Annotated in this window: 43 protein-coding genes (1 of these 43 running past the window's edge); 19 read left to right on the top strand and 24 right to left on the bottom strand. The window is 68.5% G+C overall.

The features are described from left to right. From BM172_RS17155 to BM172_RS17145, 3 genes are all read left to right on the top strand, one after another. Positions 1–565, top strand: partial view of a hypothetical protein gene (locus tag BM172_RS17155; protein WP_051548774.1) — the 3' portion only. Its footprint begins 179 nt before the window's first position; 565 of the gene's 744 nt are visible here — the last part of the coding sequence; its start codon lies off the left edge, out of view; it ends in the stop codon at positions 563–565. 69 nt (positions 566–634) lie between these two features. Beyond that, positions 635–1,531 (top strand): glycosyltransferase family 2 protein, encoded by an 897-nt coding sequence (locus tag BM172_RS17150; protein ID WP_026635645.1) that lies wholly within the window; start codon positions 635–637, stop codon positions 1,529–1,531. Continuing rightward, positions 1,528–2,430, top strand: coding sequence for a DMT family transporter (locus BM172_RS17145; RefSeq protein WP_026635646.1), 903 nt, complete (start codon positions 1,528–1,530; stop codon positions 2,428–2,430). The genes BM172_RS17150 and BM172_RS17145 overlap by 4 nt, the downstream gene beginning before the upstream one ends. 83 nt (positions 2,431–2,513) lie before the next feature. Here BM172_RS17145 and BM172_RS17140 read toward each other — a convergent pair whose 3' ends face one another. Further along, the gene (locus BM172_RS17140; RefSeq protein WP_026635647.1) at positions 2,514–3,023 is read right to left on the bottom strand and encodes a DUF2127 domain-containing protein; all 510 of its coding nucleotides are present in this window, start codon (positions 3,021–3,023) and stop codon (positions 2,514–2,516) included. A 473-nt stretch (positions 3,024–3,496) separates the two neighbouring features. Between BM172_RS17140 and BM172_RS17135 the strand changes: the two genes are divergently transcribed. After that, a complete protein-coding gene (locus BM172_RS17135; protein WP_177218833.1) occupies positions 3,497–5,698 on the top strand; it encodes a filamentous hemagglutinin N-terminal domain-containing protein in 2,202 nt (733 codons plus the stop codon). A gap of 133 nt (positions 5,699–5,831) precedes the next feature. Here BM172_RS17135 and BM172_RS17130 read toward each other — a convergent pair whose 3' ends face one another. From BM172_RS17130 to BM172_RS17120, 3 genes are all read right to left on the bottom strand, one after another. Further along, a complete protein-coding gene (locus BM172_RS17130; protein WP_026635649.1) occupies positions 5,832–6,026 on the bottom strand; it encodes a YbdD/YjiX family protein in 195 nt (64 codons plus the stop codon). A 10-nt stretch (positions 6,027–6,036) separates the two neighbouring features. Next, positions 6,037–8,112, bottom strand: coding sequence for a carbon starvation CstA family protein (locus BM172_RS17125; protein ID WP_026635650.1), 2,076 nt, complete (start codon positions 8,110–8,112; stop codon positions 6,037–6,039). A gap of 134 nt (positions 8,113–8,246) precedes the next feature. Next, a complete protein-coding gene (locus BM172_RS17120; RefSeq protein ID WP_035323479.1) occupies positions 8,247–11,759 on the bottom strand; it encodes a hybrid sensor histidine kinase/response regulator in 3,513 nt (1,170 codons plus the stop codon). 260 nt (positions 11,760–12,019) lie between these two features. Between BM172_RS17120 and def the strand changes: the two genes are divergently transcribed. Further along, positions 12,020–12,559, top strand: coding sequence for a peptide deformylase (def, locus tag BM172_RS17115; protein ID WP_026635651.1), 540 nt, complete (start codon positions 12,020–12,022; stop codon positions 12,557–12,559). Positions 12,560–12,568: 9 nt separating this feature from the next. Here the strand turns inward: def and BM172_RS17110 are convergent, their stop codons facing one another. Then, positions 12,569–13,966: a sensor histidine kinase gene (locus tag BM172_RS17110; protein WP_026635652.1), complete on the bottom strand. Its 1,398-nt coding sequence runs from the start codon at positions 13,964–13,966 to the stop codon at positions 12,569–12,571. A gap of 320 nt (positions 13,967–14,286) precedes the next feature. On the opposite strand from BM172_RS17110, the gene BM172_RS17105 reads away from it, so the two are divergent. Then, positions 14,287–14,811 carry a DUF3617 domain-containing protein gene (locus tag BM172_RS17105; RefSeq protein WP_051548775.1) on the top strand — a complete coding sequence of 175 codons (525 nt, stop codon included), beginning with the start codon at positions 14,287–14,289 and terminating at the stop codon, positions 14,809–14,811. A 108-nt stretch (positions 14,812–14,919) separates the two neighbouring features. On the opposite strand, the gene phnD is transcribed toward BM172_RS17105, so the two are convergent. From phnD to BM172_RS17070, 7 genes are all read right to left on the bottom strand, one after another. Then, the gene (gene phnD / locus BM172_RS17100) at positions 14,920–15,906 is read right to left on the bottom strand and encodes a phosphate/phosphite/phosphonate ABC transporter substrate-binding protein (protein WP_231504210.1); all 987 of its coding nucleotides are present in this window, start codon (positions 15,904–15,906) and stop codon (positions 14,920–14,922) included. 194 nt (positions 15,907–16,100) lie between these two features. Further along, positions 16,101–16,763: a LuxR C-terminal-related transcriptional regulator gene (locus tag BM172_RS17095; protein WP_026635655.1), complete on the bottom strand. Its 663-nt coding sequence runs from the start codon at positions 16,761–16,763 to the stop codon at positions 16,101–16,103. A gap of 101 nt (positions 16,764–16,864) precedes the next feature. Further along, positions 16,865–18,805: an ATP-binding response regulator gene (locus BM172_RS17090; protein ID WP_051548778.1), complete on the bottom strand. Its 1,941-nt coding sequence runs from the start codon at positions 18,803–18,805 to the stop codon at positions 16,865–16,867. Between the two features lie 67 nt (positions 18,806–18,872). Then, positions 18,873–19,625 (bottom strand): TVP38/TMEM64 family protein, encoded by a 753-nt coding sequence (locus tag BM172_RS17085; protein WP_051548780.1) that lies wholly within the window; start codon positions 19,623–19,625, stop codon positions 18,873–18,875. A gap of 6 nt (positions 19,626–19,631) precedes the next feature. Beyond that, positions 19,632–20,189 carry a nucleoside deaminase gene (locus BM172_RS17080; protein ID WP_026635656.1) on the bottom strand — a complete coding sequence of 186 codons (558 nt, stop codon included), beginning with the start codon at positions 20,187–20,189 and terminating at the stop codon, positions 19,632–19,634. Positions 20,190–20,191: 2 nt separating this feature from the next. Continuing rightward, positions 20,192–21,955 carry a glutamine--tRNA ligase/YqeY domain fusion protein gene (locus BM172_RS17075; protein ID WP_026635657.1) on the bottom strand — a complete coding sequence of 588 codons (1,764 nt, stop codon included), beginning with the start codon at positions 21,953–21,955 and terminating at the stop codon, positions 20,192–20,194. Positions 21,956–22,149: 194 nt separating this feature from the next. Next, positions 22,150–23,196, bottom strand: a complete 1,047-nt coding sequence (locus tag BM172_RS17070; protein WP_051548783.1) for a sensor domain-containing diguanylate cyclase — start codon at positions 23,194–23,196, stop codon at positions 22,150–22,152. A 167-nt stretch (positions 23,197–23,363) separates the two neighbouring features. On the opposite strand from BM172_RS17070, the gene BM172_RS17065 reads away from it, so the two are divergent. From BM172_RS17065 to msrA, 3 genes are all read left to right on the top strand, one after another. Beyond that, positions 23,364–23,639 carry a putative signal transducing protein gene (locus BM172_RS17065; protein ID WP_026635658.1) on the top strand — a complete coding sequence of 92 codons (276 nt, stop codon included), beginning with the start codon at positions 23,364–23,366 and terminating at the stop codon, positions 23,637–23,639. Between the two features lie 52 nt (positions 23,640–23,691). Next, positions 23,692–24,222, top strand: a complete 531-nt coding sequence (locus BM172_RS17060; protein ID WP_026635659.1) for an adenine phosphoribosyltransferase — start codon at positions 23,692–23,694, stop codon at positions 24,220–24,222. 74 nt (positions 24,223–24,296) lie between these two features. Continuing rightward, complete coding sequence (gene msrA / locus BM172_RS17055) at positions 24,297–24,950, top strand: peptide-methionine (S)-S-oxide reductase MsrA (RefSeq protein WP_026635660.1); 654 nt, start codon at positions 24,297–24,299, stop codon at positions 24,948–24,950. Positions 24,951–25,124: 174 nt separating this feature from the next. Here msrA and BM172_RS17050 read toward each other — a convergent pair whose 3' ends face one another. The 3 genes from BM172_RS17050 to oxyR form a co-directional block, all read right to left on the bottom strand. Further along, entirely contained in the window at positions 25,125–25,895 is a 771-nt protein-coding gene (locus tag BM172_RS17050) for a formyl transferase (RefSeq protein WP_026635661.1), read from the bottom strand. Continuing rightward, on the bottom strand, positions 25,879–26,868 hold the full coding sequence (locus BM172_RS17045; protein ID WP_026635662.1) for a polysaccharide deacetylase family protein: 990 nt from the start codon (positions 26,866–26,868) through the stop codon (positions 25,879–25,881). Before BM172_RS17045 ends, BM172_RS17050 begins: the two co-directional genes overlap by 17 nt. A gap of 256 nt (positions 26,869–27,124) precedes the next feature. Then, entirely contained in the window at positions 27,125–28,075 is a 951-nt protein-coding gene (oxyR, locus tag BM172_RS17040) for a DNA-binding transcriptional regulator OxyR (protein ID WP_026635663.1), read from the bottom strand. 316 nt (positions 28,076–28,391) lie between these two features. Between oxyR and BM172_RS17035 the strand changes: the two genes are divergently transcribed. The 4 genes from BM172_RS17035 (at position 28,392) to BM172_RS17020 (ending at position 38,641) form a co-directional block, all read left to right on the top strand. Then, positions 28,392–31,079, top strand: a complete 2,688-nt coding sequence (locus BM172_RS17035) for a M1 family metallopeptidase (RefSeq protein ID WP_026635664.1) — start codon at positions 28,392–28,394, stop codon at positions 31,077–31,079. Positions 31,080–31,261: 182 nt separating this feature from the next. Then, positions 31,262–35,440 (top strand): hypothetical protein, encoded by a 4,179-nt coding sequence (locus BM172_RS17030; protein ID WP_035323481.1) that lies wholly within the window; start codon positions 31,262–31,264, stop codon positions 35,438–35,440. Next, entirely contained in the window at positions 35,433–36,254 is an 822-nt protein-coding gene (gene prmC, locus BM172_RS17025; RefSeq protein ID WP_026635666.1) for a peptide chain release factor N(5)-glutamine methyltransferase, read from the top strand. Before BM172_RS17030 ends, prmC begins: the two co-directional genes overlap by 8 nt. A gap of 329 nt (positions 36,255–36,583) precedes the next feature. After that, the gene (locus BM172_RS17020; RefSeq protein ID WP_035323483.1) at positions 36,584–38,641 is read left to right on the top strand and encodes a glycosyl hydrolase family 18 protein; all 2,058 of its coding nucleotides are present in this window, start codon (positions 36,584–36,586) and stop codon (positions 38,639–38,641) included. Between the two features lie 229 nt (positions 38,642–38,870). Here the strand turns inward: BM172_RS17020 and dxs are convergent, their stop codons facing one another. Beyond that, positions 38,871–40,754: a 1-deoxy-D-xylulose-5-phosphate synthase gene (gene dxs / locus BM172_RS17015; RefSeq protein WP_026635668.1), complete on the bottom strand. Its 1,884-nt coding sequence runs from the start codon at positions 40,752–40,754 to the stop codon at positions 38,871–38,873. A 148-nt stretch (positions 40,755–40,902) separates the two neighbouring features. Here dxs and BM172_RS17010 point away from each other — a divergent pair, with 148 nt between their 5' ends. Continuing rightward, positions 40,903–41,322 carry a low affinity iron permease family protein gene (locus BM172_RS17010; protein WP_026635669.1) on the top strand — a complete coding sequence of 140 codons (420 nt, stop codon included), beginning with the start codon at positions 40,903–40,905 and terminating at the stop codon, positions 41,320–41,322. Positions 41,323–41,363: 41 nt separating this feature from the next. Here BM172_RS17010 and BM172_RS17005 read toward each other — a convergent pair whose 3' ends face one another. Next, the gene (locus BM172_RS17005; protein WP_026635670.1) at positions 41,364–41,987 is read right to left on the bottom strand and encodes an HNH endonuclease; all 624 of its coding nucleotides are present in this window, start codon (positions 41,985–41,987) and stop codon (positions 41,364–41,366) included. 254 nt (positions 41,988–42,241) lie between these two features. Between BM172_RS17005 and BM172_RS17000 the strand changes: the two genes are divergently transcribed. Further along, entirely contained in the window at positions 42,242–43,000 is a 759-nt protein-coding gene (locus BM172_RS17000; protein WP_026635671.1) for a SapC family protein, read from the top strand. A gap of 75 nt (positions 43,001–43,075) precedes the next feature. Here BM172_RS17000 and BM172_RS16995 read toward each other — a convergent pair whose 3' ends face one another. The 4 genes from BM172_RS16995 to BM172_RS16980 all read right to left on the bottom strand — a co-directional run bounded on the left by BM172_RS16995 (position 43,076) and on the right by BM172_RS16980 (position 48,112). After that, positions 43,076–43,570, bottom strand: a complete 495-nt coding sequence (locus BM172_RS16995; RefSeq protein WP_035323484.1) for a RidA family protein — start codon at positions 43,568–43,570, stop codon at positions 43,076–43,078. A gap of 23 nt (positions 43,571–43,593) precedes the next feature. Beyond that, positions 43,594–44,031, bottom strand: a complete 438-nt coding sequence (locus BM172_RS16990) for a c-type cytochrome (RefSeq protein ID WP_026635673.1) — start codon at positions 44,029–44,031, stop codon at positions 43,594–43,596. Continuing rightward, positions 44,031–45,605 carry a flavin monoamine oxidase family protein gene (locus BM172_RS16985; RefSeq protein ID WP_026635674.1) on the bottom strand — a complete coding sequence of 525 codons (1,575 nt, stop codon included), beginning with the start codon at positions 45,603–45,605 and terminating at the stop codon, positions 44,031–44,033. The genes BM172_RS16990 and BM172_RS16985 overlap by 1 nt, the downstream gene beginning before the upstream one ends. A gap of 131 nt (positions 45,606–45,736) precedes the next feature. Then, the gene (locus BM172_RS16980) at positions 45,737–48,112 is read right to left on the bottom strand and encodes a TonB-dependent receptor plug domain-containing protein (protein WP_051548784.1); all 2,376 of its coding nucleotides are present in this window, start codon (positions 48,110–48,112) and stop codon (positions 45,737–45,739) included. Positions 48,113–48,413: 301 nt separating this feature from the next. Here BM172_RS16980 and BM172_RS16975 point away from each other — a divergent pair, with 301 nt between their 5' ends. Genes BM172_RS16975 through BM172_RS16965 form a run of 3 tightly spaced genes read left to right on the top strand, consistent with a single transcriptional unit; the run spans position 48,414 to position 53,896 of the window. Continuing rightward, complete coding sequence (locus BM172_RS16975; protein ID WP_177218832.1) at positions 48,414–49,853, top strand: TolC family protein; 1,440 nt, start codon at positions 48,414–48,416, stop codon at positions 49,851–49,853. Then, complete coding sequence (locus BM172_RS16970; RefSeq protein ID WP_026635677.1) at positions 49,850–50,773, top strand: efflux RND transporter periplasmic adaptor subunit; 924 nt, start codon at positions 49,850–49,852, stop codon at positions 50,771–50,773. Before BM172_RS16975 ends, BM172_RS16970 begins: the two co-directional genes overlap by 4 nt. Positions 50,774–50,776: 3 nt before the next feature. Beyond that, on the top strand, positions 50,777–53,896 hold the full coding sequence (locus tag BM172_RS16965; RefSeq protein ID WP_051548786.1) for an efflux RND transporter permease subunit: 3,120 nt from the start codon (positions 50,777–50,779) through the stop codon (positions 53,894–53,896). Here the strand turns inward: BM172_RS16965 and BM172_RS16960 are convergent. The 3 genes from BM172_RS16960 to BM172_RS16950 all read right to left on the bottom strand — a co-directional run bounded on the left by BM172_RS16960 (position 53,854) and on the right by BM172_RS16950 (position 56,850). After that, positions 53,854–54,327, bottom strand: a complete 474-nt coding sequence (locus BM172_RS16960; protein WP_026635678.1) for a GNAT family N-acetyltransferase — start codon at positions 54,325–54,327, stop codon at positions 53,854–53,856. The genes BM172_RS16965 and BM172_RS16960 overlap by 43 nt on opposite strands. A gap of 191 nt (positions 54,328–54,518) precedes the next feature. Beyond that, positions 54,519–56,294, bottom strand: a complete 1,776-nt coding sequence (locus BM172_RS16955; RefSeq protein WP_026635679.1) for an acyl-CoA dehydrogenase C-terminal domain-containing protein — start codon at positions 56,292–56,294, stop codon at positions 54,519–54,521. A 58-nt stretch (positions 56,295–56,352) separates the two neighbouring features. Next, complete coding sequence (locus BM172_RS16950; protein WP_035323536.1) at positions 56,353–56,850, bottom strand: hypothetical protein; 498 nt, start codon at positions 56,848–56,850, stop codon at positions 56,353–56,355. A 187-nt stretch (positions 56,851–57,037) separates the two neighbouring features. On the opposite strand from BM172_RS16950, the gene BM172_RS16945 reads away from it, so the two are divergent. Continuing rightward, the gene (locus BM172_RS16945) at positions 57,038–57,511 is read left to right on the top strand and encodes an SET domain-containing protein (RefSeq protein WP_026635681.1); all 474 of its coding nucleotides are present in this window, start codon (positions 57,038–57,040) and stop codon (positions 57,509–57,511) included. The last annotated feature ends 160 nt before the right edge of the window (positions 57,512–57,671 follow it).

Genomic DNA, 57,671 nt, shown 5'->3' with positions numbered 1-57,671 from the left:
GTGGGGCCTGCCCGGCATGCTGTTCGCGCTGCAGCGCGCGCTCGGCGGCGACCTGGTCGCCTGGGGCGCGGCCTTGCTGGGTGCGCTGGTCGGCTATTCGCTGGTGGCCCTGCTCGAATCGCTGCTGCTGCATCGCGTGCGGCACAGCGCGGCGCCTTCGCCGGAGTGGAGCGACATGGCGATGGCGCCGATCGGGCCGCCCGCGCGCATCATCGAGCTGGTGCCGGTGGCGTGGCGCGATGCCGTTGCGGACATGTCCCGCGAGAGCCTGCGCTACGAACTTACGGCCGCAGACGAAGGCAACTATCGCTTCGCCGACGGGCACACACTGCAGCGCCTCGGTCCGCGCCATGCCTTCAGTCCGCAGGGACGATGGTTTGCGGCGAACCAGCCTGCGGGCCGGGGCGACCTCCTGTTCGATCGCGCGCGCGGCAGGCAACATCGCCTGCGCGGCTGGGAGCTGTGCGGCTGGGACGGCGACGACAGTCCGTGGCTGGCACGCCATGCCGACGGCGTGCCGGTGCCTCTGCACCAGGCGCTGGGTCAGGATGCGCCGCGCGATTGATGGTTCTTCCACCGGGATTTCGCGCAGCGGCTATTCCGTTCGCCGGCGGCTCCCCCATACTTGGCCGCTATGAATTCAGCCTTCCAAACCACTCCCCTGGTCAGCGTGATCGTGGTCGCCGCCGACAGCGGCCCGACGCTGCGCGAATGTGTACGTCGCGTGATGGAGTGCGAAGTGCCGCTGGAGCTGATCCTGGTGGACAACGGTTCCTCCGACGGCATCCCGCAGGCGATCGAGCGCGCGATGCAGCAGGAGTGGCGGCTGCGGCCGGTCTACAACCACGCCAACCTCGGCTTCGGTCCGGCGGTGAACCGCGGCGCCGCGCAGGCGCGCGGCGAGGTGCTGCTGATCCTCAACCCGGATTGCATGCTCGACGATGCGAGCCTGCGGCGCCTGCTGGAGCTGCTGAAGGCGCATCCGAAGGCAGGCGTGGTCGGCGCCGTGGTGTGCGACGAGCAGGGCGCGCCCGATCGCGCCTCGTACCGGCGCGATCCTTACCTGGGCCGCGCGCTGCGCAGCCTGATGGGGCAGGGCGAGGGCGTGAACATCGGCGGCGAGATGCCGGCCGGGCCGGTGCGCGCCGAGGCAGTATCCGGTGCGCTGATGGCGATGCCGCGGGTGGTGTTCGAGAACCTGCGCGGCTTCGACGAGGATTACTTCCTGCATTGCGAAGACCTGGACCTGTGCCGCCGCGCGCGCGACGCCGGCTACGAGGTATGGCTCGCTGGCGATGTGCACGTGCTGCACGGCAAGGGCGGTTCCAGCCGGCATCGCCCGGTATTCGTCAGCTGGCACAAGCATCGCGGCATGTGGCGCTGGTTCCGCAAGTTCGATCCGGCCGCGCGCAATCCGGCTTTGTCCGCCGTGGTGTGGCTAGGCGTTTGGGTGCATTTCCTGCTGAAGATTCCGGGCCAGTGGCTGCGCCTGCTCCGGCGCAAGGCGGCACCTGTGGCAGGCAGCGCATGAGCGCTGCGCAGGCGCGCGTCGCCACGCTGGCGACGCTGGGGCTGGTCGCGGTCACCACCATCTGGGGTTCCACCTTTTTCCTGATCAAGGATCTGGTCGGGCGCATGGCGCCGGCGGATTTCCTGGCGGTGCGCTTCCTGATCGCGGCGGCGTCGATGCTGCTGCTGTTTCATCGGCCTTTGCTGCGGCTGACGCGGCGGGAATGGCTGCAGGGTGTTGCGCTCGGTGTGGTGTATGGGATCGCCCAGCTGCTGCAGACGAGCGGCCTTGAACATACCTCGGCCAGCATCAGCGGCTTCGCCACCGGCATGTATGTGGTGTTCACGCCCCTGCTCGGCACGGTGCTGCTGCGGCAGCGCCTGCCGTCGATCACCTGGATCGCCGTGCTGCTGGCGGTGGGCGGCCTGGCGCTGCTGGCGCTGCGCGGTTTCAGTCTTGGCTACGGCGTGTGGATCACGCTTGCGTCGGCCTTGCTCTATGGCCTGCATATCGTCGGGCTGGGCGCGTGGTCGCGGCCGGGGCAGGCGTTCGCGCTGTCGACGCTGCAGATGCTGGTGATCGCCGCGGTGTGCGTGCTGGCGACCTTGCCGCATGGACCGGCCGTGCCGCCGGATCCGCAGGCATGGGCAGCGGTGGTGTACATGGCGCTGGCCGCCGGCGCGGGCGCGATGCTGGTGCAGACCTGGGCGCAGGCGCATATCAGCGCGACGCGCGCGGCGATCGTGATGACCACCGAGCCGGTGTTTGCCGCCGGGTTTGCGGTGGCCTTCGGCGGCGAGGGGCTGACGTGGCGGATGCTGGGCGGCGGGGCGCTGGTGCTGGCGGCGATGTATCTGGTGGAGCTGGCGCCGCGGCGTTCGAATGCATTGCCCGCCGAGGCTGCGCACCACGAAGTGTAGGTTGGGGTGAGCCACAGGCGAACCCCAACGGACGTTTCCACGCGCGACGCACTTGTTGGGGTTCGCCTGCGGCTCACCCCAACCTACGCCGGTTTCTTCGGCCTCGGCTGCATCGCGATCCGCACCAGGTACACCACGATCGCGATATTCCCCAGCAACACCACCAGCTTCAGCCAGCTGAAGTGCGCGATCGTCTCGTAGAACTCCACCGGCACCAGCGAGCCGGTGGCGATCACCGTGAACCACTCGGCCCAATGCTTGCGCAGCCATAGCCCGGTGCCCTCGGTGGCGAAGATCGCCGCATAGGCGAGCGCGACGATGCCGACCGCCACGAACTTGCTCGGCCCCTGTTCCATCAGCAGATGCACCAGCTGCCAGCGCAGATGGTTGCTGTCGGTCAGCGACAGATGCTCCAGCCAGCGCACCAGGTGATCGAAGCTTTCCTGCCGGTTGAGCCGGAACGCGGCGATCGCGACCAGGATCAGGCCCACGGTCTTGATCGCCTTGTAGATGGCGATCACGCGCAGGCCGAGGCTGTGCTGCGCCTCGACCGCGGAACTGGGGCCGGTAAGGTGGTGGTCTTTGAGGGACATGGCTGCGGGGATATGGGGACGCCTGGGGTATCCCGAAAGGGGGCGCCCGGGACGGGCTCATCGGAGGACGACGAAAGATAGCCGGTGCCGCCCGCCGGGGCGAGTGCGCCTGGCTTTCCGGACTCCCTGCCGCCGGCGCCGCCGCCTATTGGAAAAATCCTGGCGTTCGATCACCGATGCTCTTGAGATATTCAACGCTTCTTCAAAAGCGCATCAAGGGCTGCAACATGTGGCTTTGCCCGGCGGACATTGCAGTCCCTTCCGGCTCCATCCGGCACCACTCAAGCGCATTTGCGCCAGCCCGCGCCCGACCACGCTGGTAACGGCGCCGCCCCCGCAGTATCGCCCACAAGTCCTTCATTCCCACCGGCCCGAGAGGCCGGTGCTGCATTGCGGTGGGCCAAGGATGGTCCACGGCCAAAAAAGGGGTATCCAAAGTGAGGCAATTCCGTATGTCGAAGTCGAATAACAACATGCCGCGCCGCCGCGAGCTGTATGCCGCGCTGGCGCTGTTCCTGCCGGTCACTGCGTTCGCGGCCATCACGCCCGCGGCAGGCGGGCCCGGCGTGGTGTCCGGTACTACGCCGGTGGTCAATATCGTCGCGCCCAACGGGGCCGGTGTATCCCACAACCGTTTCGAAGCCTTCGGCGTCGATGCCTCGGGTGTGGTGCTCAACAATAGTGTCAACGCTGTGCAGTCGCAGCTGGCCGGCCAGATCAACGGCAATGCGAACCTCACCGGTGGCGCGGCCAAGGTGATCATCACCGAAGTCACCGGCCAAACCGCGTCGGCATTGAATGGCGCCATGGAAATTGCCGGCCAGAAAGCTGCGCTGGTGCTGGCCAATCCGAATGGCATCAGCGCCGACGGTGCAAGCTTCATCAATGCCTCGCGCGTGACCCTCGCCACCGGCACTCCGCAGCTGGACAAAGCGGGCCGGTTGAATGCCATCACGGTCGGCCAGGGCGCCATCAGCGTGACCGGCAAGGGACTGGACGCCACCGGCGTCGATCGCGCCGACCTGTATGCCCGCAGTGTGGAACTCAACGCCAAGCTCCAGGCCAAGGAGCTGAACGTAGTGACCGGCGCAAACAAGATCGGCTACAGGAGCGATGCGGTGACGGAGCTCAAGAAGGGCACCGGCACGGCGCCGACCGTGGCGCTGGACGTGAGCGCACTGGGCAGCATGTATGCCGATTCCATCATGATGCTCGGTACCGAGAAGGGTGTGGGCGTGAACGTGGCCGGCACGCTGCAATCGCTCGAGGGCGAACTTTCGATGGACGCTCAGGGCGCCGTGAAGATCGCCGAATCCGCCGTCGTAAAGGCGCAGACCGATCTGGGGATTCACTCCGGTTATCACGAGGAAACGGCCAAGGTCACTGGTTTGACGATCGCCGGCAGGGCGGAGGCCGTGACGGGATCCGCGGATGTGTCGACCGCTGGCGCGCTGAACATCGCCGAGTCCGGCGTGCTGAAAGCACAGAACAACGTGGACATGCACGCCGGCTACGACAACTACACCATCGAAGACACGGGTATGACGATTGCCGGCCAGGTGGAGGCGGTGAAGGGTTCAATGAATGTGACGTCCACGAGCGTGGTGGACATCGCCAAGACGGGCGCGCTGAAAGCGCAGAACAACCTGAACCTGTACTCCGGCTATGACAATTACACCGTTGAAAACTCGGGGGTGACGATCGCCGGTAAGGCGGAGGCCACGAAGGGTTCATTGAATGTGGCCACCGCCGGCGCAGTGGACATCGCCGAATCCGGAACGCTCAAAGCCGGGCGGAATCTTGGCTTGAGCGCGGGCTACGGCCGCTGGGATTACCTCGTGACCGATGACCGTGGCGTTAGCGTGGCCGGTAAGGTCGATGCGAACGCTTTGACGGTGCGCAGCGCCGGTATGCTGGATATCGCCAAGACCGGCGTGCTGACGGCGAAGGGCGACCTGTCCCTGCGTGCCGGCAGCGGCGCTGGCAGTTCCGGCTATGGCTACAGCTATGGCTACGCTTCGAGCTACGGTTACAGCTACGGTTACAGCTATGGCTACGGCTATGGCCGTTATGGTCGTCCGTCCAGCAGCGGCATCAACGTGGCCGGCAAGGTCGAGTCGACGAACGGCTCGCTGTACGCCAATGCCTCCGGCGCGATGAATATCGCCCAGACCGGCAGCCTGAAGGCGCAGAAGAACCTGAGCATCAGCACCGGCCGCAATACCGACGCCGTGCTGACCGACCTCGATGAGAACGTGGGCCTGAACGTGGCCGGTGCCGTGGAGTCGCTCACCGGTTCGGTGGACGTGAGCTCCTCTGGCGCCGTGCAGCTTGCCGATACCGGCTCGCTGAAGGCGCAGAAGAACCTGAGCATCGCCGCCTCCGACGTGGACAACGCGGGTACGCTCACCGCGACCAAGGGCAACATCGTCATTCGCGGCCGCGGCATCTGGGCACCGCAGAGCAGGTTCAGCACCACCGGTACGATCTCGGCGGGTGGCAAGGCCTCCGTCTCCGGCTTCGACGACAAGGAAGTGAAGGGGACCATCAAGGCCGGCACCACCGATTTCCTGCTGGATGAGTATGGTCACAAGCTGAAGTCGGGCAGCGAGGACCATACGGGCTCGCAAGCCCGCGCCTACTGGCCGAGGTGGATGCATTGGGCGATGTGGTAAGACGGCACCGACATGGAGTGAACAGGCAATAGCCGTCAGGCGGCCGGGGCGAAAACCCCGGCCGTTTTTTTCATGGGTCGAAAAACAAAGGCCGCGCATCGCTGCGCGGCCTTCGAAGAGCGACACGAGCGGCTCAGCAACAGCGCCCGCCCGTCCCCTTGTATCTCGCCACCTGCCGCTCGCGAAAGAACTCCGCATAAGTGGGCACCTTGCGCTCCGGATGATGCTCGCGCAGGTGCCTCACATAGACGTCGTAGTCCGGTACGCCGCAGCAGAGGCGGGCGGTCTGCACCGCCCATTTCCGGAATGCCTGGAAGCTGGCTGTCATGGTCGGGCCCTCAGCGGGTGGGTGCGCCTTCCAGCGCCACGTAGGGTTCTTCATGGGCGGTGGGATGGTTCACGCGCCAGGCTTTCAGGATCGCGTTGATGGCGAAGCCGGCCATGGTCACCACCAGCAGCATGAAGATGCCGGTGAGCGCGGCGTCCACGTAGTTGTTGGTGACGATGCGCTGCATCTCCGCGACGCTCTTGGCCGGTGCGAGCAGCTTGCCTTCGGCGGCGGCGGCCGCGTACTTCTGCGCCGCGGCGGTGAAGCTGATCGAGCCGACCAGCTTGTAATAGCCCGCGGTGAGCGTGCACACCACCAGCCAGATCGCCGGGATGCCCGGCACCCACACGTAGCGCTCGCGCTTGAGCTTCACCGTCACCACCGTGGCCAGCATCAGCGCCACCGCGGCGAGCATCTGGTTGGCGATGCCGAACAGCGGCCACAGCGTATTGATGCCGCCCAGCGGATCGACCGCGCCCTGGTACAGGAAATAACCCCACAGGCCCACGCAGATCGCGGTGGCGATCAGGTTGCCCGTCCAGGATTCGGTGTGCTTCAGCGGCTCGTGGATCAGGCCGGCGATCTCCTGGATCATGAAGCGGCCCACGCGTGTGCCGGCGTCCACCGTGGTCAGGATGAACAGCGCTTCGAACAGGATCGCGTAGTGGTACCAGAACGCCATCATGCCTTCGCCCGGGATGATTCCATGCAGCAGCTGGGCCATGCCCACCGCCAGGGTCGGCGCGCCGCCGGCGCGGCTGAGGATGCTGCTCTCGCCGATGTTCCTGGCCGTGTTCAACAGTTCGTCGGGCGACACCACGAAGCCCCACTGGCTGATGGCGGTGGCCGCGCTCTGCGCGGTGGTGCCGATCAGCGCGGCGGGCGAGTTCATCGCGAAGTACACGCCCGGATGCATCGAGGCGGCGGCAATCAGCGCCATGATGGCGACGAAGGCCTCCATCAGCATGCCGCCGTAGCCGACCATGCGCGCCTCGCCCTCATTGCTGAGCAGCTTGGGCGTGGTGCCGGAGGAAATGATGGAGTGCCAGCCGGATACCGCGCCGCAGGCGATGGTGATGAACAGGAACGGGAACAGGTTGCCCTGGAACACCGGGCCGGTGCCGTCCACGAACTTGGTCAGCGCGGGCATCTGCAGCGTCGGCGCGGCCAGGAAGATGGCCAGCGCCAGCAGCGCGATGGTGCCGATCTTGAGGAAGGTGCTGAGGTAATCGCGCGGCGCCAGCAGCAGCCACACCGGCAGCACCGAGGCGCAGAAGCCGTAGGCGATCAGCAGCCAGGCCAGCGCCTTGGCGTCGAAGTCGAACGCGGCGGCCCAGGCCGGCGAGGCGGCGACGTAAGCGCCGGACCAGATCGCCAGCAACAGCAGGATCAGGCCGACGATCGACACTTCGAGGATCTTGCCCGGCCGGATATAGCGCAGATAGATGCCCATCAGCAGCGCGATCGGAATGGTGCAGGCCACCGTATAGGTGCCCCAGGGGCTGTGCGTCAGCGCCTTGACCACCACCAGCGCCAGCACCGCCAGCACGATCATCATCAGCACCAGCACGCCGAACATCGCCACGATGCCGGCCACCGGGCCGAGCTCGTCGCGCAGCATGTTGCCGAGCGAGCGGCCATCGCGGCGCACCGACAGGCCCAGGATCATGAAGTCTTGCACCGCGCCGGCGAACACCACGCCGAACAGGATCCACAGCGTGCCCGGCAGATAACCCATCTGCGCGGCGAGCACGGGGCCGACCAGCGGGCCGGCGCCGGCGATCGCGGCGAAGTGGTGGCCGAACACCACCCATTTGTCGGTGGGCACGTAGTCCAGGCCGTCGTTGCGCAGCACGGCAGGCGTGGCGCGGGAGGGGTCCATGCGCAGTACGTACGTGTCGATGAACCTGCTGTAGAAGCGATAGCCGATCACGAACACGGCGATCGCCGCGGCGACCAGCCAGATCGCATTGATCGGCTCGCCCCGGCGCAGGGCCACGACGCCGAGGCACCATGCGCCGACGATGGCGATGGCGGCCCACAGGATCTTGCCTGCGGGACTGGGTTTGGTAACGGCGGTATGCATGAAGGGACTCCCTCGGACGTTCTTTCGCAAGAGTCCGCCCCGCGCTGGCGGGGGTCAATGCCCTGGGCGCGCGCGAGCATTAGCCATTGGTCGAATGCTGCAGCGGCGCCACGGCATGCGGCGGCGCCGCAAATTCAGCCGGCGGTCTCCGCCGGTGCATCCACCAGCACCGCCGCCAGCGCCTGCGCCAGCTGTTCGCCGTGCAGCGGCTTGCGCAGGAAGCCGTCCATGCCGGCGGCACGGGCGCGGCTTTCCTCGTCGCCGCCGGAGCGCGCGGTGATGGCGATCATCGGCAGGCGGTCCTCGTGTTCGCGCGAGCGCACCAGCCCCGCCCACTGGAGGCCGTCGAGGCCGGGCAGGTCCAGGTCGACCAGCGCGGCATCGAAGCGCTGGCGTTCCAGCGCTTCCATCGCACGCAGCGCGTTCGGCACGTGCTCCACCGTGTGCCCCTGCGCTTCCAGCAGGCCGGCGATCACCGCCGCCACGGTCGGCTCGTCCTCCAGCAACAGCAGCCGCCAGCGCGGTCCGCTGTCGCCGCGCGCCACGCGCTCGGCCGGCGAGGCCGTGGCGGGCAGCGGCAGGTGCACGCGGAAGCTGCTGCCCTTGCCGGGCGCGGATTCCAGCGCGATGCGGCCGCCCATCAAGGTGGCCAGCTCGCGGCAGATGGCCAGGCCCAGGCCGCTGCCGGAGCCGCGCTGCGGGCCGTCCAGCTGCTGGTAGTGCCGGAACAGCTTGGCCTGGTCGGACGGCGCGATGCCGGGACCGGTGTCGCTGACCACGAACACCAGGCCGTCGCCGTCGGTGTCCAGGGTCAGGCGCACTTCGCCGCGCTCGGTGAACTTCAGCGCATTGCCGCTGAGGTTGAGCAGGATCTGGCGCACGCGCACGGCGTCGCCGTGGACATGCGCCGGCACGCCTTCGCGCACGTGCACCTGCAGCGACAAGCCCTTGCTCACCGCCTTGCCGCGCTGCAGGTCGGCCACGTCGAGCAGCAGCGCATGGGGATCGAACGGCGCGGGATTGAGCTGCAGCCGCCCCGCCTCGATGCGCGCCAGGTCCAGCGCATCGTTGACCAGGGTCAGCAGCACCTCGCCGGAGTTGCGGATGGTCTGCGCGTAATGCCGCTCGGTCGTGCCGAGCGGACGGCTGAGCAGCAGTTCGGCCATGCCCAGCACGCCGGTCATCGGGGTGCGGATCTCGTGCCCCAGCTCGGCCAGGAACTGCGTCTTCGCGCGGCTGGCCGCCTGCGCCAGCTGATGTTCCTGGGTGATCAGGGCCAGCCGGTGGCGCTGTGCCTGGCGCCGGCGCATGGCTGCCAGCAGCGCGGCGAACAGCAGTGCCAGCAGCAGCGCATAGGCCAGCCAGGCCCACCAGCGCAGCCAGGGCGGACTGTCCGCATGGATGCGCAGTGCGGGCAGCTCGCCCCAGGCGCCATCGGGACCGGCCGCCTGCACGTGCAGCACGTAGTCGCCGCCGGGCAGCTGGGTGAAGCTGCGGTCGCCGCGCGCGCCGGTGTCGACCCAGTCGCTGTCCAGCCCGTCCAGGCGGAAGCGATAGCGCGTGCGCTCCGGCGCCAGGTAGGTCAGGGCGCGCGCGCTGACGGTGAGATCGCGGTCGCTCCATTGCAGCCGCCACGGCTGCGCGTCCGCGGCCAGGCGCAGCGTCTGGTTGCCGCGGCGCACGCTGCCGTCTTCCAGGCGCATGCGCGGCTCGCGCGAATATTCGCCGAGCGCGTTCGGCGCGAAGATCGCGATGCCTTCGTTGGTCGCCGCCGCCACGCGCCCGTCCCACAAGCTGGCGTGGCTGACGTTGGTGAACTGGCTTTCCGGCAGGCCCTGTTCCAGGCCCGGTTCGCGCACCTTGCCGCTGACCGGGTCGAAGCGCCACAGGCCGCTGCGCGAGAAGAACCACACGCGGCCCGGCCCGTCGACATGCATGCCCAGCACATCGCTGAGCGGGTGCTGGCGATACAGCGGATAGCTTCCGGCCGGCACGGCGCGCTGGCCATCCAGCTTGAACACGCTGAGGTTCTCGTCGTCGAGCAGCCACAAGCGACCATCGCCGAGACCCAGGAAGTGGAAAGCCGTCGCCGGCACGCCTTCGATGAAGCTGGCCTGCGCATCGCCAGGCGTCCAGCGCATCACGCCCGCGCTGGTGGCGAACCACAGCGCGCCGTCGTACAGGTGCATATCGGCGAACGTGAGGTTTCTGGCGCGCGGGCCGAAGTCGAGCGGATGCCCCTTGAGCGTGTCCGGATCGCAGGCGTACACGCCGTCGTCGTTCTGCAGATAGGCCGTGCCGTCGGGGCCGAACAGGATGCGTTCGGCCATCGGCGCTTCCAGCTCGATGGCCTTGTCGCCGTCGAGCACGAAGCTGCCGCTGGCCGAGGCGATCCACAGGCGGCCGCGCGCATCCTCGCGGATGGCATTGGCACTGCGCCCCTGCGGCAGGTGGAACGCGAGATGGCGCACCTTGCCGGTGGCGAGGTCCAGGCGATCGATCGCACCGTTGCTGCCGGCGATCCACAGATGATCGCCGCGGTTGCCGGCGACGGCGTGGTACGCGCCGGGCACGATGCTGTCCGGGTTCTCCGGAACATGCGTGACGTACTGGAAGTCGTTCCAGCGCGGCGACAGATAGGCCAGGCCGTTGTAGGTGCCGATCCACATGCCGCCTTCGTGGTCGCGCAGCAGCTGGGCGATGAAGCCGTTCGGCAGGCCGTGGCGCAGCAGCGGGCGCGGCTCGAGGCGGCGGTAAGTGCCGTCGGCGTCGCGCAGGTAGACGCCTTCGTTGGTGCCGATCCACAGGCGGTGCTGCGCGTCGGCGGCAAGCGAATAGATCAGCTTCTGCGGCAGCACCTCCGGCGCCACCGGCACGGCGCCGGTCGCATCCGCCGCCAGCGCGTACAGGCCGCGGTTGCTGCCGATGTACAGCGTGCCGCCGAGGCGGGCGAGCTGGTAGATCTTCAGCGGCTTGTCGCGGAAGGCGTCGTCGGGGCGCGCGAATGCCACGTGGCTGATGCGTCCGTCGGGCGCGCGATGGTCCAGTCCCCGGCCGGTGCCGATCCACAGGGTGCCGTCCGGATCCGCCAGCAGCGAATACACCGTGTCGGACGACAGCGTGCCGGGGTCGGCCGGATCGTGGCGCAGGTGATCGAAGCCGCGTCCGTCCGCGCGCATGCGGTCCAGGCCCACGTCGAAATGGCCGACCCACAGCGGGCCCTGGCCCGCGCGCGCCAGCGCGGTGACGTCGTCGCTGCCGGCGGAGGCCGGATCGGCCGGGTCGCGGCGCCAGTGGTCGAAGTTGCCCTGCGCGGGGTCGTAGCGCACCAGGCCGTCGCGGCTGCCGCCCCACAGGCGTCCGTCCGGGTCCACCATCAGGGTGGCCAGCGGCATCGCCGGCAGCGAACGCGGATCGCGCGGATCGTGCCGCCATACGCGGAAGCGCTCGCCGTCGTAGCGCGCCAGCCCGGATTCGGTGGCGACCCACACATAGCCCTGGCCGTCCTGTGCCAGTGCATCGATATTGCTGCTCGGCAGGCCTTCGGCCATGCCGTAGTTGCGGAAACTCGGCACGGTCCAGGCCGGTGGCGGCGCGCCGGCACCGGCGGCGGCCAGCAGCGTTTGCAGCATCAGGGCGGAAAACAACAGTCGATCTCCTCGCCGGCCGGGCGGCGCCTTGCCAAAACAGGTGGTATGGGTGGATGCGGTGCCCCCGGCGCAGCCGGCCCATCCTTCGCCGGCGTAGCGGGTCGATGATGCCGCATCGGCCATGCGCCTGCTGTTTCCGGGTTCACGGTGCCTGCACGGCGCACCCCGCCGGGATTAAGCTGGCGCCCCCCGCCGCGCCTTGCAAAGGCGCCGCGCGGCCCTCAGTCAGAACGCAACGCCAACGCATCGAGGCCAGCATGATCCGCGAGATTCTCAAGATGGGCGACCCGCGCCTGCTGCGCGTGGCGCCACCGGTGCCCGACGCGATGATCGGCTGCGCCGAGCTGGACACGCTGATCCAGGACATGTTCGACACCATGCACCATGCCGGCGGCGTCGGCCTGGCCGCGCCGCAGATCGGCATCGACCTGCAGTTGGTGATCTTCGGCTTCGACAGTTCCGAGCGCTATCCGGACGCGCCAGCAGTGCCGCGCACCATCCTGCTCAATCCGGTGATCATGCCGCTGTCGCAGGACATGGAAGAAGGCTGGGAAGGCTGTCTCTCGGTGCCCGGCCTGCGTGGCGCGGTGAACCGCTACACCATGATCCGCTACCAGGGCATCGATCCGAAGGGCGAGCACATCGACCGCAATGCGCAGGGTTTCCACGCGCGCGTGGTGCAGCATGAATGCGATCACCTGATCGGCCGGCTGTATCCGTCGCGCATCACCGATTTCGGCAAGTTCGGCTTCACCGAAGTGCTGTTCCCCGGCATGGATCCCGGCGCGGACGAATAAGCCGGCGCCTCAGCCCGCGCGCCGCCACGCGCTCCACGGCCCGTGGCGCCCGCGCGGCGCGCGCCGTTCCGCCAGCGGTGCTTCCGGCAGGTCGAACCAGAACGTGCTGCCCTGGCCCGGCGCCGAACGCAGGCCGATATGCGTGCCGAGCAGGCGCGCCAGCCGGTCGCCGATGGTCAGGCCCAGGCCGTAGCCGTCGCGGCGCGGATTCTCCGCGTCGGGCAGCTGCACGAATTCCTCGAAGATCTGCTGCTGGTGGTCCTGTGCGATGCCCGGGCCGTTGTCGCGCACCTCGATGCGCACGGCATGGTCGTGCCGGCGCGCGGCGATCAGCACGCGGCCCATCGGCGCATTGGCGATCGCGTTGCTGGCCAGCTGCAGCAGCAGGCCGGCGGCCAGTTCCGCGTCGCCGTGCAGGCGGTGGTGGCTGCCGCGCCAGATCAGGGTGACGCCGCGCCGCGCGGCTTCCTCGGCCAGCCAGGTGCGGTCGTGCAGGAACAGTTCCGCGGCGCTGAATTCCGCCGGCCGCACCACCACCACGCCGGCGTCCAGGCGCGAGATCTCCAGCAGGCCTTCGAGCAGGCGCGTCATCGAGCTCACGCTGGCACGCATATGCGCGAGCAGGGCCTGCTGGTCCTGGTCGGGGCCGGGATCGAAGTTCGCCGCGAACAGCTGCAGCGCCTGCAGCGGCTGGCGCAGATGATGGTTGACCAGGGCGATGAAGCGCGACTTGCCGCGGGCCGCGGCATGGCGCTGGCGCATGACGTCCTGGCGCGCCGAATGCCAGGCGCGCGGCCAGCCATCGGCGAGGCAGTGTTCCAGCGCGCGCTCCAGCTCGGCGAACTCGCGGGTGGAGGCGGTCACCGCCAGCGGCGGCAGGCGGTCTTCCTCGAGCGCCCGGCGCAGCTCGGCCAGCGGCCGCAGCACGTGGCGGCGCAACGACCAGCGCGCCAGCCAGCCCAGCAGCAGGATGCCGCAGGCGCACAGCGCGCCGAGCAGCCAAGTCACCGCCTGCGCGCGGCGCAGCGGGCCCAGGTCGGCCTGCGCGGTCAGCCAGGGCCGGTTGCCGGCGGTGCCGGCCAGCTCGCGGCGGTAGTTGCCGGCGTCCTGGTCGGGCAGGGCGCTGCCGCTGTTCCATGCCGGGCCGTCGGGGTAGCTCAGCCCCGCCTGGCGCAGCAGGCCGTCGCGGCGGGCCTCGTCCAGGAAGCCTTGCGGGGCGGCCAGCGCCTGGTCCGCGGCCAGCGCGCCGGCCAGCTGTTCCACCCGCAGGGCGGCCCGCGCGTCCGCGCGCTCGCCCTGCATGCCGGCGACCTGCACGGTCAGTACGGTGACCAGCACCAGTGCCGCGAGCGTCGCGGGCAGTACGGCGTCCAGGAGCAGCCGGCGGAGGAGGGACTCGCTGGCCATGCGCTCAGCCTTCGCCGCGCCGGCTGCGGCCGGGCAGTTCCCATGGCCGGGCTGAAACAGGGCACTGCGGCAGGGGCACGGCGGTAGTCGTGGACATGAATGGTCGCGGCAGCGGTTGTAGGCGAGGCGCGATGGGCGCCTTGGAGCCCATCCATGGCATGCGACCACTCTAGGCGAGGCGCCAGGGCCATTCGATACGCTGTTCGACCTAGCTTCTCGGCGTATGGCGCCGCGCCCGTGCATGACGCCGCCATCATTTGCCGTTACCTTGCGCGGCCAGGGGCCCGCCGGGCCACCACCGAGGCTCTGGAGAAAAGCCCATGTCCATCCGTTTCCGTCCGTTGTTCGCGCTGTCCCTGCTGTGCCTGGCCGCCTCCGCGGCCGCCGTGGAGCTTCCCGCCAACCTGCCCAAGCGCAAGGCCGGCCTGTGGGAGATGCAGATGGGCATGGCCGGCGGCCAGTCGCAGACCATGAAGGTGTGCCTGGACGAGGCGACCGACAAGGCGATGTACCAGATGGGCGCGCAGATGAGCGGCTCGATGTGCAGCAAGTTCTCGCTCGCCGTGAAGGACGGCGCGGTGGTCGCCGACGGCGTATGCAACCTGCCCGGCCCGCAGGGCAACATCACCATGACCAGCCACAGCGAGACGCGCTTCCAGGGCGACAGCGCCTACCGCACCACCGGTCACGTCAAGTACGACCCCGCGGTGATGGGCCATAGCGAAGCCGACGTCGACAGCAGCGGCAAGTGGGTCGGCGCCTGCGCCGCCGGGCAGAAGCCGGGCGACATGATCCTGCCGAACGGGCAGAAGGTGAATCTCAACGATATGGCGAAGGCCAAGTAGGTTGGGGTGAGCCGCAGGCGAACCCCAACGAACGTTCGAGATTTCGATGAATGATTGGCGAGGCGAGCCCCATGCTCCTGTTGGGGTTCGCCTGCGACTCACCCCAACCTACGGCGACGAGGCGTTCAGCCGCTTCACCAGCGCCTCGTGGTCGGTATCGAGTTTCTTCAGCCGCGCATCCAGCGCCGCGCTGTTCACCCATTGCGCGCCCAGCGCGCGCCGCCGTTCCAGCGTCCAGGCGATGTCCGCGAACGGCAGCAGGGTGTCGTTGCCGGCGGGGGCGAAGCCGCTGATGTCGTGGATCAGCTTGAGCTTGGCCAGTTCCGCCGCGCCGTTCTTGCCCTTGGCGTAGCCGGTGAAGAACGCCGCGATGCGCTGGCGCAGCTCTGGCGGCAGGTCGGTGCGCACGATCACCACCGCGTGCGGGATCAGGTTGGACTTCCACAGCACGCGCAGCCGCGCGTACTGCTCGGGAAAGCGCTGGGCAAAGCGTTCCAGGTCGGCGGTGTTGTTGGTGGCGACATCGGCTTCGCGGTTGGCCACCGCCAGCGCGTTGTTCTGGTGGTTGTCCACCGCGACGCTGGCGAAGAAGGTGTCCGAATCCAGGCCGCGGCCGGCGAACAGCTGCGTCTCCGGCACCACATAGCCGGACACCGACAGCGCCTCGCCGCGCGCGTAACGCCAATGCCCCGGCTGGCGGAAGATGTCGTCCACGCTGCGGATCGGCGAGTTCTTCTCCACCAGCAGCACCGAGTAATAGCCGCGCGAGCCGTCGCCGCGGGTGAGCTGGGCGAGCACGCGCATGCGGTCGCGCGCCACCGCGTCCAGGGCCAGCTTGCCGGAGACGAAGGCCAGGTCGATGCGATCCTCGGCCAAGGCTTGCGCCAGGCCTTCGTAGGTGCTCACCGACAGCGGCCGCACGCTGCGATGCAGGCTGCGCTCCATGTCGTCCAGCATCGGCCGCCAGGCTTCCAGCGACTCGGAGGGGCCGCCGATCGGCAGGATGCCGAAAGTGAGCGGGCGTTCGCCCGGCGCGGGAGCGGCCGTGGCGGCGCCGGCCAGCACCGCCATCAGCAGCGCCATGGCGCGCAGCACGAAAAAAATCGCCTTGGCCAGTCGCGACCGGCCATGCCGTAAGCCTGCGGTCCGTCCCTTGCGCAACGCCTCTCTCCCCCGGCGGACGGCGAACGGGTCGCCGTGTCGGGGCGGTTCCTCCACCCCGGATGGGGCCGAAGCATACGCCATGGGCGCGCCGCCGGAAGCGGGCGCGCCGCACGTCATGAGGTTTCCTACAGGCCGCTGATGCGCCGCGAAGCCACCACCGCCTCGACCCGGTTGCGCACGTTGAGCGCGCGGAAGATCGCCGCCAGGTGGATCTTCACCGTGCCCTCGCTGATGCCCAGGTCGCGCGCGATCAGCTTGTTCGGCTTGCCCTGCGACAGCAGGCGCAGCACGTCGATCTGGCGCTCGGTGAGCAGCTTGCGCAGCCGCTCTTCCAGCGTATCGATGCCGTTGGATGCGCCGGGCGGCGGCGGCACGGCGACGTGCCGCTCGTCCAGCATCATCGGCGGGACATAGGTGCCGCCGGACAGCACCAGCCGCACGGCCGAGAGCATCACCTCGGGCGAATAGGCCTTCGGGATGAAGCCGCGGGCGCCGGCGGACAGCAGTTCCTTCATCAGCGCCGGATCTTCCGAGCCGGACAGCACGATCACCGGCAGCCCCGGCAGCGCGCGGATGGTTTCGAGCAGATGCGAGGTGCCGTGCGCGCCCGGCATGGCCAGGTCGATCATGGCCAGCTTGAGCTGGCGCGCGTCCTCGCTGCGGATCAGGTCGCGCAGTTCGTCCACGTCCTGCGCCACCGCGAAATCAGTCTCCGGCCCGAGCTCGGCGAGCTTGAGCTTGACTCCTTCGACGATCAGCCGATGGTCGTCCGCGATCAGTATCCGCATGTCGCTCCCCAGGCGCCCAGCTCCCCGTCCCTCATGGCGCGCGGATGAAACATAGTGCCAGCGCTTGGCCGGAGCAACCGCGCTCTGCTTCGCCATATGGCCTAGACGCTAGGTGATAGGGGCGTGAACCCGGCCGTGGAGATCGGCACGCCCCGTCCGGTCACGCGCAGGGTGACCATCGCTTCGCGCAGCTGCTCGGGCGAGACCGGCTTGTACAGCACCGGAATCCGCGCGGCCATGATGGCGCGCAGGCGGTCGCTGCGCGTCTCGCCGGTGATCAGCAGGCGCGGGAACGGCTCGAAGCCCAGTTCCGCGTAGCGACGATCCAGCTCGGCCAGCACATCCAGCCCGTTCTCGTTGTCGCGCAGGCGCAGGTCGGACATCACCAGGTCCGGCGGCGTCACCCAGGTTTCCATCGCTTCCAGCGCCTGCACGCGATCTTCGGCCACCGCCACTTCGCAGCCCCAGCTGCGCAGCAGATAGCGGATGCCGGAGAGGATCGCCGGTTCGTCGTCGATCACCAGCACGCGCATGCCCGAGACATCCAGCGCCGCTTCTTCCACCTCCAGGCGCGCCGGATGCTGCGGCGGCACTTCCGGCAGGTGCAGGCTGAACACGCTGCCGCGGCCCGGCGTGGACTTCAGCTGTACCCGCGTATCCAGCAGCTCCGCCAGGCGCTGCACCGTGGCCAGGCCCAGCCCCAGGCCGCGGCGCGGGCCGGAGTCGTGCTCGCCGCTGCCGTGATGGTCGACGCGGTAGAACTCGTCGAACACGCGCGCCTGGTGTTCCGGCTCGATGCCGCTGCCGGTATCCCACACGTCCACGCGCACGGTGCCGTCGTGGCGACGCCGGGCCACCACCAGCACGCCGCCTTCATGCGTATAGCGCAGCGCATTGCTGACCAGATTGTTGAGGATGCGCGCCAGCATGGTGCGGTCGCTGCGTACCCACAGGTGGGTGGTGCGCATCACCAGGCGCAGGCCGTGCTGCTCGGCGATCATGCGGAAGTTGCGGCTGACTTCTTCGAACACGTGGTCGAGCGGGAATTCGCTGATCTCGATCTGCATCGCGCCGGTTTCCAGGCGCGACAGGTCGAGCAGTTCGCTGAACAGGTGATCCAGCGCCTCGACGCATTCCTGGATATGCGCGATGCGATCCAGCCGCACCGGATCGCGCTCGTCCACCGACAGTGAGGAGGAGAACAAGGTCAGCGCATACAGCGGCTGGCGCAGGTCGTGCGAAGCGGCGGCGAGGAAGCGCGCCTTGGCCACGCTGGCCGCTTCCAGCGCGGCGTTCTTGCGCGCCAGCTCCACCGTGGCGTGTTCGATCTCCTGCTCCATGCCGCGCTGCACGTCGAACAGCGCGGCGGCGGCGCTGTTGAAGCCGCGCTGCAGTTCGCCGATCTCGTTCTCGTCGGTGACTTCCACTTCGACGCGCCGGTCGCCGCGACCGAGCTTGTGCACCGCGCCGGCCAGGCGGCGCAGCGGGGCGCTGATCCAGCGCGCGGCCTGCCAGCCGACCACGCCGGCAATGAACAGCGCCAGCGCCAGCGCAATTAGGGCGTTGCGCAGGCTGGCGCGCTGCGCGGCGATCGCCTCGCCCAGGCTCAGGTCGATCAGCACCGAGCCGAGCGCGGGCTGCAGGGGCTGGTCGCCGTCCTTCACATCGCGCACCACGGTGAGCACTTCGCGCGCCCGGGCGGCGCTGTCGCCGCGGCTGTCGGCGAGGATCTCGCCGTCGGCGGCGCGGATCTGCACGTGCGCGACATGCGGCAGGTCGCCGACCGATTCGGCGATGCGCTTCAGATCGCGCCGCTGCATGTTGCGGATGGCTTCGGCGGAGACCGAGGCGGCCTGGGTGGCGATCGCATCGGCGGTGCTCTGCGCCATGCCGCGCAGGGTGTTGAGCTGGTAGCGGGTGAGCATCACCACCAGCAGGGCGGCGGTGACCAGGGTCGGCACCAGGGCGATGAAGGCCAGCCGCTGCATCAGCGACGTACGCCTCCACAAGCGTACCGTCCAGTTCGCCCCGGCGACGGCCATCGATGCTTTCCCCATGCGGCGCGAGGCGCCGGCGCGCTGAGCCTAGCGCGAAACGGGGGTGGCGGAGCTAGTCGGCTTGAGGAGGTAGCCCGGATGCCTGTCGCGAGGCTGAGGAGGCCCGCCGCAGGCGTCCCCGCAGCACCCGTTCCAGCACCAGCGGCAGCAGCGCGAGCAAGGCGATGCAGCCCAGCGAGAGCAGGATCTTCGGCTGCAGCAGGATCGAGCTGTCGAAGCGGCCATGCGTGCGCGCGAGCGCTTCGCCCAGGCCGGCGCCGATCGAGGTCTCGAACACCAGCGACACCGTGCCGCCCAGCCAGCTGGCGCCGAGGAACAGCCACAGCGGGCAGCGCAGCCAGGCCAGGCACACGGTGATCAGACCGAACGGCGCGACCGGCACGAAGCGCAGGAACAGGGTGTAGGCGACCGGGTGCTGTTCGAAGCCATGGTGGATGCGTTCGATCAGCGCCGGCGGATGGCGGCCGCCGTTGCCGAAGGCGTAGCGGCTGGCCAGGTACAGGATCAGCGTGCCCAGGGTCAGCCCGACCGAGGCGTAAGCCGTGCCTTCCAACGTGCCGAACACGAAGCCGCCGGCCATGATGATCAGCACGGTGCCGGGCACGCCGGTGGACATCGCCAGCGTGAGCACGCCGATGAAGGCGATGCGGCTCAGCCAGGGGCTGTCGGTCACCTGGGCGCGCAGCTGGTCCTGGTGCTGCACCAGCTGCTCGGGATGCAGCTGGTCGAGCGCGCCGGAGAGAAACAGCACGACGCCGGCGAGCACCAGCAGGAGCAGCGGCAGCGCGGCGCGCAGGCGGCTCACGCGGGCTTAGTAGCTTTGTCCGCGCGCGCCGTACGCGGCCAGCACGGCGCGCGCCTCGTCGCGCAGGATGTCGCGGCGCACGGCGATGCCGCGGCGTTCCAGCTCGCCGACCCAGTCGGCGGGCAGCGGGCCTTCGTCGAACGCGGTCAGCTCCATCACGTCCTCGGCGCGTGCGCCGATCAGCAGCTCGTCCACGCCCGCCCACACGGTGGCGCCGTAGCACTGGCAGCACGGCTGTGCGCTGGTGGCCAGGGTGTAGCGGCCGCCGTCGGCGTTGAGGCGGAAGCTGGCCATGCGCTGCTGCGCGGCCATGTAGGCCATCATCTCGGCGTGCGCCACCGAGCAGGTCTGCGGCACCACGCGGTTGACGCCGACCGAGATGACGCGCCCGTGCGCATCGAACACCGCCGCGCCGAACGGACCGCCCAGGCCATGCTCGATGTTGTGGCTGGACAGCTGGATGGCCAGGTCCACGCGTTCCTCGTCGGTGAGATAGCGCTTGCCGGTATCGACCAGGTCGCCCAGCCACGGCGGCAGGGTCAGGTGGATCTGCAGCGGCAGCATGCTCATGCCTGTTTGGCCCAGGTATCGCGCAGGGTGACGGTGCGGTTGAATATCGGCTTCTGCGCACCGTGCTCGACGCGATCGGCGACGAAATAACCCAGGCGCTCGAACTGGAAGCGCTGCTCCGGCGCGGTGGCGGCCGCGGACGGTTCCACCCAGGCCTGCACGATGCGCTTGGCTTCCGGATTGATGTGCTCGATCCAGGTCTTGCCGTCGCTCTCGTCGTCCGGCGCGGCCACGTTGAACAGGCGGTCGTACACGCGCACTTCGGCGGCCACCGCGTGGCGCGCGCTGACCCAGTGGATGGTGCCCTTCACCTTGCGGTCGGCGCCGGGCATGCCCTGGCGCGAGTCGAGGTCGAGCGTGCAGCGCAGCTCGATCACGTTGCCGGCGGCGTCCTTCACCAGTTCCTCGCATTTGACGATGCCGACGCCGCGCAGGCGCACCTCGCCCTCGGGTTTGAGGCGGTGGAAGCCCTTCGGCGGCACTTCGGCGAAGTCCTCGCGCTCGATCCACAGCTCGCGCGCGAACGGCACCTCGCGCGTGCCGAAGCTCTCGTCCTTCGGATGATTGGCGAAGGACAGGGTTTCCTCGTGGTCTTCGGCCAGGTTGGTGATCACCAGCTTGAGCGGATCGAGCACCGCCAGGCGGCGCGGCGCGCTGGCGTCGAGGTCCTCGCGCACGCAGTTCTCGAAGATGGCGTAGTCGATCACGCTGTTCTGCTTGCTCACGCCCAGGCGCTCGATCAGCAGGCGGATGCCGCCCGGCGTGAAACCGCGGCGGCGCAGGCCGCGCAGGGTGTTCATGCGCGGATCGTCCCAGCCGTCGACCAGGCGTTCGTTGACCAGCTGGGCAAGCTTGCGCTTGCTGGTGATGCAGTAGCTCAGGTTGAGGCGCGAGAACTCGATCTGGCGCGGCTTGGCCGGCTCGGTCTTGAAGCCGCCTTCGCGCAGGTGGGTCCACAGCTCCGGATGGTTGGCCAGGTCGACCTTGTCGACGAACCAGTCGTACAGCGGGCGGTGGTCCTCGAATTCCAGCGTGCACAGCGAATGGGTGATGCCTTCCAGCGCGTCGGAAAGGCAATGCGCATAGTCGTACATCGGGTAGATCGGCCAGGCGTCGCCGGTGTTCTGGTGCGGGATGCGGCGGATACGGTAGATCGCCGGGTCGCGCATGTTGATATTGCCGGAGGTCATGTCGATCTTCGCGCGCAGCGTCTTGGCGCCGTCGGCGAATTCGCCCTCGCGCATGCGGCGGAACAGGTCCAGGTTTTCCGCCACGCTGCGCTCGCGGTGCGGCGAGTTGCGGCCCGGCGCGGTCAGCGTGCCGCGGTATTCGCGCATCTCGTCGGCGTTGAGGTCGTCGACGTAGGCGTGGCCGTCCTCGATCAGCTTGACCGCGGCGCGGTAGAACACCTCGAAGTAGTCGGAGGCGTGGCGCAGGTCGTGCCAGTCGTAGCCGAGCCAGCGCACGTCGTCCTTGATGCCCTCGACGAACTCGGGGTCTTCCTTGCCCGGGTTGGTGTCGTCCAGGCGCAGGTTGCACCAGCCGGCGAATTCGCGGGCGATGCCGAAGTTCAGGCAGATCGCCTTGGCGTGGCCGATATGCAGGTAGCCGTTGGGCTCGGGCGGGAAACGCGTGCGGATGGCGTGGTGCTTGCCGTTCGCCAGGTCGTCGCGAATGATCTGGCGCACGAAGTCACGCTGGCCCTCGGCCGGGGCGGCGCTGGCGGACGTGGTTTCGGCGGCGGCGGGTTCGGTCGACATCGGGCGGGGCTCGCGGGTGATTGGCTGAAACGGCCAAGTTTACCTTGGAGGGAATAGGGAATGGAGAATAGGGAATAGGAAGAGCGGGTCACGGCGATCTGAAGCGCTGTGAGCGGAGCGCGAGGTTTGCATGACCCCAAGCTCGATTCCCTATTCTCGATTCTCTATTCCCTTGCGCCGTCAGGCGCGGCCGCTCAGGCCGGCGTGGGCGCCACACGGCTGCCGCCGCCGCGGGCCGGCGCCACGCAGACGCGGTTGCGGCCCTGCGCCTTGGCCCGGTACAGGGCCAGGTCGGCCTGGCGCATCCAGGCGCCGACGTCGCGGGCGTCCTCGCCCACCGAGGCCACGCCCAGGCTGATCGTCCATGGGATGTGCTGGTCGCTGCGTTCGGGGCGGCTGTTCTCGGCCAGCAGACGGATGCGCTCGGCCACCGCGCTGGCGCGCTCCAGGTCGGTCTCCGGCAGCACGATGCCGAATTCGTCGCCGCCGAGGCGGCCGGGCGTGTCCACGTCGCGCAGGCCGCGCTGCAGCAGGCGGGCGAGGTCGCCCAGCAGCTGGTCGCCGGCGGCGTGGCCGTAGCGGTCGTTGATCTGCTTGAAGCCGTCCACGTCGAGCAGGATCAGCGCGGCCGGACGCTGGTTGCGCTGGTAGCGCAGCCATTCGACGCCGACCGCTTCGAGCCAGTGGTTGCGGTTGTTGAGGCCGGTCAGCGCGTCGGTGCGGCTGAGCTGGTCCAGCTGGCGGTTCTGCTGGCGCACCCTTTGAGTCAGGGTGAAATTCACCATGCTCATCCATACCGGATAGATCACCAGCATCGGGATGGAGGCCATGACGTTGAGCGTGGTCGACACCGGCTGCAGGCGGAAGCCATCCAGCCACCACACCGCCAGGCACACGGCCACCTGCAGCGCGAGCGACTTCAGCACCAGCCGCAGGCCGCCGGCGCTGATCCGGTCCATCGCCATCATCGCCACCAGCAGTGCGCTCGGCAGCAGGTTGAACTGCATCAGCGCGACCCAGGCGCCGCCGATGGCCGCATCGATCACCAGGTGGGCGTGCTCGGCTTCGATCGGGCGCGGCGAACGGGTGGAACGCAGATAGGCCAGGTGCGGCCACACCAGCGCATTGACGGCCAGCAGGCCCCACAGCCACCACGCGGCGTGCAGCTGGTAGAGCACGCTGGCGACCGGCAGCGCGCCCAGCCCGAGCCCGAGCAGGCGGAGGCGGTAGACCCGCGTCACGAACCTGAGGTGTCCTTCCCGTGCCGCACTAGACATTCCGCCTCTTCCCCTAAAAGAGCCGCCTTCCGTGGACGACCTTAAAGCAGCGTCCGCGCGGTTGCCACTAGGCCGCACGGCCGGCTCGGCAAGCTCTTGCGGCTCCAGCGGACGGGGGGTAGCTTGCCGGCATGCGCATCGCCTACCGAGCCGAGACCCTGATCGACGCCCACCTCGTGAAGGACGCGCTCGAACGCGCGGAAATCCCCGCCTTCGTCGCCGGCGAATATCTCACCGGCGCGGTCGGCAATCTGCCCGCGCTCGACTACGTCGCCGTGCTGGTGCCGGAAGCGAGCCTGCCCGCCGCCGCGGCGGTGGTGCGCGAGGTGGAGCGCGAACTGGCCGATGCGCGGCTGGCGCTGGACGAGGAAATCGACGACGGCGCGCCGTCGTTCATGCCTGCCTGAGCGGCGCTATGCTTGCGCGTTCCTCTTCGCAGCACAGGCAGCGCCCGCTCCCATGGAATCCAATCTCCGACAGATCGAGGCGCTGATCCGCGCCGTTCCCGATTTTCCGCAGCCGGGCGTGGTGTTTCGCGACATCACGCCGCTGCTGGCCGATGCCGGTGGCTTCGCACGCTGCATCGACGCGCTGGCCGAGCCCTGGCAGGGCAGCGGGGTGCAGGCGGTGTGCGGGATCGAGTCGCGCGGCTTCATCTTCGGCGCGGCGCTAGCGCAGAAGCTGCACGCCGGCTTCGTGCCGCTGCGCAAGCCCAACAAGCTGCCGCCGCCGGTGGTGTCGGTCGACTACGCGCTGGAATACGGCAAGGACCGCCTGGAGGCACGTAACGATGCGCTGCGTCCGGGCGAAAGAGTGTTGATCGTCGACGACGTGCTCGCCACCGGCGGCACCCTGGACGCTGCCTGCCGGCTGGTCGAAACGCTGGGCGCGGTGCGCGTGGGCGCCAGCGTGGTGATCGAGCTGGAAGCCCTGCAAGGCCGCCACCGCCTGCCCGGGAATACGCCGCTGCACGCGTTGCTGCGCTACTGAGGAGCGCGGGCAGGGCGTTGAGAAGCCGGTCGATCGACGCCACTTTGTCCACTCTCGAAAGCAGGAGAATCGCCATGCTCGGTATCGGTGCCTGGAAACAACGTCTGCCCCAGCGCGAGCAGGCGCTGCCCGGCCGCACGCAGGCCATCGCGCCGCCCGCGGCCCATGATGTACACGGCCGGCCGCTGACGCCGGCGTCCTTCCCCGGCAGCGAGGTGCTGCAGGTCGGCATGGGCTGCTTCTGGGGCGCGGAGCGCAAGTTCTGGCAGCTGCCCGGCGTGCTGACCACGGCGGTCGGCTACGCCGGCGGCTACACGCCCAATCCCACCTATCGCGAAGTGTGTTCCGGCGAGACCGGGCACGCGGAAGTGGTGCAGGTGGTGTACGACCCGGCGCAGGTGAGCCTGGATACCCTGTTGCGCACGTTCTGGGAGAGCCACGATCCGACCCAGGGCATGCAGCAGGGCAACGATGTCGGTACGCAGTACCGTTCGGCCATCTATACGTCCACGCCGGCACAGCGCGAGGCGGCGGAGGCATCGCTTGAGCGCTACCAGGCGGAGCTGGGCCGCGCAGGGCATGGCCGGATCACCACCGAGATCGCCGACGCCGGCCCGTTCTATTACGCGGAGCCGGAGCACCAGCAGTACCTGTCGAAGAATCCCGGGGGTTACTGCGGGCTGGGCGGTACGGGCGTGACTTGCCCCATTGGCCTCACCGGCGGCTGACGCCGACTTGCCCCCTCTCTCGTCCGGGGAGAGGTTGGGGTGAGGGGGCGGGCGGAGCGCGGCGCTGACCTGGCGATAAGCTAAAGAGCTCTTCGCTTCATAGAAAAGCTTGGGCGAGCCCCAGCCCCTCATCTGCCTGCCGGCATCTTCTCCCCGGAAGGGAGAAGAGTTTTCTTATTTCACGCCGCGGCTAGCCTTGGTTTTCCAGTATCCCCACAACGTGGGGTGATACCACTGCTTCGATGAGCCCTCACCGGCGCGCGGAGTCAGCGTGCCCTCGGCAGCATCGCGCAGCGCCGCCTTCATCAACGGCAAGGCCGCCGCCAACTGCAACACCGGATAGGTGGCGAAGCTGTCTTCCTCTTCTACCTCGATGCGCGCCTGGTACAGCACACCCCCGGTATCCACCCCTTCATCCACCAGATGCACGGTCACGCCACAGCGCTCGCGATCGTCGTTCGCCAGCGCCCAGTAACCGCCGTGCACGCCGCGATACGCCGGCGTGATACCCATATGCGTATTGATGAATGGGGCATCCACCGCCGCCAGCAGCTTCTTCGACAGGATGCGCGTGCCGTTCACCACTACGGCCTGCGGCTCCAGCTTCTTCAGCAATGCGGCAACGCGTTTGTGGTTGGCGCTGTCGACAGGGGTTATCGCGATGCCGGGTATCGGCGTATCCGACAGGCCATGGCGATGCATCAGCATCGCGATGCGCATGTCTGCGGCGCGGCTCAATAGCCGGCTGTACAGGATGAAGCAGAACTGGCCGAAGGTTTCCCACCAACCCAGCGTGCGTGCGCGATAGCGCAGCATCTTCAGCGCGGAGGGCTTGCGTTCGACGATTACCGCGACGATCTCGAATTCGTCGCGCAAGCCATTGTATATCGCGTTGGTCGACCAACCCTCGCCCGCGAGCAAAGCGATCCTAGGCTTGGCCGGCATGCATGTCCTCCAGCAAGTTGGCCACTTCGCCCATGTTGAGCGACTGCATGCCGAAGCGCTCGCGCAGATAGCCGTAGTAGCCGAGCACTTCGGCCAGGCAGGCGAGATTGCGTGCGGTATTCGCGCCGAAGTTGTGCGGATGCCACCACAGGTGGAACAGCCGTCCGCCGGTGGCCGCGTCCAGCATGGCGCGCTTGATGCGGCGCAGGCGCAGGCCCTCCAGTGGCGCGAGCGAGCGCGAATACGGCCGCAGGAAACGGCTGGACGGAATATTGAACGGACGGCTGCGCGCGCAGTCCTCCAGCGCGTAGGTGTGGTAGCCGCTCAAGTTGATATACGAGTCGAGCAGGCGCGAGGCGCGCACGATCAGATTCTGTTCGCGCTGGTTGCGCGGCGTATAGAACGCCGCGTTCTCATTGCCGCGATAACAGGCGATGCCCAGCTCGTCGAGCACCGCCAGATACTCCTGGTTGCTCTGGTTGCGCGGGAACACCAGGCTGGCGATGGGGATGCCATGCGAACGGGCCGCGGCGAGCGCCGCCTTGAGGTCGGCACGGAACGCCTCCAGCGTCTGTCCATCCTCAAGACAGTAGTAATGCGAGAACGTGTGCGTGCCGATTTCCTGGCCGTCGTAATCGCGGATCAGCTCGACCATCTCCGGCGCGAAGTGATACGGGTCGTCCGCGGTATTCCACGCATGCTCCTGCAGGTATCGATACGAGGACAGCTGCTGCCGGCGATAGTCGGGCAGCACCTCCGGCAGGTTGCGCCGCAGTTCGTCGGCGTCCTTGTAGAACAGGAAGCCCAGCGTGGCCCAGGTGGCGTGGACGGCGTGTTCGTCGAACAGCTGCAGCATGCCGCGGATGGCATCCCGCTCGCCGCGCAGGTTGGATTCGTAGCTCGCGATGCTGCGCGCGTCGCGCACACCCCAATAGAGCTCGAGATCCAGCGAGACGGTGAAGATGCCCGGCATGGTCTGCACTTAACCTCGTGATCTGATTCGCCGCCGCATTCCGCCGTGCATCGTCCGCCGCGCCGCGCAGGCGGCGTGTGGCGATCCAGGCAGTCCTTCTGCCCCCCTTTGTTCAGCCTCGAGGCGTGCGTCGAGCGAACAATCTCGCGGATTGTTCTGGCGCCAATATGAAGGCTTGATGAGGGGGCGGCCCCGAGCGGATCCGCCGTTTAAGTGGCCGTTTGTGTGCGCACGCACATCCAGGCGCTACAGGCTCTTAGGTCGAGGCGCGCGGGCGGTTCGCCGGCTTGGCTCCGTTCAGTTCCGGCCGCAGCAGTTCGGGCGGCATGCCGCGGATCACCTCGGCGAAGCGTTTCAGAAATGTGCCAGTCGACGAACTCTTGCGCCACACCAGCGCGATCCGGCGGCTGGGTGGATGACCGGCGAATTCCACCAGGTGCACGTTATCGGTGCGCGCCACCGGCGGCTTGATCGCCAGCGTGGGCAGCAGGGTGATGCCGACATTGGCGGCGACCATCTGGCGCAGCGTTTCCAGGCTGGTGGCACGGAAACCCGAGCGTTCGCCGGCGCCGGCCAGCTGGCACACCTCCAGCGCCTGGTCGCGCAGGCAATGGCCGTCTTCCAGCAGCAGCAGGCTTTCGTCTTCCAGGTCGCCCAGCTTGAGACGATGTTTCTTGTGCGCCAGCGGATGATTCTCCGGCACGGCCAGCACGAAGGGTTCCTCGAACAGGAATTCGGTGTGCAGGCTGTCCTCGTGCAAGGGCAGGGCCAGCACGCCGACATCCAGCGAGCCTTCGCGCAGCATGCGGATCACCTGCTCGGTCTTCTCTTCCACCAGCAGCAGTTCCAGCCGCGGGAAGCGCTGGCGCACCAGCGGCACCAAGTGCGGCAGCAGGTAAGGGCCGAGGGTGGGGAAGATGCCCAGGCGCAAGGTGCCGGATTCCGGATCGCGCGTGCGCTGCGCGATCGCCTTGATCTCGTCGACCTCCGACAGCACGCCGCGCGCACGGCGGGCGATCTCGCGGCCGGTCTCGGTCAGCAGCACCTTGCGCGGGGTGCGTTCGACCAGCGGCACGCCCAGTTCGTCCTCCAGCTTCTTGATCTGCGTCGACAGGGTGGGCTGGCTGACGAAGCTGGCCTCGGCGGCGCGGCCGAAATGCCGGTGCTCGGCCAGGGCGACGAGGTATTGGAGATCGCGCAGATTCATCAGGCGGGCCGCGGCAGGCAGGACAATAGCCGGAATCTATCACGATCATGAGAACAATCAATTAGAACAATCCGTGCGAAATGCCTAATCTTCGCCTCACCAAGTCTTGCTCCATCCGCGCGCCACTCTTGCCCCTCCCCCCGCAGGCGCGCGGTTCCCCACCGGTGGCGAAGCCTCTTCGCCGCCGGTTTTTTTCGTGCACGAAGCGAAGCGCGATGCTGCGCAGCAGCGGGAATGCCATGTCTTCTGGCACTGTGTCCGAAGTCATGCCAGCTCCTAGCTTGCAAGGCTCTTTGTGTCCCCTGGGGAAATTCTCATGCGTCGTTTCGTCCGCCCGCTCGTGCTGAGCGTCCTTGCCGCGTCCTGCGGCGCCGCCCTGGCCGCCACCCCCGCCGCCTCCGACCAGCCGCAAGGCAAGCTGCCGCGCTGGGCGATGCCGGAGTCCTATCAGCTGGCTTTCAAGGTGGATCCGAAGCAGCAGGATTTCTCCGGCACCACCGTGATCAAGCTGAAGCTGGAGCAGGCCTCCGACCACATCTGGATGCACGGCCGCGAGCTGAAGGTGAGCAAGGTCACCATCACCGACGCCAAGGGCAAGACGCACGCCGGCAAGTACGTGGAGGCGGCACCGAAGGAAGGCGTGGTGCGCATCGACCTCGGCGGCACCATGCAGCCGCAGGAGCTGACCGTCGCGATCGAATACGCCGCGCCGCTCAACCAGCAGCTGCAGGGCCTGTACAAGGTCAGCCACGAAGGCCAGCCGTACGCGATGACGCAGATGGAGCCGATCAGCGCGCGCTTCGCCTTCCCCGGTTTCGACGAGCCCTCGTTCAAGACGCCGTTCGACCTGAAGCTGACCATCCCCGCCGATGAAGTCGGCATCGCCAACACCAAGCAGGTGAAGGAAGAGAAGGCTGCCGCCGGCTGGAAGACGCTGACTTTCGCCACCACCCAGCCGCTGCCGACCTACCTGGTGGCATTCGGCGTGGGTCCGTGGGACGTGGTCAACGGTCCGACCATCCCGGCTTCCGAGTACCGCAAGCAGTCCACCGACCTGCGCGGCATCGCCGCCAAGGGCGAAGGCCACCGCATGCAGCACGTGCTGGGCGAGACGCCGAGCATCATCAAGGCGCTGGAGGACTACTACGGCTTCGGCTATCCGTTCGACAAGCTCGACCTGCTCGCCGCGCCGGACTTCTCCGCCGGCGCGATGGAGAACCCGGGCCTGGTCACTTTCCGCGACTGGCTGCTGCTGCTCGACAAGGATTCCGCCGCCCAGTACGTGCGCGGCTCCTTCAACGTCACCGCGCACGAACTGGCCCACCAGTGGACCGGCGACACCGTGACCATGGGCTGGTGGGACGACCTGTGGCTCAACGAGGCGTTCGCCACCTGGATGCAGCAGAAGGTCACCCAGAAGGTGCATCCGGAATACCGCGCCGACCTCGACCGCGTGCGCGGCGCGCAGGGTGCGATGAACGGCGACAGCCTGGTTACCACGCGCAAGATCCGCCAGCCGATCACCGGCAACGGCGACATCGAGACCGCCTTCGACGGCATCACCTACCAGAAGGGTGCGGCGGTGCTGGGCATGTTCGAGGGTTATGTCAGCGAGCCGGTGTTCCAGAAGGGCATGCGCGCCTACATCCAGGACCACAAGTTCGGCAATGCCACTGCCGAGGACCTGATCGACTCGATCGCCAAGGCCGCCGACAAGGGCGAGGACTTCAAGAACGCGTTCAAGAGCTTCCTCAACCAGCCGGGCGTGCCCTACGTGCAGACCAGGCTGGCGCAGGAAGGCGGCAAGACCGTGCTGCACCTGAGCCAGAGCCGTTACCTGCCGCTGGGCAGCACCGGCGACGCCAACCACCTGTGGGGCGTGCCGGTGTGCGTGCGCTACGCCACCGCCGACGGCAGCAAGGTCGCCTGCGAACTGCTCGACAAGGCGCAGGGCACCATGGCGCTGCCGGGCGCCACCGCGCAGACCTGGGTGATGCCCAATGCCAACGGCAGCGGCTACTACCGCTTCAGCATGGACAAGAGCGACCTGGCCAACCTCGGCAAGCAGATCGGCAAGCTGGCCGACGCCGAGCAGCTGGCCTATGGCGACGCGGTGAATGCCGCGTTCCGCCGCGGCGATATCGACGCCGGTTCCGCGCTGGCCGCGCTCAAGCCGCTGACCGCCTCGAAGGTGCGCGAGGTGTCCACCGCGCCGATGAACACCTTCGGCTGGATCTACGACCAGCTCGCCACCACCGACGCGCAGCGCGCCAAGCTGGTGGCCTGGGCCAAGTCCTCCTACCTGCCGGAACTGCAGCGCCTGGGCTACCAGCGCAAGGACGGCGAGGCCGACGGCGACTCTTTGCAGCGCGCCACCCTGGCCAACTTCCTCGGCCTGGACGTGAAGCTGCCGGAAGTGCGCGCGGAACTGCTCAAGCAGGGCGATGCGGTGCTCAAGGGCAAGGCCGACGGCAGCCTGGACTTTGCCGCCGCCGACTCCAACCTGCTCGGCAGCGCCCTCGGCGTGGCGGTGCAGGAGCACGGCAAGAGCGCGGTCGATGCACTGATCGCCCAGCTGCCGAAGACCAGCGACCCGGCCCAGCGCAACGCCATCCTGGCGGGCCTGTCGGAGGCCAGCGATGCGGCGCAGGCCGAGCGCGTGCGCGACCTGTCGCTGGACAAGTCGGTCAAGGTCGGCGAGATGGCCGCGCTGCTGCGCGGCAACCGCGACACCCAGGCCGGCCGCGATGCGGTGTGGAAGTGGTCGGTGGCGAACTACGACAAGATCGTGGCGCGCACCGGCAGCTTCGCCGGCGGTCGCCTGCCGGGCCTGATGGGCGGCGGCGGCTGCTCGAAGGCCGAGGCGGATCGCCTGCAGGAGTTCTTCAAGACCCGCGCGAAGGAAGTCACCGGCGCCGAGCGCGGCTTGGCGCAGAACACCGAGGCCACGCTGCTGTGCTCCGCGCTGAAGGGCAAGCAGGATCCGGCGGCGATCCTGCGTTGATCGACCGGCACTGCTTGTCACGACAGCAGTAACCAACCGGGCGGCGCGAGCCGCCCGGTTTTTTTTCGCCCGGGCCAACCCCGCCCCGCGAGCCGCCACGTTGGACCCTTCACGGCGTTGTCACCGATGGCGCCGTTCCACCACACTGCGTCGCGGCCACTGACGGCCCAAGGGAGACAGGTATGCGTCGATGGGGATGGCTGTTGGGTCTGTGGGCGCTCGCGGCGCCGTTGCTGGCGCAGGATGTGCCGCCACCGCTGCGCGATTGGCAGGCGTGGGTGCTGCACGACGTGCCCCAGCATGCCTGTCCGTTCCTCGCCAACCAGGGACCGGGCAACGTGCAATGCGCCTGGCCGGGGCGGCTCGGCATCGACGCCGGCAAGGACGGCGGGCGCTTCTCTCTCGATGTGCATGTGGATGCGCCCAGCTGGGTGGCGCTGCCGGGTGACGCACGCAACTGGCCGCAGCAGGTGACGGCCGGCGCGAAAGCGCTGGCGGTGCTCGAGCGCGGCGGCGAGCCGTCGGTGTGGCTGGAGCCGGGTGATTACAGCCTGCACGGCACGCTGCCCTGGTCGTCACGGCCCGCGCGGCTGCGCGTGCCGCCTTCGATCGGCCTGGTCGCCTTGAATGTGGATGGCGCCGCGGTCACGCGTGTCGAGCGCAATGGCGATCGATTGACGCTGGGCGAGGCGGCCGAAGCGCAGCGCGCGGCGGACGCCTTGTCCCTGCGCGTCTATCGCCGGCTGGAGGATGGCCTGCCGGCGACGCTGGAAACGCATCTGCAGATCAACGTCACCGGCAGCGCGCGCGAGCAATTGCTCGGTCCGGCGCTGCCGCAAGGTTTCGTCGCCACGGCGCTGAGCAGCGACCTGCCGGCGCGCCTGGAAAGCGATGGCCGGTTGCGCATCCAGTTGCGCCCGGGCCAGTGGACGCTGGACCTCACCTCGCGCGGCACCGATGTGCTCAAGCAGGTGGCGCTGAAGCTGCCGGCCGAGCCCTGGCCGCGCCAGGAAATCTGGAGCTACCAGGACGCCACCGACCTGCGCAGCACGCGCGTGGAAGGCCAGCCCACCGACGCCGCGCAGGCCGGCGTGCCGGATGACTGGCGCGAGCTGCCGGCGTTTGCGCTGGACGATAACCAGGGCCTCGCCGTCGAGCAGGGCACGCGCGGCAGCGAAGGCGGGCAGGGCGACCAGGTGCAGGTGCAGCGGCAGATCTGGCTGGATTTCGACGGCCGCGGGCTCAACGTCAGCGATCACCTGAGCGGCACGCTGCGCAAGAGCCAGCGCCTGGACGTCGGCGCGCCCTGGCAATTGCAGCGCGCCGCGCAGGGCGAGACGCCGCTGCTGGTCACCAGTGGCAAGGATGGACGCAGTGGCGTGGAGCTGCGCGAATCGCAATTGGACCTGAGCGCGGGCTTGCGCCTGCCGCATGGCGGCTCGCTGCCCAGCGGCGGTTGGCAGTTGCCGCTGGAGAACATCGAGGCGACCTTGCATCTGCCGTACGGCTACCGCCTGCTCGGTGCGTCCGGGGCGGATCGTTCGCCGGATTCGTGGATCGCGCAGTGGAGTCTGCTCGATCTGTTCGTGGTGGCTTTGATCGCGCTGCTGGCGGGCCGCCTGATGGGGTGGCCGTGGGCGTTGCTGGCGATCGGTTTCCTGGCCTTGTCGCAGCACGAAGCCGGCGCGCCGCGCTGGACGCTAGGTGTTGCGCTGGCGCTGGCCTTGCTGGCGCGCGCGCTGCCGGAAGGCAAGCTGCGGCTGGGTTCGCGCATCGGCGCAGGTGCGGTGCTGGCCTTGGCGGCGCTGTGGTCGCTGCCGTTCGCGGCGACGCAGATGGATTACGTGTTGCATCCGCAGCTCGAAGAGGGTGGTGCGAGGACGGTGGCATCGATAGCCCCGAAGCCGACGCCAGCGCAGGAGGCGATGGACCGGATGGATAAAGCGACCATGGCGCGCCAGGCCGCGCCTCCCGCCGGCATCGACGAAGCGTCCAGCGAGCCGGTCGCGGAAGCAGTGCCCGCTCCTCCTCCGCCGCCTGCGCCAGCAGCGGCGCCATCGCTGAATTCGTATAGCGCCGGCTATGCCAATGACGCCAAGGCGCAGAAGCTGGAGGGCGTCACGGTACTCAGTGCGCCCGGGATGTCGTCGGGCAATCGCTTCTCGCAGCAAGCCGACACCCGCAACATCATCCAGGCCGGCCATGGCGAACCTGGCTGGAATCTCGGCAACAACTATCGCCTCGGCTGGTCAGGCCCCGTCACGGCGGAGCAGACTACGCGCCTGGTGATTGCGCCGGCATGGCTGGTGCGGCTGCTGCGCCTGGGGATGCTGGTGCTGCTGGCGGGCTTGCTCGCACGCATCGTCCTGCGCGTGTTCCGTCCTGGCGATGGCGGCACGCCGCGCTGGCCGTTCGCCCGCGCGAGCGCGGCGCTGTTGCTGATCGCGCTGGTGCCGCAGGTGACGCACGCGCAGGACACGCTGCCGAATGACGCGCTGCTGCAGCAACTGCGCCAGCGTCTGACCGAGGCGCCGAAGTGCGTGCCGAACTGCGCGGCGGTTGCGTCCGCGCAGATCCAGGCCAACGCCGACCAGATCGACGTCGATCTTGAATTGCACGTCGGTGCGCCGGTGGCGGTGCCGCTGCCGCAGGCGGATGCGTCATTGCAGCTGCAGAGTGTCGGTGTCGACGGCCACGCCGATGCGGCCCTGGCGCAGCGCGGGGCGCAGACCCTGGTGCGGCTCGAGCGCGGCGTGCATCGCCTGTCGTTGCGCTATCGCGCGGTGGCGGCCGATACGGTGAGCCTGCGCTTCGCACTGCACCCGCAGCGGGTGGGCTTCGCCGGGCAGGGCTGGGCGATCGATGGTGTGGATGAGGGCCGCGCCCTGGGCGACAGCCTTTCGCTGCATCGCGTGCATGCGGGCGCGGATGGCAAGGAGGTCACTGCCAACAGCCAGACCTTCCCACCCTACGTCACCGTGCAGCGTGTGCTGGTGCTGGGCGTGGACTGGACCGTGGAAACCACAGTGACTCGCGTGGCGCCGCACGACGGTGGTTTCAGCCTCGATTTGCCGCTGCTGCCGGGCGAACACCCGCTGGGCGACGATGCGCGTGTGCACGACGGCCGCATCGGCGTGACCTTCAACGGCAACCAGGAAGAGGTCAGCTGGACCAGCCGGCTCGATCGCGCCGACGAGCTGGAACTGAAGGCGCCCGCGCTCGGCGAGCGCGCGGAGTACTGGGAAGTGCAGGCCGCGCCGATGTGGCATGTCGACGGCGAAGGCGTGCCCGTCAGCCAGAACGACGGCGCGCTGTCTTTCAGGCCGCTGCCGGGCGAAGTCCTGCGGCTGGCGGTGACCCAGCCCAAGGCGGTCGCCGGAGACAGCCTCGCCTTCGACTCGGTGCAGGTAGAAAGCGCCGTCGGCGATCGCGCCACCGAAACCACCGTGCAGTTGCTCGCACGCAGCACGCGGGGAGGCGAGCATGCGATCGCGCTGCCGGCCGGTGCGGAATTGCTGGAAGCACAGCGCGATGGCGTGCCGCTGAGTCTGGCCGTGCGCGACGGCAAGCTGAGCCTGCCGCTGCTGCCCGGCGCGCATCGCTTCGAATTGCGCCTGCGCGAACCGCATGGCATTGCGGCCGCGACACGCAGTGCGTCATTGGCGCTGGGCGCGCCGGCGGCGAACCTGTACCTGGGCGTGAACCTGCCGCAAGACCGCTGGGTGCTGTGGACCTGGGGCCCGACTGCAGGGCCCGCGGTGCTGTACTGGTCGCAGCTGGTCGTGCTGCTGCTGGTCGCCTGGCTGCTGGCGCGCTATGCGCCCACGCCGCTGCGCTTCCATCACTGGCTGCTGCTGGGCCTGGGCTTCTCGGCCTTCGCCTGGAGCGCTTACGCCCTGGTGGTGGTGTGGCTGATCGCGCTGGGACTGCGGGCGCGCCGCACACCGCCGGAGCGGCTGGGTGTGGTGGGTTTCAACCTGCTGCAGGTCGCGCTGGCGTTCTTCACCCTGATCGCGCTGGTCGTGCTGATCTCGGCGGTGCCGAAGGGCTTGCTCGGCCTGCCGGACATGCACGTGGCCGGCAACGGTTCCACGGCGTGGCAATTGCGCTGGTTCGCTGACCAGACCGTCGATGCGCTGCCGCGCGGCGGCGTGTTCAGCGTGTCGCTGTGGGCCTACAAGATCGCCATGCTGCTGTGGGCGCTGTGGCTGGCCAATGCCTTGATCGGCTGGCTGCGCTGGGGCTTCGAGGCGTGGACGCGCGAAGGCTATTGGCGCAAGGGCGAGCCGCGCGCGGAAGCGCCGCACGCCATGCCGCCGGAGCTGCCGCCGCAGCCGCCGGTGGAGCGTCACGATGGTTGATGTGCGCGGCGCGCTGGCCGCGGCGACGCGGCGCCTCGGCGAACGGATCGATGCCGAGGCGCTGCTGCTGCATGTGCTGGACAAGCCGCGCAGCTGGCTGGTCGCGCACGACACCGATGTATTGGACGACCAGATCCGCGCGGCCTTCGAGGCGATGGTCGCGCGGCGCGAGGCGGGCGAGCCGGTGGCTTACATCACCGGCCGCCGCGGCTTCTGGTCGCTCGAACTGGAGGTGACTCCGGCCACGCTGATCCCGCGGCCGGAGACCGAGCTAGTGGTGGAACTTGCGCTGGAACGCCTGCCGCCGGACCGGCCCGCTCGCGTGGTGGACCTGGGCACCGGCAGCGGCGCGATCGCGCTCGCTATCGCCAAGGAACGTCCGCGCGCCGCGGTGACCGCGGTGGATCTGAGCGCGGATGCGCTCGCGGTCGCCCGCGGCAATGCGCGGCGGCTCGGCCTGGAGCGCGTGCGCTTTCTGCATGGGACTTGGATGACACCGTTGTCCGGCGAGCGCTTTGAACTGATCGTGTCCAATCCGCCGTATATCGAAGCCGCCGATCCGCATCTCGGGCAGGGCGACCTGCGCTTCGAGCCGGCCACGGCGCTGGCCTCGGGCGCCGACGGGCTCGATGCCATCCGCGAGATCGTCGCGGCGGCGCCGGCCCATCTCGAAGCCGGCGGCTGGCTGCTGCTGGAGCACGGCTGGGACCAGGGGGCGGCGGTGCGCGCCCTGCTGGACCAGGCGGGCTATGCGGAGGTGTTCACCGCCACCGACCTGGAAGGACGCGACCGCGTCTCCGGCGGCCGGCGCTAGCGCCGGCCTTACTCCGTTTTCACCTGTCCGCCACGCCCGCGGCGCGCCGGCTTGCGCATGCGTCGCAAAAACGTGCCCTGGCGCGCAGTCTTGCGCAGGTCAGGATTGACAACGTTGTCAGCCAGGAGTCCATTGGCCCGGCTGGCGCCTGGGCGCCAGTGCTGATGGGGAGCCGGGGAGGGCGCCACATCGTCGGGAGGGAGGCGGGCATCCGGTAGGTCCGGGCATCCGTTTTTCGGGCAGGCGCGTCGCGTGCCTGCGCCAGCGCATCCGGCGTTCCAGCGTCGTCACGTCCGGCGTTCGAATCCTTTCGATCACGGAGTCGTGTCATGCGCAAGCTGTTGAGGGTTCTCTTGCTGCTGGTCGTACTGCCGGCGGCGCTGTGGAGCGGAGCGGTCGGCGCGCAAAGCGCGAGCTGCGCGGGCGTGGCGGCCTGGAACGCCACCACCATCTACAACGCGGGCGACAAGATGGTCTACAACAACCATCTGTACCAGGCGTCCACGCAGATCTGGAACACGCCGCCGAACTACTGTCCGAGCTGCGGTTGGTACCAGGACCTGGGCCAGTGCGGCTCGGGCAGCAACCAGCCGCCGACGGTCGGTCTCACTTCGCCGGCCAACGGTGCGACGTTCACCGCCGGTGCCAACATCACGCTCAGTGCGAACGCGAGCGACAGCGACGGCACGGTCGCCAAGGTCGAGTTCTTCAACGGCTCCACCTCGCTGGGCGCGAAGACCGCGACACCGTATTCGGTCACCTGGAGCAACGTGCCCGCCGGCAGCTACACGCTGAAAGCAGTGGCGACCGACAACGGCGGACTGTCCACCACCTCGTCCACCGTCAGCATCACCGTCAATCCCGTCGGCGGCGGCGATACCACACCGCCCAGCGTTCCGCAGGGCCTGGCGTCGCCGTCGCAGACGGCCAGCACCGTGTCGCTGACGTGGAACGCGTCCACCGACAACAGCGGCGGCAGCGGCGTGGCCGGCTACGACGTGTACCGCAACGGCACGCTGGTTGGTTCCACCTCCGCCACCAGCTATACCGACACCGGTCTCGCCGCGAGCACCACCTACAGCTACACCGTGCGGGCCCGCGACAACGCCGGCAACGCATCCGCACAGGGCTCGGCCATCAATGCCAAGACCAGCGCGGGCGGCGGTGGCGGCGGCAAGCGCGTGATCGGCTACTTCACCCAGTGGGGCATCTACGGCCGCAACTACCAGGTGAAGAACATCGACACCAGCGGCTCGGCCGCTGTGCTTACGCATATCAACTATGCGTTCGGCAACGTGCGCAACAACAAGTGCGAAGTGGGCGTGACGCAGCCGTCCGATCCGAACACCGGCGTGGGCGGCGACGCGTATGCGGACTACACCAAGTCGTACGACGCCGGCAGCAGCGTCAGCGGCGTGGCCGATACCTGGAACCAGCCGCTGCGCGGCAACTGGAACCAGCTGAAGGAGCTGAAGGCGAAGTATCCCAACCTGAAGGTGCTGATCTCGCTGGGCGGCTGGACCTGGTCGCGCGGTTTCGCCAGCGCGGCGCAGCCGGCCAATCGGCAGGCTTTCGTGGCTTCGTGCATCGACGCCTACATCAAGGGCAACCTGCCGGTGACGGACAGCGCGGGCGGCACGGGCGCTGCCGCAGGCGTGTTCGACGGCATCGATATCGACTGGGAGTATCCGGCCGCGTGCGGCCTGAGTTGCGGCGGCAGCGAAGACACCGCCAACTTCACCGCGCTGCTGGCCGAGTTCCGCCGCCAGCTCGACGCGGTGCGCCCGGGCCTGCTGCTGACCATCGCCGGCGGCGCCGGCGTGGACAAGATCCGCGTCACCCAGCCGAGCCAGTACGCCTCGTCGATCGACTTCGTCAACCTGATGACGTACGACTTCCACGGTGCATGGGAGAGCCCGACCAACTTCCACTCCGCGCTGTACAAGCCGGCGGGCGACCCCTCCACCGGCGACGCGGCCAAGTACAACACCAACGACGCCATCCAGGCGCTGATCGCCGCGGGCATGCCGGCCGCCAAGATCAATCTCGGCATCGGCTTCTACGGCCGCGGCTGGAGCAATGTGCCCAACGGCAATAACGGCCTGTTCCAGCCCAGCACCACGGCCGCGCCGGGTACGTACGAGGCGGGCATCGAGGACTACAAGGTGCTCAAGAACCTGGGCTATCCGTCCTACGACGACACGGCCGCCGGCGCGCACTGGATCTTCAACGGCAGCACGTTCTGGAGCTTCGACGATCCGGCCAACATCCAGCGCAAGATGAACTACGTGAAGGCGCAGTCGCTGGGCGGTGCGTTCTCGTGGGAATTCAGCGGGGACGATGCGAATGGCACGTTGATCAAGGCTATTTCAAATGGATTGAAGTAAGCGGTTCGCGTGAAAACGAAAAAGCCACCCCGGCGATCGGGGTGGCTTTTTTTTTGCCCGTCATTCCGGCGCAGGCCGGAATCCAGTGGCGATTACATTGGGTTTGGCGACATCGGCACGGCGCTTCGCTTCATTAAAACGGCACGTGTGCCTCGACGCATCAATCAAGCGATATCGCTACTGGATTCCGGCCTGCGCCGGAATGACGGCAGAGAGAGGTTTCTAGGAATCAGGCCGAGGCGGCAGCGGCAAACTGCGGAAATCGCGCGCGGATCGCGTTGCGTATCCCCGGCAGGTCCAGCCCAGCCATGGTCAGCACTTCCTCGCGGCTGCCATGCTCGAGATACACGTCGGGCAAGCCCAGGTGCAGGATCGGCAAGGTCACGCCATGTGCGGCCAGGCATTCGGCCACGGCCGACCCGGCACCACCGGCGACGGCGTTGTCTTCCAGCGTGACGAAGGCTTCGTGGGTCTTGGCCAGCTCCAGGATCATCGCCTCGTCCAGCGGCTTGACGAAGCGCATGTTGACCAGTGTGGCGTCGAGTTCCGCGGCGATCTCCACCGCCGGCGCCAGCATCGCGCCGAAGCTGAGCAGGGCCAGGCGGCGGCCGCGGCGGCGCAGTTCGGCCTTGCCCAGCGGCAGCGTGTCCAGTTCCTTGTGCATCGCCACGCCGGGGCCGGTGCCGCGCGGGTAGCGGATCGCCGCGGGACCGTCGTAGGCGAAGCCGGTGCTGAGCATCATGCGGCACTCGTTCTCGTCGGCCGGCGCCATGATCACCATGTTCGGCAGGCAGCGCAGGAACGACAGATCGAAGCTGCCCGCATGCGTGGCGCCATCCGGACCGACCACACCGGCGCGGTCGATGGCGAAGGTCACGTCCAGGTTCTGCAGCGCCACGTCGTGGATGGCCTGGTCGTAGGCGCGCTGCAGGAAGGTGGAGTAGATCGCCACCACCGGCTTGGCGCCCTCGCAGGCCATGCCCGCGGCCAGCGTCACCGCGTGCTGCTCGGCGATCGCCACGTCGAAATAGCGCTGCGGGTATTCCTTGGAGAAGCGCACCAGGCCCGAGCCTTCGCGCATCGCCGGGGTGATGCCGAGCAGGCGTTCGTCGGCGGCGGCCTGGTCGCACAGCCAGTCGCTGAACACGTCGGTGTAAGTCTGCCTGGCCGGAGCGGCTTTCTTCGCCAGGCCGGCCTGCGGATCGAACGGGCCGACCGCGTGGTACTCGATCTGCGCCTGCTCGGCCGGGGCGTAGCCCTTGCCCTTGGTGGTGACCACGTGCAGCAGCTGAGGGCCGGGCAGGTCCTTGACCATGCGCAGCGCATGCAGCAGCTGCGGGATGTCGTGGCCGTCGATCGGGCCGGTGTAGTGGAAACCCAGTTCCTCGAACAGCGTGCTGGGCACGAACATGCCCTTGGCGTGCTCTTCCCAGCGCTTGAAGAAGCGGCCGAAGAACGACTGCTTGGGGATCGCGCGCTTGGCCCGCTCGCGCCAGGCGTTGAGCGTGTGGCTGGCCATGGCGCGCGCCATCATCTTGGTCAGCGCGCCGACGTTCTCGCTGATCGACATGCCGTTGTCGTTGAACACGACCAGCATGTTGGGCTCGACGTCGCCGCCGTGATTGAGCGCCTCGAAGGCCATGCCGGCGGTCATCGCGCCGTCACCGATCACCGCCACCACCTTGCGGTGGTCGCCCTTGCGCTGCGCGGCGATCGCCATGCCCAGCGCGGCCGAGATCGAAGTGGACGAATGGCCGACGCCGAAGGTGTCGTACTCGCTTTCCTCGCGCCGCGGGAACGGCGCCAGGCCGTCCTTCTTCTTGATTGTGGTGATGCGGTCGCGCCGGCCGGTGAGAATCTTGTGCGGATAGCACTGGTGGCCCACGTCCCACACCAGGCGGTCGCGCGGCGTGTCGAACACATGGTGCAGCGCGACAGTCAGCTCGACCACGCCCAGCCCCGCCCCGAAATGCCCGCCGGAGCTGGCCACGGACTCGATCAGGTACTGGCGCAGCTCGTCGGCGACGGCCGGCAGCTCCTCGTCGAGGACGCGGCGCAGGTCGGCCGGCGTCTCGATCGTCGCCAGGTGGGCGAAGCGGGTAGGAATATTCATAGCTGCGTATTGTTGAACCAGCGGGGGGGCGGAGCAAGGGCAGGACCGTGAAGGAACGCTGTCTGTACGGCTTGGCGCCGGGCCGATCTCACGCCGTACCCACGTGGCGGCGGCCAGTGTGGGGCATCCTGAACCGAGGGAGCCCGTCATGTCGCGACCGACCGCATTCCGGCGTTTCGCCGAGGCCACCGCGCACTATGCCGGCCGGCCGGGAGCCTTCCTGCTGGCCGTGCTGCTGATCGTGGGATGGGCCATCACCGGCCCGATCTTCCATTTCAACGACACCTGGCAGCTGGTCATCAATACCGGCACCACCATCATCACCTTCCTGATGGTGTTCCTGATCCAGAGCACGCAGAACCGCGATACCGCCGCCCTGCAGATCAAGCTGGACGAGCTCATCTGCAGCAGCAAGGCGCATAACGCGCTGCTGAACCTGGAGAATCTGGACGACCAGCAGCTGGAGCGCATCCGCCGCCATTACACCCGGCTGGCCGAGGGCGCCAGGGACGACCTGAGCCAGTTCGAGGAAATCGTGGAGGAGGCGCGCAAGGAGCCGCGCGAATAGAAAGAGGGGACGCCGCCAGCCGGCTCCGACCCCTCAGGTCCTCAGGCCATCAGGTGGCGGCGGTCGCGCGGCAGGTGGCTGACCAGGAATTCCATCTGGTCGGCCAGGATGTTGCGGTTGGACAGGATCAGGTGTTCCACCCAGCTGGGCCGGTACGGTACGGCCAGCAGCGGCATGTTGGCCTGCTGCGGGGTGCGGTTGCTCTTCCTGAGGTTGCAGGCCAGGCAGGCGCTGACCACGTTCTCCCATTCGTCCTTGCCTTTCTTGGAGATCGGCAGCACGTGGTCGCGGGTCAGCTCGCCGCGGCTGAAGTGATCGCCGCAGTACAGGCAGATATAGCGGTCGCGGGCGAACAGGGCGGTATTGGTCAGGGTCGGCGCCGGCTCGATCGCATGCTCGCGGCAGTGGCCGCTGCTGGCCACGATCGGATGCAGCTGCAGGGAACTGCGCCGGCCCAGGTCGCGATTGTGGCCGCCGTAGACGGTCAGGCAGGGGTCGCCCAGGGTCCAGGCGACGGCGTCGCGGACGTACAGGCAGACGGCGTCCTGCCAACTGATCCAGTCGAGAATGCGGCCCGCGGCATCCAGCGAGAGGATGCGGGTCGAATGCAGATCGGCGACCTTTCCCGGCCCGTCGATCAGCCGCATGGGAACTTCCATCGGCATGTGTTCCGTCCTTCAGGTGACCCTTGGGAGCGTCCAGACCATGCAACGGTGCTGGTTCGCCCGAGCATAAACCATGTTTAGTTGCAAATTGCGTGCAAATACTTGTCGCTGCTGAAAACTGTCCCGGGCCGGCCGGGATTTACGCTTCGCCACGGGCCTGCGATATAGTGGCTGTTCATCTGTAGACCCGACGCCGGGTTTGGGAGGGGAAGCCTGGGTGGCGACCCCGGCACGGCGGGGCAGAGGTAAACGACGTGGCTGAAGTTCTTTTCTACGAGCGCCCGGTGCCGCTCAACCGTACCCAACACAAGGATCTGCGCCTGAAGGGCATCCCCAGCCTGCGTTTCGCGGCGGGCGTGCACTCGGTGCCGCTGACCGGCGTGGAATTCCCCGCCGCCGCGCGCGACCTGCCGATCCTGTTCGCCGGCAGCAGCATGGAAGAAGCCGGCCCGATGGCCCTGCTGGGCCTGCGCCAGAACGAAAACCTGTTCATCGACGCCGACGGCCAGTGGGCAGCCAACACCTACGTGCCGGCCTTCGTGCGCCGCTATCCGTTCGTGCTGGCCGAAAAGCCGGCGGGCGAGGAAGGCGACGACTTCACCGTGTTCCTGGACGAGGCCTATGAAGGCTTCGGCAGCGACGAGGGCGAGCGCCTGTTCCAGGACGACGGCACCGACAGCGAGATGCTGAAGAACGCCGTGAACTTTCTCGGCGAGTTCCAGCAGCACGTGGGTCGCACGCAGTGGTTCATGGAGCAGCTGCGCAAGCACGACCTGCTCGAGCCGCGCAACATCCGTCTGGAGAAGGACGGCAAGGCGATCAACCTCAATGGCCTGTACGTGGTCAACGAGGAGAAGCTGCGCAAGCTCGACGCGAAGACCTCGCACGAGTTCCTGACCGAGGGCGTGTTCGGCTGGATCTATGCGCACCTGCTGTCGCTGGCCAACATCGACCGCGTGGCCCAGCGCCTCGACTCGCGCGAGCAGGTCGAAGGCAAGGCCACCAAGAACTGAGCGTGCTTCGGCGCGAGCGAAAAAACGGCACCCTCACGGGTGCCGTTTTTTTTGCGCGCTTTTTCAGCGCGCGGCCTACGGCCTGACCGCGATCACCTCGATCTCCACCCGGTATCCCGGATTGCCCAGTGCCGCGATCTGGAACGCCGAGCGCGCCGGCAGTTTCGGCTGCTGCGGCGTGCCGAAGTACTGGCGATAGCCGGCCATGAAGCCGGCGAAGTCCATGTGTCCGCCATGGGCCTCGTCGCCCACCAGGAACACCTGCATCTTCACCACGTCGCCCAGCCCCAGGCCCATGCCCTTGAGCTGCTTTTCGATGGCGGCGAGCACGCCCACGGTCTGCGTCCTGGTGTCGCCATACGCGGCCACCGAATCCTTGGGCGCCTTCGGGTCGACCACCGGCGGCACGTTGCCGCTCACGTATACGGTGGCCTTGCCGGCCGGCACTTCGACGGCGGCGGAAATCGGGAAGTCGCTGTCCGGAATCTTGTAGCGCTTTACTTCCTGCGCCTGTGCGGACGCCGCGGCAAGCGCGAGAAAAGCCAGGGCAAGGCGGGAGGGCAATCGCATGGCGAACTCCTGTGGGGAAGGGATCATTGCCGCATCGCGGCGACTTCATCGACGCTGATGCTATCGGTGTACCGGTTGCCGAAGTGGGTGCGGATGTAGTTGATCACGCCGGCGATCTGCGCATCGCTGAGGCCGGTGCCGCGCAGGAAGCGTTCCTCGCCTTCCGGCGCGGGCTTGAACGAGGGCATGTCGCGCCGGCCATGCAGGATCACGGCCGCCATGTACTGCGGCGACGCCAGCCGCGGATTGCCGGTCAGCGCAGGATAGTTGCCGGCGCCTTGCGCACCCTTGGCATCGGGCATGTGGCAGCCCTGGCAGATGCCGCGGAACACCGCTTCGCCGTCGGCCGCCGTGAGCCCGCCGCCAGCGTGGCCGGCGTTGTCGGACGACTGTGCCCGCGCGGCGCCTGCGGCGAGCAGCAGCGCGACGCCGGCCAGTATCAGTATCGATTTTCGCTGCATCACACGCCTCCTGTCGCGCGCCGATGGATGCGTTCGATGGCATCGAGCGCGGACGTCACCGCACCCTCCTGCCACGCCGGCAGGTACGAGGCATGCTCGCCGGCCAGCACGATGCGGCCGTCCACCTGGCACAGGTTGTCGTAGTGGCGCTCGCGCGCCGCGTCGGACCACACGCCGAAGCAGCCCAGAGTGAAGGGCGAACGGTGCCAACCCACGGCGATGCCATGCTCGAACTCGTCGCGGTACTGCGGATGGATCCGGCTGCCGTATTCGACCGCCTTGCGTACCCGCTCCTCGGGCGACATCGCGGTGAATCGATAGGCATCGGCTCCCCACATATAGGCGCCCAGCAGCACGCCCTTGCCGCCGCCATGGAAGCCGGTGCTCGGGTAGCTGATGTTGGCGATCGGCAGGTCCGTATAGGTGATGCCGCCGTAGATGTGCTCGTCCTCCTCCCAGAAGCGCCGCTTGAATTGCAGGCCCACTTTCACCGAAGCGGCATAGGGCACCGCGGCGATCGCCTCGGCCATGGCAGCGCCGACATTGAGCGGCAACTGACCCAGGATCGACAGTGGGATGGTGCACACGCACCAGTCCGCGCTCGCCGTATGCGTGGCGCCGGGTGTGTCGGCATCCTCGTAGGCCACGCTGACGCCGCGTTCGTCCTGCTGGATGGCGGTGACCTTGGCGCCATAGCGGATCAATCCCTTCAGCTCGCGGCCGAAAGCCTCGCCGATGCGGCCCATGCCGCCGACCGGTTGGAACAGGGTGGTCTGGAACTCGTAGATCTCGCCGGCCACCAGGTGGCTCCACAGGCGGGAGCCCAGCACATCCTTCAGCTGCAGCGGAGTCGAGGGCAGCGGCTTCGCGCCGAGCCCGCCGCCGGCATCGCGGTCGTAGCCGCGCCGGTTGCTGCTGGCTTCGCCGCGCGCGTAGGCGAACTGCTTGTCCAGCGCACCCCATTCGCGCAGCGATTCCAGCAGCAGCTCCTGGTCTTCTTTCGTCACGGCTTGGTCCAGCTGTCCCTGCCGCGTGCTCTTGGCCAGCAATTCGGCCACGTGGCCGCGGTAGTCGGCGTTGATGGCCCGATAGCGCTGCGGCTGGCCGCCGAAGGCGCCGTCGCTGTGCAGGTAGGCGTTGTGATTGACCTGGACGAACGGCTCCAGCGCCACGCCGAGTTTCTTGCAGTAGGACAGGATGCCGTGGTGGTGATAGGGCAGGCGCCATGGCCCCGGATTGATATACAGCCCGTCCTCAAACTGGCAGTGCTGGGTAAAGCCGCCCAGTTCGGTGAAGCGGTCGCCGCCGCGCAGCGACCAGTTGCGGCCGCCGGGCCGCCGGTTGTACTCGAGCACCTGCACCCGGTAACCGGCCTGGCGCAGCTCGTAGGCCGCCACCATGCCGGCGATGCCGGCACCCAGCACCAGCACGGACGCGCCGCGCGGGGCGCCCTCCAGCCGCGGTTGGCCGCGGAACGGGGATTCGGCCGCGAGGCCGAGACTGCTCATCGCCTGGTACATCGCCGCGCCGCCGGCGGCGGCACCGATCATGCGCAGCAGATCGCGCCGCCTCATCGAGCGCGGACGCTCGCCGGCAACGCTGTGAAGATCGTCTTGCATGGATCACCTCTGACGTGGATGGGACATGCCGCGAGTGCGCGGTTCATCTCGCCCCTCCGCGCCGCCTGGGCGCGGAGGGGATGCCGTCAGAAGCGATACGCAACCTTGCCGTACCAGTAGCGGCCGTTGAAGCCGAACGGCGACAGCGACGAATACTGCAGGCCGTCGGCGCGGTCCTCGTACACGTTGGCCAGCGAGGCCTTGGTCGGATACTGGTTGGTGAGGTTGTCGACGCCGGCGGTGAAGGTCCACGCCTGCCATGCGTAGCTGGCGGAAAGGTCCAGCAGCCAGCGCGCGGCGAACTTCTGGTCCTGGCTGCCGTCGTCGGCGTCGCCGCGGCGGATCACCGAACCGTAACGGGTCAGGTTGGCATGCAGCCCGAAGCCCTGCAGCTGCCAGTCGCCGCTGAACACGTACTTGGTGCGCGGCGTCGACGCGGTGAGCAAACCTTCGCTGGCGCGGCCGAAGGCCGGCGTGGATACCTCGAGCACCTTGGTCTTGTTGTAGTTGCCGCTGGCGGTGAGGTTGAGCCGGCCCCAGCCGTCCAGGTCCATCCGGTAGTTGGCGATCAGGTCCGCGCCACGCGTGCGCGTGGTGGCGCCATTGACGAAGAACTGCGCCCCGGTGACCTGGCTGTTCGGGATGCTCACCGCGATCTGGTCCGAATACAGGATCGCGTCGGCCACGCGGATCTGGTACAGGTCCAGCGTCGCGCTGAAATCGTTCCACGGCTGCCACACCGCGCCGAGGCCGTAGTTGGTCGACTTCTCGGGTTTCAGCGCCTTGGCGCCGAGTGCGATCGCCACCGGGTCGGAGGTGCGGTAGGTGCCGATCTGCGCGAGCGTGCCGTTCTGGATCAGCGTCACCACCGATTCGTAGTTCTGCTGCGCCAGCGACGGTGCGCGGAAGCCGTTGGAGGCCGTGCCGCGCAACGCGAACGTATCGGTGAACTGGTAGCGCGCCGAGAGCTTGCCCGAGCGTGTCGAACCCGCATCGCTGTAGTGCTCGTAGCGCCCGGCCAGGCCGGCGGACAGCTTGCTGGTCAGGTCCGTTTCCAGATCCACGTAGGCCGCCTGGCTGTGCCGGCCGAACGTGCCGGCGACCTGGGGTGTCAGGCCCGGGAATACCTGCGAGCCGCCCGCATAGGGTGTGGTCGTGCCTGGAATGAGCGTGGTGGGATCGAAGAAATAGGAGTCCGGATCGCCCGCGTCGATCACATAGGTCTCCTTGCGGTACTCCGCGCCGAACGCCAGCGTGACCGGGTTGGGCAGGAAGCCGACGTGGACGTCCTTGCTCAGGTCCAGGTTCGCCACGCTCTGCTTGTTGCGGAAGGTGCCGGCATTGAAATACGTCGGCGAATAGCCGTGCGTGTAGTACAGGTTGGTATTGACGCTGTTGGCGATGTCGAAGGCCAGGTTGTTCTCGCCGTGATCGGCGGAGAAGTCCCAGTGCCAGCCGCCGGCGGTGGTGCCGCGCAGGCCCAGTACCGCGGCGATGTCGTTGCTGTGGTTGACGATCTGCGGCAGGAAGCCATTCGGGTAGAGCGCCGGTACGTTGCGGGCGGAGTTGTAGGCGCGGTAGTAGCCGTTGGAGGTCACGTCGCGCTTGCTGCCGTTGAGATAGCCGTACAGTTCGATGCCCGGCGTGATGTCGTAGCCGAAGTTCAGCAGCAGCTGATAGGTCTTCACTGCCGGATCGCCGTAGCGTTCGTACGGAATGCCGCTCGGGTTGGACGCGCCCGCCAGCGTGGTGGACTTGTCGCGATTCTCCGCGCGGTTGGTGTTCATGGCGTTCTGGTAATTCCATGCCACGCGCATCCAGCCCGGCGCGCTGCCGTTGGGCCCACCCAGCGGAATGCCCATGCTGCCCTGCACGCCGTTCTGCGCGCCGTCGCCCTTATCCATGATGCCGCCGCTGGCGGTGACGCTGTTGCCGCCCTCGACGCTGCCGCGCTTGAGCACCACATTGATCACGCCGGCGATGGCGTCGGAGCCGTACTGTGCCGCCGCGCCGTCGCGCAGCACTTCGATGTGATCGATGGCGGCGATGGGAATCGAGTTCAGGTCCACCGGCGCCGAGCCGCGCCCGATCGCCGAGTTGTAGTTGACCAGGCTGGTGGTGTGATACCGCTTGCCGTCGACCAGTACGAGCACCTGGTCCGGCGACATGCCGCGCAGGCTTGCCGGCCGGATCGCGTCGTTGCCGTCGTTGATGGCGGGGCGGGGGAAGTCCAGCGAGGGGAGCAGGGTGCTCAGGGCGCTGGCCAGGTCGGTACTGCCGGTGGCGGTGAGGTCCGCGGGGGTCAGTACGTCGATCGGTGCGAGGGATTCGGAAGCGGTGCGGTCGGTGCTGCGCGTTCCGGTGACGACGACTTGCTGCAGCTGTTTGGCTTTTTCGGGCGATGCCGCGTCGGCGGCGGGTGTTTCGTCGGCCCAGGCCGTCGAGGCGGCGAGGGCATGCATACAGCAAAGGGGCAGTAGCGCGGCCGCCGGCAGGCGCCGCTTAAGTCGTTTGGTCATTGGTGGTTTCCCCGGTCAGGCGGTCAGTGGCGGGCTCCTTGCCTGGATCCTGCGTCGCAGCAAATCCTCCCCAGGGCTGCGACGATTCGAGGCTAAGCGCGATTGTTGCGGCGCGTCAATATCTGGTCATTCTGGCGTCATTGCGCTGTAATCACCGGCCCGGTCCGTTTCTGCATTGCGGCAAAATCTTGCGCCGCCGACGGGCCTAAGCGCGGTCTAAGGCGCGGCTCGGATGATGCGGTGGATGCGCTACGTTTCCCTGCTCCGACGCCGGTCCGGCGGTTTCCGCGCCACCGGCGTCGCCGTGGTGCTCGTGCTCGCCGGCTGCGCGCACTACCAGGCGCGGCCGATCGATCCCGCCGTCACCGCCGCGCAATGGCAGGCTCGCCGCCTGGACGATCCGATGCTGGCCGAGCGCCTCGCACCTGTGCTGCGCGAAGCGCAGCTGGACTGGCCGCCCGCGCGCTACGGCAGCGGCGAGCTGCTGCTGGCCGCGCTGGTGCTCAATCCCGACCTGGCCGAGGCGCGCGCGCACCTGGCCGAGGCCGATGCCGCGGTGCGCACCGCGAAGGCCTGGCCCAAACCTTCCGTCAATCTGGCGCTGGAGCGCTACGCGCAGGACCAGGCCGGCAGCAGTCCCTGGCTGTGGGGCGTGACCACCAACTGGCTGATCGATACCGCGGTGCGCCGCCGCCTGCGCGCGGACCTGGCCGATGCCGGCGTGCGCGGCGCGCGCCTGGATTACGCCGGGAAAGTGTGGGATGTGCGCCGCACGCTGCGCGCGGCACTGGCCGATGTGTTGCTGGGCGAACGGCAGCGCGCGCTGGCCGATGAGGCGGTAAACAAGGCGATGGCATTGCAGGCCGCGCAGGAACAGCGCCGCGCGCTCGGCGAAGCGATGCCGGCGGATGTGCTGCAGGTGGCGCTGGTACTGGCCCAGGCACGCGATGCCGCGGCGGCGGCCGCACAGCGCGTGGCCGACGCGCGCGCGCGGCTGGCGCGCGCCGTGGGCGTGCCGGTGCAGGCGCTGGAAGGCGTCGCGCTCGCCTGGGACGACCTCGAAGCGCCGCCCGAATGGCCGGCCACGCAACTCGACGCACTCGCTTCGCGCGCACGCCTGTCGCGCCCCGACCTGGAGCGCGCCCTCGTCGACTACGCCAGCCGCGAAACCGAACTGCGCCAGCAGGTGCGCATGCAATACCCGCAGATCAGCATCGGGCCGGGCTACACCTACGACCACGGCGCGCGCAAATTGCAGTTCAATCTCGGCGCCACGCTGCCGCTGCTGGACCAGAACCAGGGTCCGATCGCCGAGGCCGAAGCGCGCCGCGAAGCGGCCGGCCGCCACGTCGAAGCCGTGCAGGCCGGCATCGACAGCGAGATCGCCAGTGCCGCGGCCAGGCTGACCGCGGCGCGCGATGCATTGAACGCCGCGACGCACGGACATGACGCCGCAGAGCGCCTGCGGCAGCAAGTCGAAACCGGCTACGCGCACGGCGAGGACGATCGCGTCGCCGTGCTCAATGCGCAGCTGGCCGCCATCACCGCCACCCAGGCGCGGCTCACCGCCGTCGACCAGGCACAGCAGGCGCTGGGCGCGCTGGAAGACGCGGTGCGCACGCCGCTGGAAGGCAACGAGGCCGGGCTGCTGCAAGCCGCTGGCCGCGCAGGAGACAAGCCATGATCGTCCGCCTCTCGTTACCTCGCGCGGCGCGCATGCTGTGCGCCGCATGGCTGATTGTCGCCAGCGTCACCGCCGCGGCGACCGAAGTGGATGCCGCCACGCAGGCGCGGTTAGGCCTCGCGCTGGCGGAACTGCACGCGGCGCAGGCGCCGCTCGAACTGTCCGCCACCGCCGAAGTGCTCGATCCCTCCACGCTGGCCAAGGCCGCCGACGACATCGCGGCATTGCAGGCGACGGCGGATGCGTCGCGTGCCGAAGCGCAACGCGTGCAGGCGCTGTACGCGGCGGACGGCAACATGTCGCGCAAGGCGGTGGAAGCGGCGCGCGCGCAGGCCGCGGTGGACCAGTCGAAGCTGCAGCAGGCGCGCACCCAACTGCGCATGGATTGGGGCTCCGCCATCGCCGGCATGGATGCAGGCACGCTGCACGCGCGCACCGAAGCGCTGCTGGACGGACGCATGGCCTGGCTCAAGGCCGAACCGCTCGCCGCGCCCGCGGCCGGGTTTCAGCCGGCCGGCGCGCTCTTGCATCCGGGCGACACCGTTGCGCGCGTGCTCGGCCCCTTGCCGCGCAGCAGCGCGGGCCTGGCCGGCGGCTGGCTGCTGGAAGCGCCGGGCGCCGGACTGACACCGGGCATGCTGCTCACCGCGCGACTCCAGGGCAGCGGCGCGGGCGCGTCCGGCGTGCTGCTGCCGCGTGGCGCGGTGGTGCGCTGGAACGGCGTGGCCTGGGCCTATGTCGCCACCGACGCGACGCATTTCGAACGCCGCGCGGTGACCGCGCTGGCGATGACCGCCGCCGGCTGGATCGTCGGCGCACCCTTCACGGCGGGCGAGAAAGTGGTAACCCGCGGCGCGGGCGCGCTGATCGCGCTCGATGCGGCGCCGGCCGAACCCGGCAAGCCGGGCGACGACGACTGAATCATGCTGACCTTCATCGTCCGCGGCGCGCTGCGCCATCCGTGGTGGATCGCGCTGCTCGCCGCGTTGCTGCTGGCGGTGGGCGTCGCCCATCTGCGCAGCGCGCGCTACGACGTATTCCCGGATTTCGTGCCGGCCGAACTCACCATCCAGGTCGAGGCGCCGGGCTTCACCGCCTTGCAGGTGGAACAGCGCGTCACCCAGCCGATCGAGAACGCGGTCAACGGCGGCACCGACGTCGATACCGTGCGCTCGCAATCGATCCAGGGCCTGGCGGTCATCACCGTGGTGTTCAAGCAAGGCAGCGATCCGTTCCGCGACCGTCAGCTGCTGGCCGAACGTGTCACCGAGGCCGCCGCGCAACTGCCGCAGGGCGTGCAGGCGCCGTCGCTCAGCCCGATGGTGTCCTCGACCATGGACCTGCTGAAGTTCGGCCTGCTCAGCGACAAGCTCGATCCGCTGGCGCTGCGCTCGCTCGCCGACTGGACGATAAAGCCCCGCCTGCTCGCCGTGCCCGGCGTGGCCGATGCCACCGTGTTCGGCGGCGGCGTGCGCGAATGGCAGGTGCGCGTGCATCCGGACCGCCTCGCCGCCTTCGGTCTCACGCTTGAAGACGTGCGCGCTGCCGCGGCCGCGGCCAGTGGCGTGCGCGGCGCCGGCTATGTCGACACGCCCGCGCAGCGCGTGGTGCTGGAGGCCGATGGCACGCTGACCGCGCCGGCCCAGCTCGGCCAGGCCGTGATCACGCAGCACGCGGGGCGCAACGTCACCCTGGCCGATGTCGCGGATGTCGCCGAGCACGCGGCGCCCGCCTTCGGCGACTCGCGCATCATGGCGCGGCCCGGCGTGCTGGTCGCGCTCAACAGCCAGTACGGCGCGAACACGCTGGAAGTGACGCATGCGGTGGAAGCCGCGCTGGACGAGCTCAAGCCGATGCTCGCGGAGCAGGGCGTGAGCCTGGTGTCCTCGCTGCACCGCCCGGCCACCTTCGTCGAAGTCGCGCTGGCCGACATGCGCGGCGCGCTGCTGTTCGGCGCGGTGCTGGTGCTGGCGGTGCTGGTGCTGTTCCTGCGCGACTGGCGCACCGCGCTGATCTCGTTCCTGAGCATTCCGCTGTCGCTCGCAGTGGCGGTGATGGCCTTCCCCTGGTTCGGCTGGACCATCAACACCATGACCCTGGGCGGCCTGGCCGTGGCGCTGGGCGTGGTGGTCGACGACGCCATCATCGACGTGGAGAACGTGATGCGCCGCCTGCGCCGGGCCGGCGCCGCGGCGGCGCGCGCGGAAGTCATCCTCGACGCCTCGCTCGAAGTGCGCCGCCCGGTGGTGCTGGCCACCGTGGTGGTGGGCCTGGTATTCCTGCCCATCCTGCTGCTGCCGGGTTTGCAGGGCAGTTTCTTCGCGCCGCTGGCCGGCGCCTTCCTGCTGGCGACGTTCGCCTCGTTGCTGGTGGCGCTCAGCGTGACGCCGGCCTTGTGCCTGCTGCTGTTGCGCGCCGACCGGCGCCACCGCGAGCCGCGCTGGCTCAAGCGCGCGAAGCTGGCGCAGCACCGGCTGCTCGAGCGCGCCATGCCGCACGGGCGGGCCTGGTTGATCGGCGCCCTGCTGCTGGGCGCGGCGGCGATCGCGGTGCTGCCGTTATTCGGCGCGTCGTTGTTGCCGGAGTTTCGCGAAGGCCATTTCGTGATTCAGCTGCAAGGCCCGAGCGGCACCTCGCTGGAGGAAATGACGCGCATCGGCGAGCGCATGGGCAGGGACGTGCTGGCCGTCCCCGGCGTCGCGACGGTGTCGCAGCAGGTCGGCCGCGCCGCGATGGTGCAGGACACCTGGCCGCCGAACCAGAGCGAGTTCCATGTCGAGCTGAAGCCGGGGCTGGGCGCCGCCGACCAGATCCGCATCGAGCGCGCGCTGAAGCTGGTGGTCGACGGCTACCCGGGCTTCGGCGGCGAAGTGGTGACTTTCCTGGGGGACCGCATCGGCGAATCGCTATCGGGCGAAACGGCACCGGTGACGATCAGCCTCTACGGCAGCGACCTGGACACGCTCGACCGCTTGGCCGGCAAGGTGAAGCAGGCGATGCCGGCCGTGCCGGGGAACGGCAGCGTGCGCCTGTCGGACGCGCCGACGGTGCCGACCCTGCGTATCGTGCCGCTGCCCGAACGCCTGGCCGCGCACGGCCTGCGCATGACCGACGTGCTCGACGCCGTGGCCGCCGCGCACCAGGGCGTGGTGGCGGGCGAAGTGTTCGACGGCGTGCAGCCCATCGCCATCCGCCTGCAGCTTGATCCGTCGGCGCAGCGCGACCCGGAGACGGTGGGTGAGCTGCTGCTGCGCAATCCGGCCGGTCGCAGCGTGCCGTTGTCGGCGGTGGCCGAGACGGATCTGCTCGAAGGCCGCGCCAACGTGCTGCACGAAGGCGGTCGCCGCCGGCTGGTGCTGGCGGTGTATCCCGCCACGACGGATGTGGTCGGCTTTGTCGACCGTGCGCGCGCGCTCCTGGCCAGGAGGGTGGCGCTGCCGCCGGGCTATTACCTGGAATTCGGCGGCACCGCCGAAGGCGCCACCCGGGCGCGCCGCGATCTGCTGCTGCATGGCGGACTGGCCGGTGTCGGCATCGTCGCGCTGCTGCTGGCGGCGTTTCCCGAGCGCCGCAGCGTGGCGCTGATCCTGGCCAATGTGCCATTCGCACTGGTGGGCGGCGTGATCGCTGCCGCCCTGACAGGGGCCGTGCTGTCGATCGGTGCGCTGGTGGGCTTCGTCACGCTGTTCGGTATCTCCGCGCGCAACAGCATCATGCTGGTCTCGCATTACGAGCACCTGGTGCGCGAGGAAGGGGCGCACTGGAATCGCTACACCGTGCTGCGCGGCGCGCGCGAGCGGCTGACGCCGATCCTGATGACCGCTTTGGTGACCGCGCTCGGCCTGCTGCCGCTGGCGCTGGGCAACGGCGAGCCGGGACGCGAGGTCGAGGGGCCGATGGCGATCGTGATCCTGGGCGGCCTGGCCAGCTCCACCGTGCTGAACCTGCTGGTGCTGCCGGCGCTGGCCGGGCGCTATCTGCGCCTGCGTCCGCCGGCGCCTCAGTGCACCGGCTTGGCCAGGCGCAGCAGGTCGGCGCCGTAGCCGGCTTCCTCGTAGATCTTGCGTGCGCGTTCGTTGCCGGGGAACACGGCCAGGGTGATCAGGTGGCAGCGGTGTTCGCGCGCCCAGGTTTCGGCGTGGTCGAGCAGGGCGCGGCCGACGCCCTTGCCTTCATGCGAGTGCGCCACGGCGAGGTCGGAGATGTGGCAGTTCACGCGGCCGGTGAAGTAGTCCTGGGTCTTCTGCAGATGAACGAAGCCGACCGGGGTGCCGTCGTCGTCTTCGGCGACGAACAGGAAGCTGTTGGCGGGTTGTTCTTCCAGGTGGCGGGTGAGGTCCTTGCGGATGCCGTCGATGCATTCGTGGCGTTTGCGCCAGGCCGGCAGGTGGAAGTCGACGAAGCGGGGGACCAGGGCGAGGATGAAGTCGTCGTCGTCTTCGGCGAGACGGATCAGGAAGGTCGGGTCGCTCATGCGCTTTGGTGTGCTTGGGAACCGGAGTCCGGTTCTACACCCGGAGCGAGGGAGCAGGGAAGTCCCCACTACCCGCCGCTCCGAAAAACGGCGTAGGTTGGGGTGAGCGCAGCGAACCCCAACGTGGCCAGCGCCAAGCGCTTCGCAGTGTTGGGGTTCGCTGCGCTCACCCCAACCTACGCCGGTGGCGATCAGGCGACGGCCGGCAGCGTCCCCACGCCCGCCTCGATCGCCGCCTTGTGCATCAGGCAGCGCGGCAGCATGCGGGCGAAGTAGAACGCGGCGGTGTCGCGCTTGGACTGCTTGAAGGCCTCGGACTGGCTGCTCGCGTTCGCGGCGGCGACGCTGCGGGCCCACATGTAGGCCAGCGTGGCGTAGCCGGAGTAGTACAGGTAATCGCTGGCGGCGGCGCCGAGTTCTTCCGGGTTGCCCTGCACGCGTGCGGCCACGGCCAGGGTCAGATCGGCCCATTCCTTGGCGTTCCTGGCCAGCGGGGCGATCAGCGAGGCCATCGCGGCGTCCTGGGCATGCTTCTGGCAGAACGCCTGGATTTCCTGCAGGAACAGCTTGAAGCCGGCGCCCTGCAGCTGGAGGATCTTGCGGCCCAGCAGGTCGGCGGCCTGGATGCCGGTGGTGCCTTCGTACAGGGTGATGATGCGGGCGTCGCGCACGAACTGCTCCACGCCGCTCTCCACGATATAGCCGTGGCCGCCATAGACCTGCAGCGCTTCCTTGGTCGACTCCTGCGCCAGCTCGGTGACCAGGCCCTTGGCGATCGGAATCAGGAACGCCACCAGTTCGCCGGCGTTCTTGCGCGTGACCTCGTCGACGCCGCGCGCTTCCACGTCGGTCTGCAGCGAGGTGTACAGCAGCAGGGTGCGCGAGCCTTCCACGATGGCGCGCTGGGTCAGCAGCATGCGGCGCACGTCCGGCTGCACCAGCAGGTTGTCGGCCGGCTTGTCGGGGAACTGCGGGCCCGACAGCGCGCGGCCCTGCAGGCGCTCGCGCGCATAGTTGGAGCTGTTCTGCAGCGCGCGCTCGGACAGCGCCAGGCCCTGCACGCCCACGCCCAGGCGCGCGGCATTCATCATGGTGAACATCGCGGCCAGGCCCTTGTGCGGCTGGCCGATCAGGTAACCCTCGGCGGCGTCGAAATTCATCACGCAGGTGGCCGAACCGCGCAGGCCCATCTTGTGCTCGATATTGCTGGCCACGACGGTGTTGCGCGTGCCGGGCGAGCCGTCGGCGTTCAACTTGAACTTCGGCACGATGAACATCGAGATGCCGCGGCTGCCGGCCGGCGCATCGGGCAGGCGGGCCAGCACCAGGTGGATGATGTTCTCGGCCAGGTCATGCTCGCCGGCGCTGATGAAGATCTTGGTGCCGGTGATCTTGTAGCTGCCGTTGTCGCCGGGTTCCGCGCGGGTCTTCAGCAGGCCCAGGTCGGAGCCGGCCTGCGGCTCGGTCAGGCACATGGTGCCGGTCCAGCGGCCTTCGACGATGGGCTTGAGGTAGGTGTCCTGCTGCTCCTTGGTGCCGTGCAGCTCCATCGCGTGGCAGGCGCCTTCGGACAGCAGCGGGTACAGGCTCCAGGACAGGTTGCCGGCCTGGAAGATTTCGGTGGTGGCGGTGCCGACCGTGTTGGGCAGGCCCTGGCCGCCGAAATGCTCGGCCTGGGTCAGGCCGGTCCAGCCGCCCTCGGCGAAGGCCTTGAAGGCTTCCTTGAAGCCCTTGGGCGTGGTCACCGTCTGGGTGGCCTTGTCGTACTTGCAGCCTTCCTCGTCGCCGCTGGCATTGAACGGCGCCAGCAGCGCCTCGCTCAGGCGGCCGGCTTCTTCCAGCACGGCGTCGAGCAGGTCGCGGGTGTGGCCTTCGCCGCCCTGCAACTGGGTCAGGGTGGCTTCCGCGTGCAGCACGTCGTAGAGGGCGAAGCGCAGATCGTCGAGGGGGGCCTTGTAGATGGTCATGTGCGGTTTCCTGCCTGGAAGGCGATACGGGATGGTTCGATAAGGGTGTGGCGCGTGCTCAGCGCCAGGTGTTGGCGATGCCCGGCACCGGCGACAGCCAGTCGTTGCCGTGGAATTCGAAGTCGCGCGGTTGTTCTTCCTGCTCCGGCTTGGCGTTGGCGCGGCCGACGACGCCATACGGCACCGAGCCGCCGCTGCCCTTGGCCGCCGCCGCGGCGAGCGCCTGGCTCATCTCCGGCGTGGGCAGTACGTTGACGCGGGTGATGTCGCCGGCGAAGGCGGGGATATCCAGGTCGAACTTCGCGTGCAGGCGTACCGGCACCAGCTCGGCCACCTTCAGTTCGCCGTCGAGCGAGCGGAAATTCATGCCGCCGTAGCTGTTGTTCTGGATGCGCACGGTCAGCTGCCACTGGCCGTCGGGGCGCACCGTCATTTCCTGGATGCTGACCGTGGGCGGGAACACGCTCTTGCGCGGCGGGCCGCAGGCGACCAGTCCCAAGGACAACAGGCCCAGCACCAGCAGGCGGGGGATCAGGCGGTACAGCCGAGGCAACATGGCCACTCCAAACGATCGTTTGAATGGCGATTCTAACCATGAGAGGGGGGAGGGGCGCCAGGGCCCGGATGGCCGGGCCGGCACCATCGCGCAAAACCGCGCCGCGGCCGGTGTATTGCGCCGCAGCGATTCCACCGTCACGCGGAACAGGGCATCATCGACGTTTTCCCCGAACCAGGTCCTTCGCATGTCACGTCGTTTCGTCGCGCGCCGCTCCCCCATCCACGGCAATGGCGTGTTCGCCACCGCGCCGATCAAGAAGGGCGAGGAGATCGTCGAGTACAAGGGCACGCTGATGACGCACCAGCAAGCCGACGTGATGTATGGCGACGGCGGCGAGACCGGCCATACCTTCCTGTTCACGCTCAACGACGAATACCTGATCGACGCCAACCGCAAGGGCAATACCGCGCGCTGGATCAACCACAGCTGCGACCCGAACTGCCAGGCGGTGGTGCTGGAGGACGAGGATGACGACCGCCGCAAGGACCAGGTCTTCATCGAGGCGATCCGCAACATCAAGCCGGGCGAAGAGCTGACTTACGACTACGGCATCATCCTGGATGTCCCGCACACCGCGCGCCTGAAGAAGGTGTGGGCGTGCCTGTGCGGCTCGCCGAAGTGCATCGGCACGATGCTGAAGCCGAAGCGGGGGCGTTGAGGTCAGGGTTCGCTTGCGGGCGCAGCGAGTATCGAAAGCCGCGGGCGCAGGTCTGCGGCTTTTTTTTGCTCGTCATTCCTGCGCAGGCAGGAATCCAGTTGCGGTGCGCTTGATGGTCGCGTTACCGCGAATGTGTCTCGCCTTTCAGGCGAGTGTTTCG

It is taken from the genome of Dyella marensis (genome assembly GCF_900112865.1).
In the GTDB taxonomy this organism is placed as follows: domain Bacteria; phylum Pseudomonadota; class Gammaproteobacteria; order Xanthomonadales; family Rhodanobacteraceae; genus Dyella_D; species Dyella_D marensis_A.
The sequence above is the reverse complement of the archived record's forward strand: the minus strand, read 5'-3'. Positions and strand labels throughout refer to the sequence as shown.

Coding starts and splice junctions, on each gene's coding strand:
- BM172_RS17095 (WP_026635655.1), bottom strand. CDS start 16,763: ATGCGGATACTGATCGCGGACGACCATCGGCTGATCGTCGAAGGAGTC.
- BM172_RS16995 (WP_035323484.1), bottom strand. CDS start 43,570: ATGCGATTGCCCTCCCGCCTTGCCCTGGCTTTTCTCGCGCTTGCCGCG.
- BM172_RS17045 (WP_026635662.1), bottom strand. CDS start 26,868: ATGCCGGGCATCTTCACCGTCTCGCTGGATCTCGAGCTCTATTGGGGT.
- BM172_RS16970 (WP_026635677.1), top strand. CDS start 49,850: ATGATCGTCCGCCTCTCGTTACCTCGCGCGGCGCGCATGCTGTGCGCC.
- oxyR (WP_026635663.1), bottom strand. CDS start 28,075: ATGAATCTGCGCGATCTCCAATACCTCGTCGCCCTGGCCGAGCACCGG.
- BM172_RS16955 (WP_026635679.1), bottom strand. CDS start 56,294: ATGACCATCTACAAGGCCCCCCTCGACGATCTGCGCTTCGCCCTCTAC.
- BM172_RS16985 (WP_026635674.1), bottom strand. CDS start 45,605: ATGAGGCGGCGCGATCTGCTGCGCATGATCGGTGCCGCCGCCGGCGGC.
- BM172_RS17125 (WP_026635650.1), bottom strand. CDS start 8,112: ATGCATACCGCCGTTACCAAACCCAGTCCCGCAGGCAAGATCCTGTGG.
- dxs (WP_026635668.1), bottom strand. CDS start 40,754: ATGAATATTCCTACCCGCTTCGCCCACCTGGCGACGATCGAGACGCCG.
- BM172_RS17140 (WP_026635647.1), bottom strand. CDS start 3,023: ATGTCCCTCAAAGACCACCACCTTACCGGCCCCAGTTCCGCGGTCGAG.
- BM172_RS17010 (WP_026635669.1), top strand. CDS start 40,903: ATGTCGCGACCGACCGCATTCCGGCGTTTCGCCGAGGCCACCGCGCAC.
- BM172_RS16990 (WP_026635673.1), bottom strand. CDS start 44,031: ATGCAGCGAAAATCGATACTGATACTGGCCGGCGTCGCGCTGCTGCTC.
- BM172_RS17090 (WP_051548778.1), bottom strand. CDS start 18,805: ATGGCCGTCGCCGGGGCGAACTGGACGGTACGCTTGTGGAGGCGTACG.
- BM172_RS17060 (WP_026635659.1), top strand. CDS start 23,692: ATGGAATCCAATCTCCGACAGATCGAGGCGCTGATCCGCGCCGTTCCC.
- BM172_RS17150 (WP_026635645.1), top strand. CDS start 635: ATGAATTCAGCCTTCCAAACCACTCCCCTGGTCAGCGTGATCGTGGTC.
- BM172_RS16960 (WP_026635678.1), bottom strand. CDS start 54,327: ATGAGCGACCCGACCTTCCTGATCCGTCTCGCCGAAGACGACGACGAC.
- BM172_RS17135 (WP_177218833.1), top strand. CDS start 3,497: ATGCCGCGCCGCCGCGAGCTGTATGCCGCGCTGGCGCTGTTCCTGCCG.
- BM172_RS16980 (WP_051548784.1), bottom strand. CDS start 48,112: ATGCATGCCCTCGCCGCCTCGACGGCCTGGGCCGACGAAACACCCGCC.
- BM172_RS17050 (WP_026635661.1), bottom strand. CDS start 25,895: ATGCCGGCCAAGCCTAGGATCGCTTTGCTCGCGGGCGAGGGTTGGTCG.
- BM172_RS16975 (WP_177218832.1), top strand. CDS start 48,414: ATGCGCTACGTTTCCCTGCTCCGACGCCGGTCCGGCGGTTTCCGCGCC.
- def (WP_026635651.1), top strand. CDS start 12,020: ATGATCCGCGAGATTCTCAAGATGGGCGACCCGCGCCTGCTGCGCGTG.
- BM172_RS17035 (WP_026635664.1), top strand. CDS start 28,392: ATGCGTCGTTTCGTCCGCCCGCTCGTGCTGAGCGTCCTTGCCGCGTCC.
- BM172_RS17110 (WP_026635652.1), bottom strand. CDS start 13,966: ATGGCCAGCGAGTCCCTCCTCCGCCGGCTGCTCCTGGACGCCGTACTG.
- BM172_RS16945 (WP_026635681.1), top strand. CDS start 57,038: ATGTCACGTCGTTTCGTCGCGCGCCGCTCCCCCATCCACGGCAATGGC.
- prmC (WP_026635666.1), top strand. CDS start 35,433: ATGGTTGATGTGCGCGGCGCGCTGGCCGCGGCGACGCGGCGCCTCGGC.
- BM172_RS17130 (WP_026635649.1), bottom strand. CDS start 6,026: ATGACAGCCAGCTTCCAGGCATTCCGGAAATGGGCGGTGCAGACCGCC.
- BM172_RS16965 (WP_051548786.1), top strand. CDS start 50,777: ATGCTGACCTTCATCGTCCGCGGCGCGCTGCGCCATCCGTGGTGGATC.
- msrA (WP_026635660.1), top strand. CDS start 24,297: ATGCTCGGTATCGGTGCCTGGAAACAACGTCTGCCCCAGCGCGAGCAG.
- BM172_RS17020 (WP_035323483.1), top strand. CDS start 36,584: ATGCGCAAGCTGTTGAGGGTTCTCTTGCTGCTGGTCGTACTGCCGGCG.
- BM172_RS17030 (WP_035323481.1), top strand. CDS start 31,262: ATGCGTCGATGGGGATGGCTGTTGGGTCTGTGGGCGCTCGCGGCGCCG.
- BM172_RS17005 (WP_026635670.1), bottom strand. CDS start 41,987: ATGCCGATGGAAGTTCCCATGCGGCTGATCGACGGGCCGGGAAAGGTC.
- BM172_RS17065 (WP_026635658.1), top strand. CDS start 23,364: ATGCGCATCGCCTACCGAGCCGAGACCCTGATCGACGCCCACCTCGTG.
- BM172_RS17145 (WP_026635646.1), top strand. CDS start 1,528: ATGAGCGCTGCGCAGGCGCGCGTCGCCACGCTGGCGACGCTGGGGCTG.
- BM172_RS17075 (WP_026635657.1), bottom strand. CDS start 21,955: ATGTCGACCGAACCCGCCGCCGCCGAAACCACGTCCGCCAGCGCCGCC.
- BM172_RS17080 (WP_026635656.1), bottom strand. CDS start 20,189: ATGCTGCCGCTGCAGATCCACCTGACCCTGCCGCCGTGGCTGGGCGAC.
- BM172_RS17105 (WP_051548775.1), top strand. CDS start 14,287: ATGTCCATCCGTTTCCGTCCGTTGTTCGCGCTGTCCCTGCTGTGCCTG.
- BM172_RS16950 (WP_035323536.1), bottom strand. CDS start 56,850: ATGTTGCCTCGGCTGTACCGCCTGATCCCCCGCCTGCTGGTGCTGGGC.